This window comes from Bradyrhizobium sp. USDA 4501 (genome assembly GCF_054062115.1).
Genome location: NZ_JBSSEX010000001.1, coordinates 227881 through 283480 on the forward strand (window position 1 = coordinate 227881; position 55600 = coordinate 283480).

At 62.2% G+C, this 55600-nt stretch carries 55 protein-coding genes and 5 pseudogenes (2 of these 60 running past the window's edge); 25 read left to right on the plus strand and 35 right to left on the minus strand.

Going from position 1 to position 55600, the window contains the following annotated elements; genetic code table 11:
- The 3 genes from ACVWZM_RS01050 to ACVWZM_RS01060 form a co-directional block, all read left to right on the plus strand.
- A protein-coding gene (locus ACVWZM_RS01050) for a dioxygenase family protein (protein ID WP_456851497.1) crosses the window boundary here: on the plus strand, positions 1-181 show its 3' end. Its footprint begins 359 nt before the window's first position; the window shows 181 of its 540 coding nt (coding positions 360-540); its start codon lies off the left edge, out of view; the stop codon is at positions 179-181.
- Between the two features lie 67 nt (positions 182-248).
- Complete coding sequence (locus ACVWZM_RS01055) at positions 249-1427, plus strand: muconate/chloromuconate family cycloisomerase (RefSeq protein WP_141342331.1); 1179 nt, start codon at positions 249-251, stop codon at positions 1425-1427.
- A 186-nt stretch (positions 1428-1613) separates the two neighbouring features.
- Positions 1614-2510 (plus strand): LysR family transcriptional regulator, encoded by an 897-nt coding sequence (locus ACVWZM_RS01060; RefSeq protein ID WP_076826426.1) that lies wholly within the window; start codon positions 1614-1616, stop codon positions 2508-2510.
- Between the two features lie 9 nt (positions 2511-2519).
- Here the strand turns inward: ACVWZM_RS01060 and dusA are convergent, their stop codons facing one another.
- Positions 2520-3515 carry a tRNA dihydrouridine(20/20a) synthase DusA gene (gene dusA / locus ACVWZM_RS01065; protein WP_256520561.1) on the minus strand — a complete coding sequence of 332 codons (996 nt, stop codon included), beginning with the start codon at positions 3513-3515 and terminating at the stop codon, positions 2520-2522.
- A 135-nt stretch (positions 3516-3650) separates the two neighbouring features.
- Between dusA and ACVWZM_RS01070 the strand changes: the two genes are divergently transcribed.
- The 3 genes from ACVWZM_RS01070 (at position 3651) to ACVWZM_RS01080 (ending at position 5914) form a co-directional block, all read left to right on the plus strand.
- Complete coding sequence (locus ACVWZM_RS01070) at positions 3651-3911, plus strand: hypothetical protein (RefSeq protein ID WP_233475717.1); 261 nt, start codon at positions 3651-3653, stop codon at positions 3909-3911.
- Positions 3912-4661: 750 nt separating this feature from the next.
- Positions 4662-5327, plus strand: coding sequence for a hypothetical protein (locus ACVWZM_RS01075; RefSeq protein ID WP_076826722.1), 666 nt, complete (start codon positions 4662-4664; stop codon positions 5325-5327).
- Positions 5324-5914, plus strand: coding sequence for an RES family NAD+ phosphorylase (locus tag ACVWZM_RS01080; RefSeq protein WP_076826425.1), 591 nt, complete (start codon positions 5324-5326; stop codon positions 5912-5914). The genes ACVWZM_RS01075 and ACVWZM_RS01080 overlap by 4 nt, the downstream gene beginning before the upstream one ends.
- 27 nt (positions 5915-5941) lie before the next feature.
- Here ACVWZM_RS01080 and ACVWZM_RS01085 read toward each other — a convergent pair whose 3' ends face one another.
- Positions 5942-6184: a DUF3363 domain-containing protein gene (locus tag ACVWZM_RS01085; RefSeq protein WP_244558751.1), complete on the minus strand. Its 243-nt coding sequence runs from the start codon at positions 6182-6184 to the stop codon at positions 5942-5944.
- Positions 6185-6204: 20 nt separating this feature from the next.
- On the opposite strand from ACVWZM_RS01085, the pseudogene ACVWZM_RS01090 reads away from it, so the two are divergent.
- Positions 6205-6444 (plus strand): annotated as a pseudogene (locus ACVWZM_RS01090) (DUF2000 family protein); the annotation flags it as partial.
- Positions 6445-6653: 209 nt separating this feature from the next.
- Here the strand turns inward: ACVWZM_RS01090 and ACVWZM_RS01095 are convergent.
- Positions 6654-7448 carry an enoyl-CoA hydratase/isomerase family protein gene (locus tag ACVWZM_RS01095; protein ID WP_141342328.1) on the minus strand — a complete coding sequence of 265 codons (795 nt, stop codon included), beginning with the start codon at positions 7446-7448 and terminating at the stop codon, positions 6654-6656.
- Positions 7449-7637: 189 nt separating this feature from the next.
- Here ACVWZM_RS01095 and ACVWZM_RS01100 point away from each other — a divergent pair, with 189 nt between their 5' ends.
- Complete coding sequence (locus ACVWZM_RS01100) at positions 7638-8147, plus strand: ParB N-terminal domain-containing protein (protein WP_141342327.1); 510 nt, start codon at positions 7638-7640, stop codon at positions 8145-8147.
- A 219-nt stretch (positions 8148-8366) separates the two neighbouring features.
- Here the strand turns inward: ACVWZM_RS01100 and ACVWZM_RS01105 are convergent, their stop codons facing one another.
- The 7 genes from ACVWZM_RS01105 to ACVWZM_RS01135 form a co-directional block, all read right to left on the minus strand.
- Complete coding sequence (locus ACVWZM_RS01105) at positions 8367-8768, minus strand: Zn-ribbon domain-containing OB-fold protein (RefSeq protein WP_141342326.1); 402 nt, start codon at positions 8766-8768, stop codon at positions 8367-8369.
- A gap of 83 nt (positions 8769-8851) precedes the next feature.
- Positions 8852-10048, minus strand: a complete 1197-nt coding sequence (locus tag ACVWZM_RS01110; protein ID WP_316394811.1) for a thiolase C-terminal domain-containing protein — start codon at positions 10046-10048, stop codon at positions 8852-8854.
- Positions 10045-11328, minus strand: coding sequence for a CaiB/BaiF CoA transferase family protein (locus tag ACVWZM_RS01115; protein ID WP_456851499.1), 1284 nt, complete (start codon positions 11326-11328; stop codon positions 10045-10047). Before ACVWZM_RS01115 ends, ACVWZM_RS01110 begins: the two co-directional genes overlap by 4 nt.
- A gap of 53 nt (positions 11329-11381) precedes the next feature.
- The gene (locus tag ACVWZM_RS01120) at positions 11382-12605 is read right to left on the minus strand and encodes an ABC transporter substrate-binding protein (protein ID WP_456851501.1); all 1224 of its coding nucleotides are present in this window, start codon (positions 12603-12605) and stop codon (positions 11382-11384) included.
- Positions 12606-12632: 27 nt separating this feature from the next.
- A complete protein-coding gene (locus tag ACVWZM_RS01125; protein ID WP_141342322.1) occupies positions 12633-13598 on the minus strand; it encodes a PDR/VanB family oxidoreductase in 966 nt (321 codons plus the stop codon).
- A complete protein-coding gene (locus tag ACVWZM_RS01130) occupies positions 13595-14914 on the minus strand; it encodes a Rieske 2Fe-2S domain-containing protein (RefSeq protein ID WP_141342321.1) in 1320 nt (439 codons plus the stop codon). Before ACVWZM_RS01130 ends, ACVWZM_RS01125 begins: the two co-directional genes overlap by 4 nt.
- A gap of 13 nt (positions 14915-14927) precedes the next feature.
- Positions 14928-15254 carry a hypothetical protein gene (locus tag ACVWZM_RS01135; RefSeq protein ID WP_456851503.1) on the minus strand — a complete coding sequence of 109 codons (327 nt, stop codon included), beginning with the start codon at positions 15252-15254 and terminating at the stop codon, positions 14928-14930.
- Between the two features lie 207 nt (positions 15255-15461).
- Between ACVWZM_RS01135 and ACVWZM_RS01140 the strand changes: the two genes are divergently transcribed.
- Entirely contained in the window at positions 15462-15956 is a 495-nt protein-coding gene (locus ACVWZM_RS01140) for a MarR family winged helix-turn-helix transcriptional regulator (protein WP_253587174.1), read from the plus strand.
- A 21-nt stretch (positions 15957-15977) separates the two neighbouring features.
- Here ACVWZM_RS01140 and ACVWZM_RS01145 read toward each other — a convergent pair whose 3' ends face one another.
- Genes ACVWZM_RS01145 through ACVWZM_RS01160 form a run of 4 tightly spaced genes read right to left on the minus strand, consistent with a single transcriptional unit; the run spans position 15978 to position 21166 of the window.
- Positions 15978-17171 (minus strand): CaiB/BaiF CoA transferase family protein, encoded by a 1194-nt coding sequence (locus ACVWZM_RS01145; RefSeq protein ID WP_141342319.1) that lies wholly within the window; start codon positions 17169-17171, stop codon positions 15978-15980.
- Between the two features lie 10 nt (positions 17172-17181).
- Entirely contained in the window at positions 17182-19419 is a 2238-nt protein-coding gene (locus ACVWZM_RS01150; RefSeq protein WP_456851505.1) for an acyl-CoA dehydrogenase, read from the minus strand.
- 13 nt (positions 19420-19432) lie between these two features.
- Positions 19433-20242: an enoyl-CoA hydratase/isomerase family protein gene (locus ACVWZM_RS01155; RefSeq protein ID WP_456851507.1), complete on the minus strand. Its 810-nt coding sequence runs from the start codon at positions 20240-20242 to the stop codon at positions 19433-19435.
- Between the two features lie 57 nt (positions 20243-20299).
- On the minus strand, positions 20300-21166 hold the full coding sequence (locus ACVWZM_RS01160) for a FadR/GntR family transcriptional regulator (RefSeq protein WP_083714940.1): 867 nt from the start codon (positions 21164-21166) through the stop codon (positions 20300-20302).
- Between the two features lie 80 nt (positions 21167-21246).
- Between ACVWZM_RS01160 and ACVWZM_RS01165 the strand changes: the two genes are divergently transcribed.
- The 4 genes from ACVWZM_RS01165 (at position 21247) to ACVWZM_RS01180 (ending at position 26496) form a co-directional block, all read left to right on the plus strand.
- Positions 21247-22386: an acyl-CoA dehydrogenase family protein gene (locus ACVWZM_RS01165; RefSeq protein WP_456851509.1), complete on the plus strand. Its 1140-nt coding sequence runs from the start codon at positions 21247-21249 to the stop codon at positions 22384-22386.
- A gap of 71 nt (positions 22387-22457) precedes the next feature.
- The gene (locus ACVWZM_RS01170) at positions 22458-23642 is read left to right on the plus strand and encodes an ABC transporter substrate-binding protein (protein ID WP_244558760.1); all 1185 of its coding nucleotides are present in this window, start codon (positions 22458-22460) and stop codon (positions 23640-23642) included.
- 232 nt (positions 23643-23874) lie between these two features.
- Positions 23875-25665, plus strand: coding sequence for a thiamine pyrophosphate-requiring protein (locus ACVWZM_RS01175; RefSeq protein ID WP_076826405.1), 1791 nt, complete (start codon positions 23875-23877; stop codon positions 25663-25665).
- A 24-nt stretch (positions 25666-25689) separates the two neighbouring features.
- Positions 25690-26496 carry an SCO family protein gene (locus ACVWZM_RS01180; protein WP_456851512.1) on the plus strand — a complete coding sequence of 269 codons (807 nt, stop codon included), beginning with the start codon at positions 25690-25692 and terminating at the stop codon, positions 26494-26496.
- A gap of 168 nt (positions 26497-26664) precedes the next feature.
- Here the strand turns inward: ACVWZM_RS01180 and ACVWZM_RS01185 are convergent.
- Positions 26665-26817, minus strand: a pseudogene (locus ACVWZM_RS01185) (DUF3606 domain-containing protein); the annotation flags it as partial.
- Between the two features lie 131 nt (positions 26818-26948).
- Here ACVWZM_RS01185 and ACVWZM_RS01190 point away from each other — a divergent pair.
- Positions 26949-27314 carry a PRC-barrel domain-containing protein gene (locus tag ACVWZM_RS01190; protein ID WP_076826400.1) on the plus strand — a complete coding sequence of 122 codons (366 nt, stop codon included), beginning with the start codon at positions 26949-26951 and terminating at the stop codon, positions 27312-27314.
- 355 nt (positions 27315-27669) lie between these two features.
- Here the strand turns inward: ACVWZM_RS01190 and ACVWZM_RS01195 are convergent.
- The 7 genes and pseudogenes from ACVWZM_RS01195 to ACVWZM_RS01225 all read right to left on the minus strand — a co-directional run.
- Positions 27670-27918, minus strand: a pseudogene (locus ACVWZM_RS01195) (HEAT repeat domain-containing protein); the annotation flags it as partial.
- A gap of 244 nt (positions 27919-28162) precedes the next feature.
- Complete coding sequence (locus ACVWZM_RS01200; RefSeq protein WP_456851514.1) at positions 28163-29113, minus strand: sensor histidine kinase; 951 nt, start codon at positions 29111-29113, stop codon at positions 28163-28165.
- Between the two features lie 691 nt (positions 29114-29804).
- Positions 29805-30191: a response regulator gene (locus tag ACVWZM_RS01205; protein ID WP_076826395.1), complete on the minus strand. Its 387-nt coding sequence runs from the start codon at positions 30189-30191 to the stop codon at positions 29805-29807.
- Between the two features lie 79 nt (positions 30192-30270).
- Positions 30271-30633, minus strand: a complete 363-nt coding sequence (locus tag ACVWZM_RS01210; protein WP_057017299.1) for a PRC-barrel domain-containing protein — start codon at positions 30631-30633, stop codon at positions 30271-30273.
- Between the two features lie 329 nt (positions 30634-30962).
- Positions 30963-31292 (minus strand): hypothetical protein, encoded by a 330-nt coding sequence (locus ACVWZM_RS01215; protein WP_430641130.1) that lies wholly within the window; start codon positions 31290-31292, stop codon positions 30963-30965.
- A 36-nt stretch (positions 31293-31328) separates the two neighbouring features.
- Positions 31329-31529 carry a hypothetical protein gene (locus ACVWZM_RS01220; RefSeq protein WP_168857382.1) on the minus strand — a complete coding sequence of 67 codons (201 nt, stop codon included), beginning with the start codon at positions 31527-31529 and terminating at the stop codon, positions 31329-31331.
- A gap of 889 nt (positions 31530-32418) precedes the next feature.
- Positions 32419-33846, minus strand: coding sequence for a TAXI family TRAP transporter solute-binding subunit (locus ACVWZM_RS01225; RefSeq protein ID WP_456851516.1), 1428 nt, complete (start codon positions 33844-33846; stop codon positions 32419-32421).
- A gap of 79 nt (positions 33847-33925) precedes the next feature.
- Between ACVWZM_RS01225 and ACVWZM_RS01230 the strand changes: the two genes are divergently transcribed.
- Complete coding sequence (locus tag ACVWZM_RS01230; protein WP_156436199.1) at positions 33926-34084, plus strand: hypothetical protein; 159 nt, start codon at positions 33926-33928, stop codon at positions 34082-34084.
- Positions 34085-34187: 103 nt separating this feature from the next.
- Here the strand turns inward: ACVWZM_RS01230 and ACVWZM_RS01235 are convergent, their stop codons facing one another.
- The gene (locus tag ACVWZM_RS01235) at positions 34188-34505 is read right to left on the minus strand and encodes a hypothetical protein (RefSeq protein ID WP_057017199.1); all 318 of its coding nucleotides are present in this window, start codon (positions 34503-34505) and stop codon (positions 34188-34190) included.
- Positions 34506-34529: 24 nt separating this feature from the next.
- A complete protein-coding gene (locus ACVWZM_RS01240) occupies positions 34530-35642 on the minus strand; it encodes a DUF1236 domain-containing protein (RefSeq protein WP_456851518.1) in 1113 nt (370 codons plus the stop codon).
- 225 nt (positions 35643-35867) lie between these two features.
- On the opposite strand from ACVWZM_RS01240, the gene ACVWZM_RS01245 reads away from it, so the two are divergent.
- Positions 35868-36095 (plus strand): hypothetical protein, encoded by a 228-nt coding sequence (locus tag ACVWZM_RS01245; protein ID WP_057017197.1) that lies wholly within the window; start codon positions 35868-35870, stop codon positions 36093-36095.
- Between the two features lie 254 nt (positions 36096-36349).
- Here ACVWZM_RS01245 and ACVWZM_RS01250 read toward each other — a convergent pair whose 3' ends face one another.
- The 4 genes from ACVWZM_RS01250 to ACVWZM_RS01265 form a co-directional block, all read right to left on the minus strand.
- Entirely contained in the window at positions 36350-36862 is a 513-nt protein-coding gene (locus ACVWZM_RS01250; RefSeq protein WP_057017196.1) for a PRC-barrel domain-containing protein, read from the minus strand.
- Between the two features lie 147 nt (positions 36863-37009).
- On the minus strand, positions 37010-37216 hold the full coding sequence (locus tag ACVWZM_RS01255; protein WP_156436198.1) for a hypothetical protein: 207 nt from the start codon (positions 37214-37216) through the stop codon (positions 37010-37012).
- Between the two features lie 21 nt (positions 37217-37237).
- Positions 37238-38338: a glycosyltransferase family 4 protein gene (locus ACVWZM_RS01260; protein ID WP_456851520.1), complete on the minus strand. Its 1101-nt coding sequence runs from the start codon at positions 38336-38338 to the stop codon at positions 37238-37240.
- A 129-nt stretch (positions 38339-38467) separates the two neighbouring features.
- Positions 38468-38677 (minus strand): hypothetical protein, encoded by a 210-nt coding sequence (locus tag ACVWZM_RS01265; protein WP_168857387.1) that lies wholly within the window; start codon positions 38675-38677, stop codon positions 38468-38470.
- 1047 nt (positions 38678-39724) lie between these two features.
- Between ACVWZM_RS01265 and ACVWZM_RS01270 the strand changes: the two genes are divergently transcribed.
- Both ACVWZM_RS01270 and ACVWZM_RS01275 read left to right on the plus strand, forming a co-directional pair.
- Entirely contained in the window at positions 39725-39871 is a 147-nt protein-coding gene (locus tag ACVWZM_RS01270; RefSeq protein WP_162832411.1) for a hypothetical protein, read from the plus strand.
- Positions 39872-40598: 727 nt separating this feature from the next.
- A complete protein-coding gene (locus tag ACVWZM_RS01275; protein WP_253587184.1) occupies positions 40599-41039 on the plus strand; it encodes a hypothetical protein in 441 nt (146 codons plus the stop codon).
- Positions 41040-41176: 137 nt separating this feature from the next.
- Here ACVWZM_RS01275 and ACVWZM_RS01280 read toward each other — a convergent pair whose 3' ends face one another.
- The gene (locus tag ACVWZM_RS01280; protein ID WP_456856586.1) at positions 41177-41821 is read right to left on the minus strand and encodes a response regulator transcription factor; all 645 of its coding nucleotides are present in this window, start codon (positions 41819-41821) and stop codon (positions 41177-41179) included.
- 72 nt (positions 41822-41893) lie between these two features.
- Between ACVWZM_RS01280 and ACVWZM_RS01285 the strand changes: the two genes are divergently transcribed.
- Positions 41894-43240, plus strand: coding sequence for an ATP-binding protein (locus ACVWZM_RS01285; protein WP_456851523.1), 1347 nt, complete (start codon positions 41894-41896; stop codon positions 43238-43240).
- Positions 43241-44720: 1480 nt separating this feature from the next.
- Here the strand turns inward: ACVWZM_RS01285 and ACVWZM_RS01290 are convergent.
- Positions 44721-44969, minus strand: a complete 249-nt coding sequence (locus tag ACVWZM_RS01290; protein WP_057017190.1) for a hypothetical protein — start codon at positions 44967-44969, stop codon at positions 44721-44723.
- A gap of 152 nt (positions 44970-45121) precedes the next feature.
- On the opposite strand from ACVWZM_RS01290, the gene ACVWZM_RS01295 reads away from it, so the two are divergent.
- Positions 45122-45457, plus strand: a complete 336-nt coding sequence (locus ACVWZM_RS01295) for a nuclear transport factor 2 family protein (protein ID WP_057017189.1) — start codon at positions 45122-45124, stop codon at positions 45455-45457.
- A 1230-nt stretch (positions 45458-46687) separates the two neighbouring features.
- Here ACVWZM_RS01295 and ACVWZM_RS01300 read toward each other — a convergent pair.
- A pseudogene (locus ACVWZM_RS01300) lies at positions 46688-46878 on the minus strand (DUF3606 domain-containing protein).
- Positions 46879-47002: 124 nt separating this feature from the next.
- Here ACVWZM_RS01300 and ACVWZM_RS01305 point away from each other — a divergent pair.
- A pseudogene (locus ACVWZM_RS01305) lies at positions 47003-47921 on the plus strand (ATP-dependent DNA ligase).
- 457 nt (positions 47922-48378) lie between these two features.
- The gene (locus tag ACVWZM_RS01310; RefSeq protein ID WP_233475604.1) at positions 48379-48576 is read left to right on the plus strand and encodes a hypothetical protein; all 198 of its coding nucleotides are present in this window, start codon (positions 48379-48381) and stop codon (positions 48574-48576) included.
- 897 nt (positions 48577-49473) lie between these two features.
- Here the strand turns inward: ACVWZM_RS01310 and ACVWZM_RS01315 are convergent.
- The gene (locus ACVWZM_RS01315) at positions 49474-49752 is read right to left on the minus strand and encodes a PRC-barrel domain containing protein (RefSeq protein WP_253587188.1); all 279 of its coding nucleotides are present in this window, start codon (positions 49750-49752) and stop codon (positions 49474-49476) included.
- A 1383-nt stretch (positions 49753-51135) separates the two neighbouring features.
- Between ACVWZM_RS01315 and ACVWZM_RS01320 the strand changes: the two genes are divergently transcribed.
- Positions 51136-52078, plus strand: a protein-coding gene (locus ACVWZM_RS01320) for an IS630 family transposase (RefSeq protein ID WP_141343507.1) whose coding sequence is annotated in 2 segments (ribosomal slippage) — positions 51136-51474 and positions 51476-52078 — 942 coding nt in all. Because the reading frame shifts where the segments join, the coding sequence is not laid out codon by codon here.
- Positions 52079-52100: 22 nt separating this feature from the next.
- Here ACVWZM_RS01320 and ACVWZM_RS01325 read toward each other — a convergent pair.
- The gene (locus ACVWZM_RS01325; protein WP_057017186.1) at positions 52101-52829 is read right to left on the minus strand and encodes a Crp/Fnr family transcriptional regulator; all 729 of its coding nucleotides are present in this window, start codon (positions 52827-52829) and stop codon (positions 52101-52103) included.
- A 201-nt stretch (positions 52830-53030) separates the two neighbouring features.
- Here ACVWZM_RS01325 and ACVWZM_RS01330 point away from each other — a divergent pair, with 201 nt between their 5' ends.
- A complete protein-coding gene (locus tag ACVWZM_RS01330; protein WP_253587190.1) occupies positions 53031-53276 on the plus strand; it encodes a hypothetical protein in 246 nt (81 codons plus the stop codon).
- 14 nt (positions 53277-53290) lie between these two features.
- Here the strand turns inward: ACVWZM_RS01330 and ACVWZM_RS01335 are convergent, their stop codons facing one another.
- Positions 53291-53455 (minus strand): hypothetical protein, encoded by a 165-nt coding sequence (locus ACVWZM_RS01335; RefSeq protein WP_246786821.1) that lies wholly within the window; start codon positions 53453-53455, stop codon positions 53291-53293.
- A 318-nt stretch (positions 53456-53773) separates the two neighbouring features.
- Between ACVWZM_RS01335 and ACVWZM_RS01340 the strand changes: the two genes are divergently transcribed.
- The gene (locus tag ACVWZM_RS01340) at positions 53774-54064 is read left to right on the plus strand and encodes a hypothetical protein (RefSeq protein ID WP_456851525.1); all 291 of its coding nucleotides are present in this window, start codon (positions 53774-53776) and stop codon (positions 54062-54064) included.
- Positions 54065-54474: 410 nt separating this feature from the next.
- Here ACVWZM_RS01340 and ACVWZM_RS01345 read toward each other — a convergent pair whose 3' ends face one another.
- On the minus strand, positions 54475-55600 hold the 3' portion of the coding sequence (locus tag ACVWZM_RS01345) for a nucleotidyltransferase family protein (RefSeq protein WP_456848477.1). The gene runs 17 nt beyond the window's last position; only the last 1126 of its 1143 coding nucleotides appear in the window; the start codon falls outside the window, past its right edge; it ends in the stop codon at positions 54475-54477.

Sequence of the window (55600 nt, forward strand, 5' to 3'; positions counted from 1 at the left end):
GATCTCGCAGATCTACGATTCCGAGACCAAGTATCTCGACAACGACTCGGTGTTCGCCGTGAAGCAGAGCCTGATCGGCAAGTTCGCCAAGGCCCCCGCCGGCGCCGACACCGATCTGGTTCTCAACTTCGACTTCAAGCTCAAGAAAGCCGCCGTCGAACGGCTCGTCGCGGCCGAGTAAGACCCGTTACGTCCTGCCAGGCCCATCAGCCTGGCAGGGCTCACTCTGAACTGACCTGCGAGGACATATGAGTCGTGCCGTGATCGAAATCGCCGAGCCCGTGGAGCGCGTGCAGGCTCACGCGAAGGACACTGCGATCCGCAGCATCCGCGCGACCATCGTGGAGGCACCGACCCGCCGCCGGCACAAGCTCTCGAACACGGAAGTCACGCATCAGGGTTACGTGCTGGTGCGCGTCCTGCTCGATAACGGCGTGACGGGCATCGGCGAAGCCTCGACGCTCGGCGGGCCGCGCTGGGCCGAGGAGAGCGTGGAGTCGATCAACGCCGCGGTCACGAATTATCTGGCGCCGGCGCTGCTCGGACAGCCTGCGCTCGCCTTCGAAGCCAATGCCTTGCGCATGAGCAAGGCCGCCACCCGCAATTTCGCCGCCAAGGGCGCCATCGAGTCCGCCCTGCTCGACGCCACCGGCAAGACGCTGGGCCTGCCCGCCAGCGTGCTGCTCGGCGGCGCCGTGCGCGAACGCATGGAGGTGATCTGGGCGCTGGCCTCGGGTGACAGCAGCCAGGAGGTGGAAGAAGCGAAAGAGAAGCTGCGGCGCCGCGAACACCGCCAGTTCAAGATCAAGTTCGGCTTCAACCGCCCGCAGGTCGATCTGAAGCGGTTGCAGGCGCTGCGCGCCGGTCTCGGCGATGAGGTGCGCCTGATCGTCGACGTCAACCAGGGCTGGACCGAGGCCGAATGCATCCGTTTCATGCCCGCGCTGGAGGAGCTGGATGTTGCCCTGATCGAACAACCGGTGTCGGCGCTACAACTGGAAGCGATGGCGCGGGTCGCGGCCCGCACTTCGATCCCGTTGCTGGTGGACGAAGCGGCTTTCACCAAGGAGGAAATCGCGCGCGCGGGCGCGATGGGCTGCGGCAGCGTCTACTCGCTGAAGCTCGTCAAGAGCGGCGGCCTGTTCGAGATGAAGCGCGCCGCGGCGGTCGCCAGCGCGCACGGCCTCGAGCTCTATGGCGGCTGCCTGCTGGAGAGCAGCATCGGCGCGGCGGCGCATCTCGCCGCCTTCGCCACCATGCCCAGGCTCGAATGGGGCACCGAACATTTTGGTCCGCGAATCCTGGTGGAGGATCTGGTCGTCAAGCCGATCAGATTCGACGAGTTCGAAATCTGCGCCCCTGACGGCCCCGGTCTCGGCGTAGAGGTCGACGAGGACAAGATCCGCGCCTTCGCCCGGAAGGACTAGCCGGATGGCGTCGTTCCCGCGGACAATTGACAATCCACGGGCCCACGCCCAGTCTTCGCGTCGGAACCGTCGTCTCGATCGTGAGCACATGACCACGCGATATCGAACCCGGCAGGATTTTTCCGCCGCTTCCGCGGAAGCGCGCGAGCAAGCGTTCGGCTAGCCGTGCCCGATCGCGACGATGTCATGGATCTCAGGCGGCTGGTCTATTTCGTCGCCGTCGCCGAAGAACTGCATTTCGGCCGTGCCGCATCGCGGCTCGCGATCGCGCAGCCGCCGCTCAGCCGGCAGATTGCGCAACTCGAGAGCGATCTCGGCGTCATGCTGATCGACCGGAGCCGCAGCCAGATCCGGCTGACCCAGGCCGGCAGCGTTCTTCTGGAACGTGCGCGCGACGTGCTGGAGCGGCTCGACCGCACGCACCGCGAGATCAAGCGGATCGGCGAAGGCTTTTCCGGGCACCTGCGCGTCGCCTTCGTCGGATCGGCGACCTATGGCGTGCTGCCAAGCGTGATCCAGGCGTTTCGTTCGGCCTATCCTGACGTCGAGCTCGCGCTTTCGGCGATGAACAACGCCGAGCAGAAGCGCGCGGTGATCCAGCGCGAGATCGATATCGCCATCGCCCGCCCCTCGCTCGACGACGAGGAGCTGAAGTCCGAGCCGCTGCTGCAGGAGCCGCTGATCCTCGCGCTCTCTGACACTTCGCCCCTGCTCGAGCAAAAGGTCCCGCGGCTGGCGGCGCTGAAGGCCGAGACGTTCGTCCTCTACCCGCGCAAGCCGCGCCCGAGCTTCGCCGACCACATCCTCAATATCTGCCTCGAAGAAGGCTTCATTCCGAAATCGCAGGTGCTGGCCCAGGACTATCAGACCGCGATCAGCCTGGTGTCGGTCGGCGTCGGCATCGCGCTGGTGCCGAAATCGGTCTCGGAGGCAGAGCGACCCGGCGTCGCCTACCGCGCCTATGAGGGACACAATCCGGGCACTGCGCTGTCGCTGAACTACCGGCGCGACAACCGGATGCCGCATCTGTTCAATTTCCTGAAGGTCGCACAAGACGTCACGCGGCGTCAGCGCAAGCCATAACGATCGCCCTCAGGCCGCGACCGCCGCCGGCGTGCGATCGTCGACGCATGCGATCGCCTCGCGCAGCACATCGATGTCAGCCCCCGGCCGAACGCCGTTCTCCGCGAGGTGCCTGCGGAACGCACGCGCGCCCGGGACGCCATGGAAGGCGCCGACGAAATGCCGCGTGATCGAATGCAGTCGCGTGCCTTCGGCAAGCCGCCGCTCGATATAGGGCAGCATCGCCGCGAACACGTCCTTCATCGTCACGTGCGGCGCAGTCTCGCCGAACAGCTCGGAATCGACGGTGAGCAGCCGCCACGGCTCCTGATAGGCCGCCCGCCCCAGCATCACGCCATCGACATGCGCCAGATGCTGCTTCGCTTCGGCGAGGCTCGTGATGCCGCCGTTGATGATGATTGGCACATCCGGCAACGCCGCCTTGAGGCGATAGACCCGATCGTAGTCGAGCGGCGGGATGTCGCGGTTCTCCTTCGGCGACAATCCGTTGAGCCAGGCCTTGCGCGCGTGCACGACGAGCGCGGCCGCGCCCGCGGCAATCACGGCGCGCGCCAGCGTATCGAGCGCGACTTCCGGATCCTGGTCGTCGATGCCGATCCGACATTTCACTGTGACGGGAATCCGCACCGCGCGCTTCATCGCCGCAACGCCTTCGGCGACCAGCGCGGGCTCGGCCATCAGGCAGGCGCCGAAGCGGCCATCCTTCACCCGATCGGAGGGACAGCCGACATTGAGATTGATCTCGTCGTAACCGAACTGCTCGCCGATCCCTGCGGCGGTCGCCAGATCGCGCGGGTCGGAACCGCCGAGCTGCAACGCCACCGGATGCTCGCTGGCATCGAAGCCGAGCAGCCGTGCCCGGTCGCCGTGGATAATGGCGCCGGTCGTCAGCATCTCCGTATAGAGCCGCGCCCGCCGCGACATCAGCCGATGGAAGACCCGGCAATGCCGGTCGGTCCAGTCCATCATGGGCGCCACAGAAAAGAGATAGTCTTGCGATTCCAATGATTTACCTTAAGCTCTCAATGGGATGTAACAAGAACGAGTACCCGCCAAATTTGCTGAATTTGCACACGTTTGTACCCGTTTTGACCTCTCGACGCACACGTATCGCACACCGTTTGGGAAAAGCACACGACCATGGCCACCTTCACTCAGTTGCCGTCAGGGAACTGGCGGGTCCAAGTTCGCCGCAAGAACCGTTATGTGGCAGAGACCTTTCGCCGCCGCAAGGACGGCGAGGAATGGGCGCTCGACGTGGAGCGCAATATTGATCGTAGCGGGTCACCCAAACCGCGCGCTGCCGTAAAAGCGAAGACCTTCGGCGACATCATTGATCTGCACATTCAAGACATGCGCGAGTCGGCCGCCCCCCTCGCCGATCCAAAGCGGCCGTACTGAAGGCGCTCAAGATTGCAAACAGCGCGCCCGCAATGCCGCCAGCCGCGGCGATAGCCCCGCCCTCCTCAAATATCTCGGGCTCATAGGCGAACCACCATTCGAACAATCGCCAGGGCAGGTAGACCGGATAGCCGCTAATGGCGAACACGGCGCGCCAAGCCGCGCCTGAAATCCGAGCGCCGCCGCCGTCCATTGCGTCGCTCCCCATGTCGACGCGATGACGATGCCGAAGACAACGGTGATCTGACCGACGTAGATTTTTGCCGGAAACATTGTCCGCCCCACTCGACGCTCGCAACGAGCGCGGCTGAAAAGCGGGATGACGGCTCGCATTCAACCTGAATAAAAATCGCCGTCGGCAACGAGATCCGGCTCGATCAAACCCATCGAAGCAAGATCATTGTCGCGGCAGTCTCGGCGTGGGTGAGGAAGCTCCTCAATTGAAGGTGAATGGCATGATCAAACTGGATCACTGGTTCGGCCTTGCCCAGGATTGGTGATCGCGCATGCGCACACCGGCGAATGAACGAATCGAACGAGGGCCGCTTGTGCCTTCAACGTCGATGGTCGCATCGACCGTCAGCCTGAAAAAGGGCGCACGGTGACGAAAGCACTATCGCCGCGCGACGGGCTGCGCGATGGCAGCGATCTCGTACACGGATCAATTATACTACTATAATACCTCTGTTGTGGTTTGTCAAAGTTGACAAGGTTGCATTCGATACCGATATTGAAGGCGGAGTTCAGCTCATGTCCAAGGCACAGTCAAAGCCCTCCGGTACCGAGGATCTGTCCGTCCACGAGGACGGTGTGATGATGGTACTTAAGCAGAAACCCGCGGCCCTGAAGAGCCTCGCGCTTCCTGCCGACGCGCAGGTCGCCATCGTTTCCAAAAGCGTGACCGCACTGCAGAAGGTGCGTGAGCAGAACAAGCAACTAACGGGGCAAGCATTCCGGTTCTTCTCCGAGGCGGCGAAGAAAACCGCTGTCGTCAACAAGGACGCATTCGCGCCCAATGCCCGCGCGCTCGCCGTTCTCGAGGGCGTCCGCATTGCGCAGGAGGATCTTCGGCGATCCGGCGGTGCGTATGATCTGGACCAGGTCAGAACGCTCCTGCGGGGCATCTCCCGGCAGGCCGTCGACAAGCGCGTGCAGGAAGGCAGCCTCCTTGCGGTACCGGGTCCCAGCAACCACCGAAGCTTTCCGACGCTTCAGTTCAACGTCGACGGCACCGTCGTCGAAGGTCTCAAGTCCGTCCAGGAGGCGCTGCCGACCAACAACCCCTGGACGGTTCTGAACTTCCTCGCCCAGCCTGACGACCGGTTGGGTGGCCGCAAGCCGATCGACCTCCTGAGGGAAGGCAAGGTTGAACTTGTGGTCGAGGCCGCCCGGCGCATGGCTCAGCAAGGCGCGTGAGCGCTCCGCTGCCGCCGGACGATCTCGATCGTCGCCGTCCCCGCCAGGTCCGGCTGCGGGCGGGTACGGTCGTTCACCGGTTCTACACCGCCGGGTACGATCCAATCTTCTTCGATACATCGCGTCTCGGCCGGCTGAATGCGCCCGACGGGAGCTATGGCGTTCTCTATGCCGCCCGAGAGCCTTTTGGCGCCTTCGCGGAGACGTTCCTCCGCGTGCCGGGACGGACGCTGCTCGACCCCAGCCTGCTCCGTCGCAAGGCCTATGCTCGCCTCAAGATCACGGCAGATCTTTCGCTGGTCAGACTGGCCGGCCCCTCCCTCGCCATTCTCGGCGCGACCGCCGAGCTGGTGCATGGCGGACTGCCTTACGACGTGCCGCAGGCCTGGTCGAAGGCGCTTTTCAGCCATCCGCTCAATCCCGATGGCATCGCCTATTACGCCCGCCACGACGACGAAGGTCTCTGCTATGCGCTGTTCGATCGCGCACTCAGCTCAGTCAGAGAAATCGATCGACAGACCAACCTCGATCAGGACTGGTTCTGGCGCCTTGCGCAGCGATACAGGGTCGGACTTGCACCCGGCTAGCCGCGTCGAAGTCGGAGAGGCTCTGGACTAGCGTCCGATGCCGCGCTTCATTCCGATCGACCAGGAAATGCCCTCTCCGCCGACGCTGCCGCTGACGAGTTGGCCACGCGCGCGCTCCAGAACCGGCCGCCAGGGCACCAGGACGAATTCGCGCGACTGCTCGATCAGCGCGTACCGTCCGCTACTGAGCGTGAGCATTCGCTTGTAGACGCCGCTGAGGCTGTCGCCGGCCCTGACGTTGCGATATTCGCGCCCCGTAAGCTTGCCCACACAGTGCAAACCGTCCGGTACCAATTCTGCAAGCCACGCCCGAAGCGCTGTCCGTACTGCTGACGCGCGCGCAGCCATTGGCGAGCGGCGCCGTTTTGGTCCCCTTTCCTCAATTCGCCAGGGGACTCCACCGCTTTGAGGACTATCTCGCCGAATTTCCGCTGCGCGCGCTCTCGAACGAGACGATTGACGGCTTGGGCTTCTACGGGCCCGAGAAATGGGTTCGGTCGCTGACCGGCAATTTGAAGCTCTTGCGCTGAAGATAACGCCCCGTCGTGAACCTGAGGACTGACCTCATCATGAGCATGGTCGTGTACCCTTACGCCATGGCGCCATCCCCGCTCAAGCATAGCTGCGAGGTGCTCTCGTTGGGATATTAAGACTTCCAGCCCTCGTGAGCCACGTTTCAAGCTCACCGGGAAGCCCTCGCGTGCGAGCGTCCGGCTACCTCAAGGGGAGCCGTGTGACATTAGAGCTTCTGGATTTCGGCTGGTGGTCGGCCGGCCCGCAGGCCTTCCCGAGCCGAAGCTGTCCTCATCACGGTGGAAAAGCTTTTGCGCTCGTCAGCCAGGCCTTCGGCCAACGGACGGTCGAGAGCTGACCGGGTAAGGCGCTTGGCAAAGGCCAGGCCTTCGGCACTTCGGCCCGATAGCTCAGCGCCGATCTCAAGGGAACGCGCGAGCGGATCGGCGACGACCTCATGCACAATTCCGATTTCGTGCGCGCGCTGTCCCGTCACTGTCAGGCCACGAAGGATCATCTCGAGCGCCCTGGCCTCTCCAACGATCCTGGGCAAACGCTGTGTACCGCCACCACCCGGAAAGATGCCGATGCGCGTTTCCGGAAGCCCAATCGCCGTAACACTGCTCCCGGCGATGCGCAGGTCGCAGGCCAGCGAAAGCTCGAAGCCTCCTCCCATGCACAGGCCATTGATAGCCGCAATGACCGGCTTGTCGACCGCTGCAATCGCATCCGTCAGCGCGTGGAAACCGGGTGGTCGAGGACCAGGCGACGGCGGGGCGCGAGGCGCTCCGCGCTCAATCGCGTCTGCGGCCTCAGAGAGTTCCCCAACGTCGTAGTGACGGATGAAGATGCCAGGTAGGCCCCCTGTAATGACAATGACCCGGACCGATAGGGCCATCCCTGCAGCGGCTACCGCATCGAACATCTCAGCCGCCCCGACGGCCGTCATGGTGCCGAATGGGGCGTTAGCATAGGTGATGACACGGATCGCGTCGTGATCCTGGATGGAAACAAGGCGCATAGCCTACTCTCACTGCAACCGCTCGCCGGACAATCACGCGTTGGCGCTGCACCGCTCAGAATGCGCCCGGCTCCCGCACCGATCAAGCCTCGGCGCGCTAAGATTGCCATTGCAGCCGCGCGGTTCATTCTTAAAATCCTGCCTCTCCGGCATACGTTTCGGACGGGCCTGTACAGCGGAGTAGACGTTATGCCCAAACCGGAAAGCTTCCCAATCGAGAAGATCTACGTTCCCGTGAAAAGAAGGAAGGCAATCAAGCCTCAAGTCGTCGAGGAGATCGCTGGAAGCATTCTGGAAATCGGACAACAAACCCCCATTCTCGTCAGGCCCGACGAAGACCGCTTCGTTCTGGTCGAGGGACTACAGCGGCTCGAAGCTTGCAAGGCGCTTGGAGAGACGACGATTGTGGGAATCGTGGTCTCGGCGGAGGATGCTCAGCAAAGGACGCTCTTGTCCGAGGGACCCGAAGCAGATGCAGAACGCGACAAGATGGCGCGATTGAAAAAGCTGCGTCTTGAGAAGGAAGCTGCAGAAAGTTCGAGTGCTGCCTTGAACCGGACGGATAAGCAGCGAGCCCGCTCGGCAAGGGGCGCGGGCGAGAACCCGAGAACAACGCCAAGCCGGACCTCAGCGCCGACGCCGAAAAAGACGTTGTCAGATTGGATCGCCCAGCAGAAGCGCGACGGTGGCCGTTATTGATTGCCCGCCTTCGGTCCTGCATCCAACGTCATCTAGCTGGCGATGGATTTTTCTTGATCTCTCGCTGCTCAAGCGATCTTCTAAGTCACAGCAATACTTGAACTTTCGCCCCATCCATCCTGCGCTCGTTTGAGCCAGCTTAAGCCAAGAGAAATAACGTCGACACACCGGGTCCGGCTCGTCTGCGTCTGGATTATTCTTGCCAATCCACAAAACTTGTTAGCCGGTCGAGTGACCGTCCACCCGGTCAGCGCCTTGCTTCAGCCGCCATTGCAGCAACGAAAAGGATGGATCGGACTCCGGGTGATGTTCGAAGACTCCTCCAACCTCAGTTCCGATGACCACGGTCTGGCGCGGATCGCCCAGCAGATTACCCACCATGCGCACGCCACCGGCGTGTGGTAGCTCGACGAGCAGCGCGAGATACGGGCCGTGCTGCTTTAGCGCCGGGTATGACGGATGCCACACGCGTTCCCAACTGTAGATGCGGCCGGTCGGCTCGACGTCCGTCCACCTAAGGTCAAAGGAATGACAATTGTGGCAAATCCATTCAGGCCCGAACTGCCAGGAACGGCAGCGGACGCAGCGTTGCACCAGCAGGCGGTTTTCCCGCAGGCCCATCCAATACGGCGCCGAAAGCCCATCTGGGTCACTGACCGGAATGGGCAACCCGGCAGGGAGATAGTGCGCACGTGAAGACCCACTCATAGCGTCGCCTCTGAACCCAGAATGAGGTTGCTGGCCGGCGTCACCATCGGGCCGCCGATCACCAGCGCCACATCATTTCGTCGAGCCTGGCTCGCCGACGCGCCACGCACCTGACGAACCGCTTCCAACACCAGCTCAAAGCCGTGCATGTAGCATTCGGCAAGGTTGCCGCCACTGGTGTTGAGCGGGAGCCTCCCGGATGGAGCGATCAAATTGTCGAAGGTCAGGAAGTCGTTGGCCTTCTCGGGCCTGAAGAAGCCGTGCTCCGCCAGCGCCATCACGACACCGCCGGTGAAGTTCTCGTACGCCTGGACCACACCGACATCTGACGGCCCTACCCCGGCCATGCGGTACAGATCGGATGCAACGGTGCCGAAGTTCGCGGTGGCGTAGAGCGGCGCATTGTGCGCCGTTGCCGCCGCACGATGTCCGGATCCGAAGGCCGCACCGAGCAGATAGGCCGGCTTGTGCCGGAAGTCGCTGGCGCGCTCTGCCGATACCAGCACCAATGCCGCTGCGCCGTCATTTTCCATGCAGCAATCGTAAAGATGGAAGGGCTCCACGATCCAGCGCGAGGCATCGTACTTCTCGATATCCAGCGGCTTGCCTCGCATCACCGCGCGCGGGTTGGCCTGGGCATGATGATAGGAGGCGAGCGCAATCGCGCGCAAAGCCTCCTGTCGCACGCCATGCTCGTGCATGTAGCGTTGCACCCGCATGGCAAAGCGCTGCGGGGGAGCCAGCACCCCATAGGGCATCAGATAGGACCGTTCGCCCGAAACGGTGTGAATCCCGGCTGCCTGTCCGAAACGGCCATATTGGCCCTGCGCCAATGAGCGGAACACCACGACACAATCGGCAAGGCCCGCGACGATCGAGGCGGCCGCATTGGCAACCGCCGCGCTGCAACCGCCGCCGCCTCCGCCCCATTGCATGGTCGCGGAGCGCAGTCGATGCGTACCCAGCGCCGCAGCCAGCCGTGACGCCTCGCTGCGATCGTCGCTGTAGGACGAGAAGCCATCGATCTCGCGGGGATCGAGCCCGGCATCCTCGCAAGCCGCCAGGATCGCCTTCAACGCGAGCTTGAATTCCGGATCGGGAGAAGCGCCATGACGATAATATTCGGTTTCACCGATCCCGATCACGGCCACACGGCCCCGCAGCGTCCGCTCGTCTCGCGCGCGCCCGGTCACGGTTTGGCATCCTGTCGCGAAGCCTCGCTGCCGAAGGCTCCGCCTCCGGCAAGGCGCGCGATCTCCGTCTTGTCGTAGCCGAGCAATTCAAGCAGCACGTTCTCGGTGTGCTGCCCAACTGCCGGTGCCGCAACGGGATCCACGATCGGTGTCCGCGAATACCGGATCGGCAGGTTCACGTTCGGCACCCACCCCACCGTCTCATGCGGGATCCGGGTGACGATCCCGCGCTCCCTCGCCTCGGGCGAACGGATCGCCTCGCCGACGGTGCGCAGCTGGCCGCAGGGCACGCCGGCCGCCCGCATCCGCGACTGCCAGTGCGACCAGGGCTGCCGGGCAAAGGCATCGCCGAGGATCGCGAACAACTCCTCGCGCCGGCGGATTCGATCGGGGCCGGTTGCATAGATTTCGGCCCCCGCGAGATCCTCGCGCTCGAGAACCTGCGCCGTCAGGCGCTGGAAGATCTTGTCGTTGCCGCAGTTGATATAGAAGGAGCAATCGCTGGCCTGGAACACACCCGACGGACACGTGTCCGGGCTGGTGTTGCCGCTTCGCCTCGGATCGGCACCGCTAAAGAGCGACTGCGTGGTCGCGTAGCCGGTCATCAGGACGGCGTTCTCGAACAATGACACCTCGACGGCCTGGCCGTGCCCGCTGCGCTCGCGCGCCAACAGGGCGCCAAGGATCGCATTGCTGGCCATCATCGCAGTGCTGATGTCCATCACCGGCGACAAAGCCCGCACGCCTTCGCGGTCGGCATAGCCGTTCATCGACACGAAGCCGCTCTCGACCTGCGCGATCGGATCAAAGCCAAGCCGGTCCGAAAATGCCCCGTCGCGGCCATAGGCCGACACCGAGCAGTAGATGATCTCGGGTTTGATCTTGCGGCAGCTCTCGTAGTCGAGCCCCAGCCGTGCCATCACGCTCGCGGAAAAATTCTCGACAAGGACGTCCGCCGTCGCGATCAGCTCGCGCGCGATCTTCAAGCCCTCCAGAGATTTGAGATCGAGGGCGACGCTGCGCTTGTTCCGGTTGGTCCACAGGAACGGCGCGCCGTGCCTGAGATCGGGATGCACCGGGGGATAACGGCGCAGATCGTCGCCGCGGCCCGGCGCTTCGATCTTGATCACCTCGGCCCCCATGTCGGCGAGGATCATGGTGGCAAACGGCCCCGCGATGAAATGCGAGAAATCGATCACCCGGATCCCCTCAAGCGCTCTTGGCGCGCCGGCGGGACGAGGCGTGTGCTCGGGGAAGTCGGCTTCAAGCTGATCCAGCATCGGGATATCCGTCAATTTGAGCAGTGTTGATCCAAGGATCGCGGCCGTCGTCGTCAATTGCTCTTCGGCGGGTCGACGAGCGAGCAACCGCCCTGGTCGAGCGGCCGGAAGGCTTCCGGCCCGGACAGCGCGCCGACCTGCTCCAGCAGGTCCCACTTGCTCTTCGAGGCACTCGGGCTCTTCACCTTGAAGATGTACATGTTGTGGATGGCGCGGCCGTCGGCGCGCACCACGACTGGCCCGAACAAGGCGTCATCGATCGGCTTCTCCTTCAGCTTCTGGATCACGGCCGGCGCGTCATTGGTTCCCGCCGCCAGCGCCGCGTTCAGATAGGCCAGCACGGAGGAATAGACGCCGGCGTGGAAGGCGGTCGGCGACTGCCCATGCTGCCGCTCGCCGAATTTGGTCGACCAGGCGCGGCTGGCATCGTCGAGGTCCCAGTAGAACGGCTGCGTGATGATCAGCCCCTCCCCGACCGCAAGCCCGCTAGACTCGACATCGTTGGTGGTGGTCAATAGCGCGGCGAAGGTGCGCCCGCTCTGCTTCAGCCCGAACTCGGCGGATTGCTTGATCAGGCTGACGGTGTCGCCACCGGCGGTCGCGAACGCGATCACGTCGGCGCCCGAGCCTTCGGCCTGCAGGATGAACGAGGCATAGTCCGCATTGTTGATCGGTACATTGACCGATCCGAGAACGGTCCCGCCGCCGGCACCGATCACCGCCGTTCCGTCGCGCACCATCGATTTGCCGAGCGCATTGTCGGTGGCGATGAAGTACCATTTCTTGCCGCCGTGATGCACGAGATAGGCGCCGATGGTGTGAGAGGCCGCCCAGGTATCGAAGGTCCACTGAATCGTATTGGGTGAGCAGTATTTCCCGGTCAGGTCGGACGACGCCGCGCTCGATGCGATCAGCGCCGCTTTGGTGCCGCGCATGACCTCGTTGACCGCCAGCCCAACGGCCGAGTTCGGCACGTCGGCGATCGCATCGACCTTCTCCTGATCGATCCAGCGGCGCGCGATGGCGGCGCCAACATCAGCCTTGTTCTGGTGATCCGCCGAGACGATCTCGACCTTGAAATCCGGATGAAGCCGCATGAAGTCCTCGGCCGCCATTTTGGCCGCTGTCACAGAACCTTCGCCGGCATTGTCCGAGTAAGGGCCGGACGCGTCGTTGAGCACGCCGATCTTCAGAGACCGCGCGGCGACCGCCGTCGCCGGCGAACCGGCACAAAAGGCCAGGAGAGCTATTCCGGCTATCTGCGAAAGATACTTCATTGTTTCCACCCGTCGTATGTTGTTGTGTCAGAGATCGAGCACAAGCGTCCGGGACTTGGCGCCCGAGCAGCAGATCATGACGCTCTTGTTCGCCGCCTGCTCTTCGTTGCTCAGGAACTGGTCGCGATGGTCGGGTATGCCCTCGAGCACGCGCGTCTCGCAGGTGCCGCAGACACCTTCGGTACAGGCATAGTTCGCGGCGATCCCGGCCTCCAGCAGCGCATCGAGGATCGTCTTGCCGGGCTCGACTGCAATCGTGCGGTTGCTTCGCGCCAGCTTGACGTCGAAGCCACCTTCGGTGGCTGGAGCTTCCCGGGCCTTGAAATATTCGACATGTACGTGATCGGCCGGGCGATCGGCCGTCGTCGCCTCGAGCGCCTCGAGCATGGGCACCGGACCGCAACAGTAGAGATGCGCGCGAGGCGGAGCGTTCCTGACGAGCGCCGGGAGATCGAACACCCGTCCCGATCGCTCGTCGTCGAAATCGAGATGTACCCTCGATCGATACGTGCCGAGTTCGTCGAGGAATGCGGCAGCGGCGCGCGTCCTCGCGGCATAGAACAGCTCCCAGTGACGTCCAAGCGCCTCAAGCCGTCGGATCATCGACAGCAGCGGCGTGATGCCGATGCCCCCGGCGATCAGGACAGAATGGTCGGCCTCCTCGCGGAGCGCGAAGTTATTCCGCGGCTCGGAGATCCTTATGATGTTCCCGACCCTGACGGTGTCGTGGACAAAGCTGGACCCACCCCGGCTCTCGCCATCCCTGTTCACCGCGATGACATACCGGTGCCGCTCGCATTGGTCGTTTACCAGCGAATAGCTGCGGATCATGCCGTTCGGCAGATGCAGGTCGATGTGGCTCCCGGCCGTGAACGGCGTCAGTTCGCCGCCCGTCGGGGCAATCAGCTCATACGAATTGATCCGCTCGGCCTCATATCCGATACGCTTGACCAGCACCTCCAGCGTACCAGCCGTGTGTTCGAATGCGCTCACAGCTCGTACCCGAAATCGGCGCCAAGCTTCGCACGCATGAACGGCGCGCCGACGTCAACCCACAAATCCTCCGGCGGCAACCGCAGCGAGACCGCTCGCACCATGAACACGTCCGGGTCCAAGACTCCTTTGGGCTTGATCGCGTGATCGCGATAGGCGCCAAGCGCTTCAAGAATGAAACGTCGCGTCATCGCGATGCCGGTATCACTTGAGCAGAGCGTCTCCTTGGTGCGATCAAAGATCGGCGAGACGCCGCTTTGGCAGGCGCCGTCCTGCACCCAGAGCCCCGGCAGGCCCGAGAACCAGGTGGTCCGCTGCGCCTCGTAGTCGAACTGAAAGCCGTTCTGCGGATTGTATTTCGTCCAGTAGCCTGCGTATGGGACCGTCACCGGGTGCTGGACGAGCGCGTGGCGGCTGGCATGACCACTCTCGCGGCCCTTGTGTCCTTCGGCGAAGACCTGCCGGGTTTTCTCCAGCAGCGGCTCCGATGGATGATAGGAGAACATGATGCAGAGCGTGTTCTCGTCATCGATCGGGACCCAGGCGTGCCCGCTCAAATCCGGGAACGGAGACAGCGGAGGCACCAGCGTATAGAACGGCAGCAGGAACTGGTTGACCCGCCAGTACAGCGTGTTGGCATCGTAATTGCGCCGCGCGGCGATGCTCATGCCGAAATCCTGCTTAATGCATTCGAAGGTCGGGCGCAGGTCGCGCTTCTGGATCCAGGCGCTCGTCGTGCCCTGCGCATCCAGTCGTCCATGAAGCAGCGGCGCGTGCGCTGAATCGATCTCACCCTCGACCGCCTGCAGCCAATTGCACTCCTGGACGCGAACCGAGATGTGCACCTGCTCGGCAGGCACCAGATTCCATTCGAGATTCGGCAGCGGCGGAAGCTCAGCCTGGTCGGGACCCATATAGGTCCAGATCATCCCGTTGCGCTCCTTGCAGGGATAGGCCTTGATCCGCACCCGCTCCTTGAGGCGACTGCGCACTGGCTCTGCCGGCATGTCAGTCACGGCGCCGGTGACGTCGAATTTCCAGCCGTGATAGACGCAGCGCAGCCCGCAATCCTCATTTCGTGCAAAGACCAGCGGCGCTCCGCGATGCGGGCAGGCCTGGTCGACCAGCCCGATGCGCCCCTCGGAATCGCGAAAGGCGACGAGATCCTCGCCCAGCAGCCGGATGCGCTTCGGCTGCCCGTCCGCGGCGAGATCAGCCGACGGCAGGAAAGGAATCCAGTACAGGCGGAAAAGTTCGCCGAGTGGCGTTCCCTTGCCGACCCTCACCAGCCGTTCATTGTCTTCGCGCGAGAGCATGGGGTCGCCTCCTTCAATTGCGTGTGGCCGGGCCTGCCGCGCCGCCGAGAAGCGCGGCGACACGGTCAGACAGTCCGAGATCCTGGGCGGTCCAGAGCGGATCGGATGCGGTGAGCGGCTGGCGTGGAATGGGAGGTTGCTTGCCCTGCTCCACCAGGCCGACAATCAATTCGATGCGCCGCCGCTCGAGCTCGCGCAGAGCGTCCTCGACGACGGCGGCTTCAGCCGTGCACCCCGGCAGCTCCGGATAGGCAAGGCGAACCCGCCACTTCCCCGGCTCGATTTCGACTGCCTCCGCCTCAAGCAAATAGGGAATCGACAGCAGCTCACGCAGGTCCAAGTTTCAACCTCCCTGAACGACGTCTTCGCATCGCATTTGATACGTATACGTACTACATTATCGGAAGGCTGGCAAGAGCCGAGGCCGACCCTGTCTCCCTCAGAAAGAGGCTGGTGACGTGGTTCGCCACAGGGTTGAGGACGATCAGCCAAGCTGCTAACGGCTAGGACGCAATTCGCAGAACGCAGCTGGGATCCAGACAACGGCATGGCAGCCGATAAAGGCAAGCAGACAACCTCGGCGGCAGACGTTGCACGCGACTGGCAGCTCGAGGGTGGTGTCGGATTCCTGTTGCGTCTGCTGGAGGCCCGCTACGATGGGCTTTATCAAAGCATGACGCGCCAGAGCGATATCACGCCGCGGCAGTTCGGTGTGCTGATGGCGCTGTATCAGTTAGGTCCTCTAACCCCCTCCGTGTTGGCCGAACGGATCAGCTGCGACCGCAACACGCTCAGCGAAATGCTGAAGCGCATGGTCGCGCGCAGACTGGTGTCGAAGAAAGACAATCCGGACGACCGCCGCTCGCTCCAGGTGCAGATCACGGCTAAAGGCGAGGAAGCGCTTCTCGCCGTCATTCCGGCCGCCACCGAGCTGCAAAACATCATGCTGGCCCCCCTTCGCAAGGAGGACCGCGCGCATTTCCTGAAATGCCTGTTGGCGATCGCGAAGGCTCCGCCGCCGGACAGTCCGGCCGATACGTGAAATCGCCGGCGTCCAGCGGCCCTACGCCTGCACCTTCCCGAACGTGCCCGCAGCGGCGAGCGTCGCGATTGCGTCCGGCGACAGGCCCAGGATCCGCGACAGCACATCGTCCCGCTGCGCGCCGATCCCGGGAACTCGACGTCCCATCGGCGTATCGGCCCCGGACATCTGCCATGGCGCATTGACGCCGATGAAGTCACCTGCCCCGTCCGAGACGGTCCCAAACACCCCACGTTGGCGCAAATGGGCATCGGTCAGCGCCGCGCCCGGCGTCCGGTACTCGGCGCAGGGAACACCGGCGCGATCCAGCGCCGCGATGCATTCAGCAACGGTGTGGCGTTCGGTCCATTTCTCGATCACCTGCATCATGGCGGTCCAATTGGCGCCGCGCGCTGGAATGGTCGAAAAGCGCGGATCGTTCACCAACTCTTCCTGCCCGGTCACCTCGCACAGCGCCGCGAAATTACGCGGCGTGACCGGGGCGATCAGAATATCGCCATCGCGCGCGCGGACCGGCCCATAGGTCGGGCGCGGCGAACGGATCGGGAATTGCGCCTCCTGAAGCTCATAGACCAGCAGATTCATCATGCAGTCCATCAAGGCTACATCGACGCGCTGTCCTTTCCCGGTGCGCGTTCGCTGGACCATCGCGGTCTGGATCGCGGAATAGCCGAAGATGCCGCCGAGGATATCGGCGACAAAGATCGCGCCCGGCGCGGGACGCTCCCGGTCACCGGCATAACGCATCAGGGAGTGATCGAATCCGCTCTCGGCATGGACGATCATCGCATAAGCCGCGCGCTCGGCTGCTGGGCCTGACTGGCCATAACCCGAGATCGAGCAATAGATGAGGCGCGGGTTGATCTCGCAGAGCGTCTCGTAGCCAAGACCAAGGCGGTCCATCACGCCAGGGCGGAAATTCTCGACGAGAATGTCCGCCTCCGCGACCATGCGATGTACGAGCCTGATGGCGTCGGCATTCTTCAGGTCCAGCGCCAGGCTACGCTTGCCGGCATTGAGCTGGCCGAAATAGGTGCTGTGGCCTTCCCGCAGCGGCGTTCGCAGCCGCATGTCATCGCCTTCCGGAGGCTCGATCTTGATGACCTCGGCGCCGACATCGGCGAGCAGCCGCGCGCAATACGGCCCTGCCACCATGATCGAGAAATCGAGCACGCGCACGCCGGTGAGCGGCGCCCTGTCGCCATCCTTCTGCATCCGATCTCTCCTATTTCGGCAGCCCGAGCGCGCGTTGCGCGATCAGACTGCGCTGAATCTCGTTGGTCCCGATGCTGATGACCCACATCAGCGAATGCCGCAGGTTTTGCTCGAAGCGACCGTTGTCGATCGCGCCCGGCATCTGCTCGGACAGCGCGGCACGCATGCCAAGGATGTCGAGCGCAGCCTCGCCGAATCGCTCCATCAGCTCGCCGGAGAACACCTTGCTGATCGCGCCATATTCCGGCGGCGTCACGCCGTCGGCGGCAAGTTCGGCACAACGCATCATCAAGAGACGGCCGATCTCGATCTCTGACGCCAAGGTCACCATCCTGTCGCGGATGATTGGATCATCGGCGAGAGACCGATCACCTTGCTTCGCCATCACATGCGAACGCAGCTGCTCGAAGGCGTGCGCGACCTTCAGGACGATCCCGCCACCAACCAGCCCGCGCTCGAAGGCCAGCGCGCCGGTCAACACTTTCCAACCGCCATTGACCTCGCCGACCAGGTTCTCGGCGGGGATGCGGACGTTGTCGTAAAAGATGTTGGCAAACGAGCCATCATACATGGTTGCTGATGGACTGATCGTGATGCCCGGCGCATCCATCGGCACGATGAACATGCTGATGCCCGCGTGCGGCGGCTTCGCGTCCTTGTCGGTCCGCGCGGCGAGGAACATGTATTTGCCCCACCAGGTGGTGGTCCAGATCTTCTGGCCGTTGATCACCCAGTGATCGCCGTCCCTGGCCGCACTGGTGCGCAGCGCCGCAAGGTCCGACCCTGCCTGCGGCTCGCTGTAGCCCATGCCATGCATCGCTTCGCCACGCAGGATTTCCGGAAGGTATTTCTGCTGCTGCGCTGCCGTGCCGAACATCATTAGCGCATTGGCCTGGATCGCCGCGCCGATCCTCGGCGCCTCGCCCCGCTCCATGGTCTCCATGAAGGCGATCTGCTCCAGCGGCGAGCGCGCCTGGCCGCCGAATTGCTCTGGCCATCCGAGCCCGATCCATCCGGTCTCACCGATGTCGCGGGCGAAGCCGGCATCGAACTCACGCTTGGCGAAGGGCCTTCCGTCGAATGCTTGCTTCGTATCTCCAGTCCAGTGTTGCTCGAGCCAGAGCCGGATCTGCTCGCGAAACGCATTTCCAGCGGCCCCGAGGTCATATTGCGGCAGCCCGACGCCGCCCGCATCCAACAGCCGCGCTGCCAGCCTGCTCTTGGCATCCGAGACGCCGCCAAGCGCGATCGTATCGAGATGCACGCGCTTGAAGTGGATTGGCGCCTCGTGCTCTTCGGCATAACCGATCGCACCGAACGTATGCTGGACCTCCAGCGACACCTGCCGTAGCGCATGAGCGGAGAACGCCGATGCGCAATCGGCGAAGTAGCGCCAGCCGCCCTCGCCGCCGTCATGCAGTCTGGCGGCATGGTCGAGGATCAACCTGACGCCTTCGAGCGCAATCAGGCAGTCGGCCAGCTTGTGCTGGATGGCCTGGAACCTACCGATCGGCTGCCCGAACTGGTGCCGTTCCTTGGCGTAGTCCACGGCGAGCTCAAAGGCACGCCGCGCCGCGCCATAGGCACGCGCGGTCAACATCGCTCTGCCCTTGATGCGGAGATAGTCGAGATCGACTGTATCTATGGGAATGCGCGTGAGCGGCGCTTCGTTCAGCCGGACCTCGTAGAGTCCCCACGCTCCCATCGCGCGGGTTGCGACGCACTCGACACCGGGACCGTCAAGATTGATCAGCCCAAGCTGGGCCTGGTCAAGAACGACCAGAAGGTGCGTCGCGCCTCCGGCAGCCTCGACAAAACGAAGCACGCCCTTTGCCTTGAGGTCCGTGACCTCAACCGCTCCTGTGCCGGCGTCCGGATCCAGCGCACCAAATGAGAAGGCGACGGTCGCCTCCCCGGACTGCAGCCGCTCCAGCAGATCCACCGCGACGTCGACCTGCGATCCGGAGATCGCAAGATTGGCGAGCGCCGCAGACCACATCGGCGCCGTGCAGCCGGCCCGGCCGAGTTCCGCCATGACGACGAGGATTTCGGCGAGCCCGCCTTCGCTGCTCTCCGCACCAAGCGCGGCGACGCCCTGCCCAACGAGCTTGCGCCAGATCGCCGACACCTCGTCCGGCGAGGACGATGCGGCCAAACCGAGTGGAAGCCAATGCTCGTCCAGGAAACCGCGCAAGGAATCGCGCAGCATTCCTGCGACATCGTCATTCGAGGCTTCGATCGCCGCCATGGTGAGGCCCGCGCTATGCCTGGCCGAATCTGGGCTTCCGCTTCTCCTTGAACGACATAGTCGCTTCCTTGTGGTCGGCAGTCTCGAACGTCACCTGCTCCAGCGCCATCGACGCCTCCAGCAGCATGTTGACGCGCTCCTTGACGATCTGGTTGATCGACAGCTTGGTCCAGCGAATGGCCCAGGTCGGACCGTTGGCGAGCTCGACCGCGATCGCGCGGGCCTTGGCCAACACCTCCGCGCGCGGCGCGACATGATTGACCAGCCCGATCCGCTCCGCCTCATTTCCCTTCAGGAGCGTGCCGCGGATCAGGAATTCCTTGGCCTTGTTGATGCTGACCAGCAGCGGCCAGATCACTGTGCCGCCGTCGCCGGCGACGAGGCCGACACGCGAGACGTGGGTGTCGCCGATCCGCGCGTCTTCCGCCATCACCGTGATGTCGCAAAGCAGCGCATGGGTCGCCGCAAGGCCGATGGCATCGCCATTGATCGCCGCGATGATGGGCTTGTCGAGCTCGAGCTGGCGGGTGACTCCGCGGCGGCTGATCATGGGATCGTGCACCTCGCCCTCTTCGAGCACGTCGCCGCCGGGCCGCTCGGACATCGCCTTGACGTCGCCACCGACGCTGAAGAAGTCGCCCGCCCCGGTCAGCACCACGGCATTAACGGCGTGATCGTCGGCGAGGTCGTCCCAGATCGTGCGCAACTCGCGGATCAGCTTCTGATTGATGGCATTGCGCGCCTGCGGGCGGTTCAAGGTCACGGTCGCGACCTTGTCCGCGACCTCGACCGTCAGGCATTCATATTTGGCGTAATTGGACACGTTTGCCTCCATTGTTTCGCTGTTTGAGTTGTTGATTATTGGCAACGCGGGCGCGTGCTAGCGGCGCATCCCGGGCTGCACATCCGCCAATGCGACGTGAAGCGACATGGCGCCCGGATCCTGCTCGAGCATGCGCTGCACGGATTCCAGATGCGATCGCAGCAATCGGCTTGCCAGATCGACGTTCCGTTCGCTGAGGGCCGCCAGGAACTGCCGCCGCTTCTCGGCCAGCCGCGCCATCGCGACCCCGCTGGAAGCGACCTTGGCATAGACGAAGCGCATGTGGATCTCGGTGACCGAGTCCACGATCATCGCAATCACCTTGTTGCCGGTCGAGGCCGCCAGCAGCTTGTAGAACTCGCGCGAACATTCGACCCGGTCGAGCAGCCGCCCCTCCTTGGTCGCAAGCTCCGTCCGCTCGATATTGGCTTCCAATGCATCGAGATCGGCCCGGCGGGCATTGGCACAAGCCAACTGCACCACGAGGTCGAGGACGTGGACCCGCGCCTCCGACAATTCCCGTACCGAAATCGTCCCGAGGCTCAGCATGTCGCGCATGACCTCGTTCATGCGGCGGGTGTCGCCCTGCTGGATGAAGGCGCCGCCCTTGACGCCCTTCTGCAGCCGGAGCACGCCGGCCATTTCGAGGCTGCGCAATGCTTCCCGCAGCACATTCCGACTGACGCCGAGCTGCTGAGCCAGTTCGCGCTCGGCCGGCAGCTTGTCGCCGGGCTTCAGCACGCCGAGCGCGAGTTGCTCGCGAATGCGCTCGCAGATCTCCTCGAACGTCCGCCTGGTGTGAATCGGCTTGAATGTCGGTGCGGCCGGCGAGCCGGCCGCACGATGATCGGTGGCCCGCTCCCGGCGGCTCGGCGAGGCGGCACGGGAGCGCCGCGGCGCGCGAGGGCTTGACTTGGTGCTCATGCGGTGAACTATTAAATGGATCACCCATTCAATGGAAGCCCTTTTTTGCTTCCGGCAAAGAAAACGAAACGGGAGTTCGCATGAGTTTTTCCGAGGAGCAGGTCGCGTTCCGTGACAGCGTGCGCAGAATGGTCGCCAGGCACGTGGCGCCGATCGCCGCCGAGATCGACGAAACCGACCGCTTCCCGCTCGAACTGGTCAAGCTGTTCGGCGAGATGGGACTGATGCAGCTCTGGGTGCCGGAGCGCTATGGCGGCCCGAATGGCAACCTGACCATGGCCTGCATCGCGCGCGAGGAGATCTCCAAGGTCTCCCCTGCCTGTGCGTCGATCGCCGCGCTCAACACCATGTTCATCATGCCGCTGCTGCATTTCGGCTCTGAGGAGCAGCGCAAGAAATATCTGCCGATCATCGCCGAGGGTGGCGTGGTCACGGCAATCGCGATCTCGGAGCCGCAGGCCGGCTCCGACGTCGCCGCGCTCAACACCCGCGCCCGCAAGGACGGCGATAGTTATGTCCTGAACGGCCGCAAGCAGTGGTGCAGCTATGGTGTCGCGGCCGACTACATCGTGGTCATGGCGCGAACCAGTGACGGCGCCGGTGCAGACGGCATCAGCGCCTTCATCGTCGAGCCGAAGAGAATGCCGGGCATCACGTTCGGCCGCCACGAGCGCAAGATGGGCTTTCGCGGCGCGCCCAACACGCCGATCTTCTTCGACAATGTCCGCGTTCCCGCGGAAAATCTCGTCGGTGAGGAAGGCAAGGGCTTTCGCGCGTCGATGCGCGCGCTCGACCTCAACCGGCCGACCATCGGCGCGCAATCCGTCGGCCTCGCACAAGGCGCACTGGATGCCTGCGTCGCCTACGCCAAGGAGCGCAAGCAATTCAAGAAACCGATCGCCGAGTTCCAGGGCGTGCAGTTCATGCTCGCCGACATGGCCATGCAGATCGAGGCGGCCCGCGCGCTGGTCTACGAATGTGCCCACGCCGGCGATGCCGGCGACTGGAAGCGGCTCAACGTGCTTGCCAGCATGGCCAAATGCGTCGGCAGCGACATGGCGATGAAGGTGACGACCGACGCGGTGCAGATCTTCGGCGGCTACGGCTACACGATGGACTATCCGGTCGAACGCATGATGCGCGATGCCAAGCTGACCCAGATTTTTGAGGGCACCAACCAGATCCAGCGCGTGGTGATCGCCCGCGAGCTGCTGCGCTAGCGCGGATCGATTTCAAGAAGAAGCAATTGCAGGGAGGAACGAACTTGAACCACATCATCAACCGGGCGCTGATGGCCGGCGCGGTGTCAGTACTGCTGGCGGTACCTGCCTATGCTCAGAAAGCCTACGGTCCCGGTGCCAGCGATACCGAGATCAAGCTCGGCCAATCGACGCCGCTGAGTGGTCCCGCATCCGCGTTCGGCGCGGGCGCCGGGCGGGCGGTGGTCGGCTACTTCGAGATGCTGAATGCCAAAGGCGGCATCAACGGCCGCAAGATCAACTTCACGCAGCTCGACAATGCCTACAGCGCGCCGAAGGCGGTCGAACAATCGCGCAAGCTAATCGAGGACGTCGGCATATTGGCCGAGGTCGGCACGATCGGCACCGCGCCCAACGTCGCGATCCAGAAATACCTGAACGCCAAGCAGGTGCCGCAGCTGTTCATCACCGCCGGCGGACGCCGCTTCAACGATCCCAAGGCCTTTCCCTGGACGATCCCGCTCTATCCCGACTTCGAAACCGAAGGCCGCGTCGTCGCCAAATACATCCTCACCGTAAAGCCGGACGCCAGAATCGGCGTGCTTTATCAGAATGACGACTATGGCAAGGACTACCTGAAGGGCCTCCGCGCCGGCCTCGGTCCGAAGGCCGAGCTGATCGTCGCCCAGGCCTCCTACGAGCTCGCCGATCCGACGATCGACTCGCAGATCGTGCAGCTGAAGGCCGCCGGCGTCGACACCCTGATCGAGCAGTCGTCGTCGAAGGCCGCCGCGCAATCGATCCGCAAGGTTTACGAGCTCGGCTGGAAACCCCTGCACGTGATCGGGGGCTCGACCGCATCGGTCGAAACTATCCTGAAGCCCGCGGGCCTCGAAGCATCGAAAGGGCTGGTTACAACGCAATTCCTCAAGCAACCGGGCGACCCGGCGTGGGCCAACGATGAGGAGGTCAAGGCCTACAAGCAGTTCTTGAAGGCATACGCACCTTCAGCCAACCCGGACGACTATTCTGTGCTCGTGGCCTATATGAACGTGCACGCCGTGGAGTTAGCGTTGCGCAAATGCGGCGACGACCTGACCCGCGAGAACCTCATGAAGCAGGCTACCTCGCTGAATGGCGAACGATTGCCGATGATGCTCCCTGGCGTCGCGATCGGCACCCGGCCCGGAGACTACACACCCTTCAGAGCTCTGCGAATTGCGACATTTGATGGAGAAAGCTGGTCCTTGACCGGCGCTCCTCTATCGGCCGACTAGACCAGACTAGACTGCGGGCGGAGAGCCACCAAGGCTCTCGCTAAGCTCGGGTAGGTCTGCTCGAACAAGCAGCTGCGTCCCATCATGTCGCGGCGGATCCTCACACGTTCGGTGACCATTGCGCCTGCCTATCTCTTCTCCGATGCCACCTCCTACTTGAGGGACGGTCGCTTTGGAACGGCTGCCAATCCCCGCCGTTCACCGCTCACATTCAACTTTCGGGATATGCACGATGTCCAAGACCGTTGGCGATTTCGTAGTGCAGCGCCTCCAGGATTGGGACGTGCGGCATCTCTTCGGTTATCCCGGCGATGGCATCAATGGCGTGTTCGGTGCGCTCAATCGCGCCGAAGGCAAGATCGATTTCATCCAGGCGCGCCACGAGGAGATGGCGGCGTTCATGGCGTGTGCCTATGCCAAATTTTCCGGCCGCCTCGGCGTCTGCATCGCGACGTCGGGCCCCGGTGCCTCACACCTGATCACCGGTCTGTATGATGCCCTCCTCGACCATCAGCCGGTGCTCGCCATCGTGGGCCAGCAGGCGCGGAACGCGCTGGGCGGGCAGTATCAGCAGGAGCTCGACCTGGTCTCGATGTTCAAGGACGTCGCCAGCGCGTATGTCGCGCAGGCTTCCTCGCCCGCTCAGGTCCGTCATCTGATCGACCGCGCCGCGCGCATTGCGCTCGCCCGGCGCACCGTGACCGCGCTGATCCTGCCGAATGATCTGCAGGAAGAGGATTACGAGGATCCGCCGCGCGCACACGGCACGCTGCGGTCCGGCGTCGGATACACTCCGCCGAGGATCGTTCCGGCAGAGGCCGACCTCGATCGCGCCGCCGACATTCTCAACGCCGGCAAGAAGGTCGCCATGCTCGTCGGCGCCGGCGCGCTTGGCGCGACCAACGAGGTCACCTCTGTCGCCGACCGGCTGTCGGCCGGATGCGCCAAGGCGTTGCTCGGCAAGGCCGTGGTGCCCGACGACCTGCCATGGGTGACGGGCTCGATCGGCTTGCTCGGCACCGAGCCGAGCTACGACCTGATGATGGAGTGCGACACGCTCTTGATGATCGGCTCGGCGTTTCCCTATTCCGAGTTCCTGCCCAAGGAGGGCCAGGCCCGCGGCGTCCAGGTCGACATCGACGCCGGCATGCTATCGATCCGCTTTCCGATGGAGATGGGCCTCGTGGGCGACGCCGGGGAGACGCTGCGCGCGCTGCTTCCGCGCCTGAAGCAGAAGAGCGACGGCAGCTGGCGAAAGACGATCGAGCACAACGTCCGGACCTGGTGGAAGACATTGCAGGATCGCGCGCACCAGCCGGCCAAGCCGGTCAATCCTCAGCGCGTGACATGGGAGCTGTCGCCGCGTATTCCCGATCGCGCGATCATCACCAGCGATTCCGGCTCCTGCGCCAACTGGTTTGCCCGTGATCTGAAGATGCGTCCCGGCCTTATCGCCTCGCTGTCAGGCGGCCTGGCATCGATGGGCGCGGCAGTTCCCTACGCAATCGCCGCCAAATATGCAGCGCCCGATCGTCCCGTCATTGCGCTGGTTGGCGACGGCGCCATGCAGATGAACAACATGGCCGAGCTTATCACGGTCGCCAAATACTGGCGCGACTGGAGCGATCACCGCTGGATCGTCTGCGTATTCAACAATGAAGACCTCAACCAGGTGACATGGGAACAGCGCATCATCAATGCCGATCCCAAGTTCGAGGCATCGCAACGCATCCCCAACGTTTCCTATTCGCGTTTCGCCGACCTGATCGGACTGCGGGGGATTTATGTCGACGACCCCGCACAGCTCGGCTCGGCCTGGGAGCAGGCGCTCGCGAGCGACATCCCCGTGGTGCTGGAAGTCAAGACCGATCCGGAAGTGCCCCCGCTACCGCCGCATATCACGCTCGAGCAAGCCAAGAACTTCTCGATCGCGCTCGCCAAGGGCGACCCGAACGAAGTCGGCGTCATCCGCGGCGCAGCGCGCCAGCTGTTCGAGACCGTGTTGCCCGGCAGGGAGAAGTGAAGGCCAGAAGCGATGCATCGCCAAATGATGCTTGCCGTCTATTTGGTCTGCGCAGCGCTGGTGCCGGCGCGCGCCGAGTTGACCGGGTCCGATCTCGCCGGGGTCGAGGCATCCCCCCGGCTCGGCGCCGTGCTACCGCTGAGCGTCCGCCTGCGCGACGAAAACGGCGTCGCACGGCCGATCCGGGAATGGCTCACCGGCGAGCCTGGCGTGTGGGTCCTCGCAGATTTTACCTGCGATACGTTGTGCGGCCCGGTAGTCAGCACCGTCTCCGATGCGCTCCGGCAGTCCGGCCTGCGTCCCGGTCAGGACTTCGATCTGCACGTCGTGAGCTTCGACCCGCAGGATACCCCGGAGAACGCGAAGGATATGAAGCAGGCGCAAGTCGGCCTCGAAGCGCTGGGCGACGCCGCCCACGTCTCGCGCGGCGATGCCGGCGATATCGCGGCACTGACACGAGCATTCGGATTTGAAGCGGTCTACGACCGCGACCACGGCCGCTACGCGCATCCCGCGGCCGCGTTTGTCGTGACGGCAGACGGTCGCATTGCGCGCGTCCTGCCCGGTCTCGGGCTCCATCCCGCCAGTCTGCGCCTCGCGTTGGTCGAAGCCGGTCAAGGCCGCAAGCACGGGGGTCCGCACGACCGCCACACTCGGAGATCCGGCACCTTTGAAGAAGCAAAGGCCCAGCGCCCCGGGGAGAGCACTGAGGCCGATCATTGTCTCACTCGCCATGATCGCCGACGTCAGATAGGCGACAGACTGCGACCAGCCCGCGGCGATTCCGCTTCCGAACGAGCGCGCTTTCGGGATCGAATTAGCACCAGTTGATTGCTGCCGACCAGGCCCTAACTCCGACCGGCACCGCAACTCGGCCGACGATCGACGCGCTTGCGGCCGGGGCCGCTCCAAACTGATCGATGTGCCCCGGGTCTTCGGGGGCAAGAGCCGGGGCACCTTCATTCGTCCAATGCCGCTCTGCCGAGGAGCGACGCATTGCTAACGACGCTTCGAAGGTGCCGTTCCTAACGACTTTTTCACCGCCGACCCGAGCCGGCGCTCAACTCTCTTGCGGCTATTGCCCACCTTCTTGACGGACTTCTTCACCGACGCTGCCGAAGTCCGGGTTTTCTTCGCCTCATAGCTCACCTTTAATCCTACCCGCGCGGCGAGCTCAAATTTGGTGAAAGCATTGGCGAGCCAAAGGTCTCTTAGGAACGACCACAACTGCCCAGGGTTGGGCTCCATTATCCAGGGTTGGGCTCCATCATGAGGAGGATCGCATGGCTTACGAAGAACGGGAGACTGGAAATCTGATCGGCAGCGATAAGGTCGAAGGGACCGCCGTTTATGGTGCCGACAATGAACGCATTGGTTCGATCGAACGGGTGATGATCGACAAGATTGGTGGCAAGGTCTCCTACGCAGTGCTGGGATTCGGCGGCTTCCTCGGCATCGGAGACGATCATTATCCCCTTCCGTGGCAGTCGCTCAAATACGACACCAACCTCGGCGGCTACATTACGGGACTTAACGACAGCCAGTTGCGCGGAGCGCCAAGGTACAGCAACGAGAGCAGTTGGAACTGGTCAGACCCCTCGGTCGCCCGATCGGTCGACGACTACTACGGCCGCATTCCAGCTCCGTGAGCCCGACAACCAACGATCGCCCGACGTGTCCGGTGTGCAAGCACCAAATGGCTCTAGCGCGCGTCTCGGCCGGCAAGCGTGGATTCGAGGAGCGCATGTTCGAGTGCGCCACCTGTGGGCGGACCGTAAAGGTCTCAGTTGCCGTTGATCCCACGGAGACGGATCGGGTTGGTTGGCTCGCCCGTTCGCTGGAGCCCCCGAGTTGAGGAGCTGGCCGCGCAGCTTCTCTTCAAGGCCGCGACCCACGGCACGCAAGCAAATACTCTGGCCCCTAGCCGACGTACGAACGCTGTTCCACCCACTGCCTCAACCGATTGAGCGCAGTTGCTCTCATTCGCAGAATTCGGGTACAAACCTACGAATTCGCCTTTGCCTTCTTCGCCACGATCTGTTGCAGGGCCCAGCGCGCGTTCTTTCTGACATCTGGATCCGGGTCATCGGCAATGACCGCCAGGAACACTTCGCCATCCGGATGAGCGATCTCGCCCAACGCGGCGGCGGCGGCGACCAACCCACCATTGACATTGAGCCCCAGCGTCTCGGCCGCCATCTCGCGCACCATCCAGTCGTCGTCCTTGAGCGCACGCATGATCGTTTCCGCCGCCGAGAAGCGTTAGTGCTGTCTCGATCTGGGCGATCAGCGCCTCGATTTCCTCCCGCTCGTTCGGTCCGGGATCACGCTGTAGTCGCTGCAGGAGCGCCTGCTTCCGTGCAAGAAGCTTTGCGACGGTCGACATTGGGCCCTCCTCCGTTGCCAGGCAAGCAGGTGCAAGAAGGACTTGGTGCACCGGCTCCTGACGCAATGCCAATTCCCCTTCAGATGGACCTGTCCCTAGCGATAAGGAATGCTAACGCGGATGCGCCCGCACCTGGACGCGCAGACCCGGGTCCAGCCGTTCGTATGTGATTTCGCCCTCGAGCTGCTGAGTGAGCAGGTGCACGATGCGGGAGCCCAGTCCGCCCGGCTCTGCTCCCTCCCGCAGGCCAATGCCATTATCGGACGCCGACAGCTCGATGCCGTCTCCTTTCGACAAAGAAACAACGACGTTTCCTGGCCTGTCGCCAGGAAAAGCATACTTCAGCGAGTTCGTGACCAATTCGTTCGTGATCATGCCGATCGCAAGCGCGTGGTTGTTCGGCAGGAGAATGTCCTCGCAGACCACCTGGAAGGCAACCGGCCCAGATGGAGCCAAGGACTGGAAGACCTTCTCAACCACGTCATTTAGGAAGTAGCGCATGTTGACCGAGCGCGAGTCCTCCTTGAGCGCAAGATGGTCGTAGACCTCCGCCATCACCTGCACCCTGCGGGCGGTGGCTTCCAGCGCAGCCGCGACCTCCGGCCCGCCGTGCCTTGCCTCCAGCCGGATCATGCCGCCAAGGATTGCGAGATTGTTTTTCGTCCGGTGCGCCATCTCCTGCAGCAGCAAGGTCTTGGTCTTGTCCGCCTGCATGACGCGTCGGAGTTCCGCGCGCTGAAATTCGGCGACGATGGCTGTCCCGGCGGCGGTGATCGCGAACAGTGCATTCGTCGCGAGGAAATCGATGCCGAAGCCACCTTTGTAGCTGAGGTAGGCGCCCACGCCGATAGCGATGAAGGCCGCGAATATTCCAGAGCCGCGATCGAAGATCAGGCCCGAGAGAAAAACGCCGGGCAAAAGCAGGAAATATCCAGGCGCCCCGGTCTGAGTCTGCAGCGCCGTCTGCAGCACGGCGCACACCACCATGATGCAGGCGGAGATGCCGTACCGGACCGGGCTTGGAAGCCGGTGCTCCAGAACCAGGGGGTAAAGCCTGTTCATTGGATCCCAACCGCGGGCTTGCCGTTCAGTTGCTCATGCACAGTGTTCCCACCGTCGCTGCATCATCGCAAGCCGAATCGGACCTTGCGGATCTTCAGACTTTCTGGCTGTTCAGGCCTTAGATGTCTCGCTGCCGGCTCGCGGGCCAATCGTTCCGCCTTCAGGCACTCCCGGTTCGCATGGAACGCCTGCTGGGCGCGTTCATACTCGACACCGCCACTTTGGCATCCGAGTCACTAAAGACCTTTCGAGCTTCTCCTTCGGTCGGGGTCGGCATTCTCCGCTCCGATATGCGATTGCTCATTGCTCATTGCTCATTGCTCATTGCCCCTCCTCCGGGGGTCCTCGCCCAATAATGTGCATCAGGACCGCCAACCCTGATGGGCAGGCTTTCTCCCGGCGAAGCCTTAGGGGGAGTGCGCCGGGGGGAGGTGATTCAGACGCGCGGTAAGCCCGTTCGTTCCATGGGGCCCGTGACACAGGCAGACTTCGCCTGCGGCCTGGCCGTCGGCTTTTCACTGGGGCCTCATTCGCGGCCTTCTTGCCTTGATCGGCATCAGCATTTCCTTCTGCCCGCTTGATGCCTTGCGCGGCTTCTTGGCGAGGTTGGGCCCCGATCGCCAGTGCCCTCACGGCATAGCCACCATCTGCGGGCTCGACCGAAGGATCGGAAGCTCACAATGATCCCGGTTCAACCCGGCGAGAGGCCGGTATCGAGTAGCTGCGAGACGGCCGCAGCCAATTGCGCGGGCGTAAAGGGCTTCTCGATTAGGACGCTGCCATCGACACTCTGCGATTTCCAGTCTGGCGCGCTGGCGCTCGTCATGTAGATGACAGGAAAGCCAGGCGTGATTTCCCTGATCTGCCGCGCCAGCTCCCATCCGCTGATGCCGCTACCCAGGTTGACGTCCGTCAGCAACGCCCGACACCCCTCTCGCCCATCGCGAAAGGTGGATAGGGCCACCTCCCCCGAATGGACCGAGCAAGCCTCGAAACCGCCGTCGCACAAGGCGTCCTCGATGAAGCTGCAGATCAGAGCTTCATCGTCCACGACCAGAACGCGAATTGCAGCACTCACTTTTAAGTCTCCATCGGGACCAAGGCGGAAAGGCGGGTGGGTCTCGCGTAACGGCAGGGTCGTGGCCCCGAGTGCCGCCTCAAGCCACCGGCACACCGTAATAGGCATTCACCGCCCGCGTGGTCGCGGGGTCACTCCAGTTCCAACTGCTCTCATCGGCATATTTGGGAGCGCCGCGGAGCTGGTCGTGGGTGATGCCGGTGACGTAGCCGCCAAGGTTGGTGTCGTATTTCAGTGCCTGCCACGGCAGCGGATAGTGATCATCACCGATGCCGAGCAGACCGCCGAAGCTCAGCACCGCGTAGGATACCTTGCCGCTGATCTTGTCGATCATGACGCGTTCGATGTAGCCGGCCTTTTCGCCGTCGGCCCCGTACACGTTGGTGCCCTCGACCTTGTCACTTCCGATCAAGCTGAACGTCTCGCGATCTTCCATGGCCATGTTGACCTCCTGAAGTTTGTCTTCAGAAGTCAACCGGACGACCATGGCTCCGTTCCTTGGCTGAAGCCTCGGTGCCGTCGTTCTCGCCCTCCGGCAGCATTCGGCCGGGACGCGACCGCAACGCCTACCCCCGGGTCTAGGATTCCTGCCGCAGCGGAACGACGCACGGCGCGCCGCTCCCACCTTGCGATTGTGGGCCGGTGCGCAGCACGGTGATGAAAGTCTTCGAATTCCCCGAAGCGCCGGCAGTACGGCGGCCCGTGGCGGAGTCAGAAAGCCTTCGCCCGCGCCCGCTCCCGGACGGGTCGACGCCGCTGACGCCGTTGGGTCTAGCCCTCGCGGGTTGAGCCAGGAAGCGGAGATCTGGGCGCTGCAGGCGAAGACTCGGCCCGGGGTCCCTCGCTTCGCAGCTCTACGTCGGAAGGCCGGGCGGCTTCCATGAGCTCCAGCCCCGCGCGGCCCTTCTCTGTGATGCGCCAACCGCCGTTCAGGCGCTCCACCAGTCCTTGCGAGAAGATGTCGAGATCCGGCATGCGTGCGGCCAAGCGCTTGGTCCGCTCGCCCCAGTCCCGTCCGCTCGTCGCAAGGATCGCCAGGTCGCGCTTGAGGTCCGGCATGACGGCGAATCCGTCGGGATAGCTCACCAGGATCTTCAGCACCGTGACCTGGAAGTTCAGGCCCCCCGCTCCCGCCCGCTATCGCCACATCGTCGGCGCGCCGTGAAGAGCCTCGCGGCCGACCTGCCTCACCCGCTCGGGCGAGGTGTCGCCATTCGTCGCGGCTTCCAAAATACTTAAAGCTACGTGGGTGCGTGCGCCGGTCTCATAGCGCGACACGTCTTCGCAGACCTCGTCGAGGACGATACGCAGAAGCGCGGTCATTGCCGGATCGAACATGGGGCTCCCAAAGGAAAAAGATTGTAACGCAATCACATGGGCGCCGAATTCAAAAGTGTTTAGCGCCCCAATATCCAGCCAAGTCTACACTCGAGATCCGGCTCGACAAGCTCAGAAAGTGGCCGCACCGCAGCGCGGATTGAACCTGCCTTCGGTCAAGCTGTTGCGCGGGCCCCGGCGCCGAGGCATTGCGGACAACCAGCAACCAACGCCTGGTTTTCCCGTTGTCGAGCCGGGAAAGAAACGAGAAAGGAATGATCCGATGAGGAAGTTTGCAATGGTGGGGCGACCGGAGGCGTGATCGCCGGCGCGGTCATCGGAGAGCTTGCTTCCTCGGCGTATGCCTGGGGACCGGGTCCGGGCTACTATGAGTACGGTCCAGGGTACTATGGCGCGCCGGGTACTGAGGCGGACCATACGCCAACGACGACGGATACGATGCTCCGTAATCACGTGCCGAGATCTTTGGTTTCGGCGATGACCCACACACCGCCCTCGGGCCCATTCGCACTTTTGACGATACGGCCAATGTCGTTCGCGCCGATCTCGAGCTGCGCCGTGGCGCGTGCCCTATCCGATGGGTTCTTTGACAAGCAGATCGATGGGCGGATCGATGATCCCGCAGCGGGCTGGAAAGGCTGTTCGGGTGGCTTCCGGCAACCGCACACCGTTTCATATCGAGGCTATCGACGCGCCACATCCGGGAGCGACGGACGCCACACTATCGAGCCCCCTGGTGGTCCAGTTCCAGCTTCGTCCGGACGCGCTGGCCCACTAATCCGCTGGTGACGTGCACACGCCCGAGTTCGCGTACTGTCACTTTTCAAGGTATCGAATGAAGGCAGCCGCAGAATCATTTTCCCAAGGTGCAGTCTTCTCATACGAGACCTTATCCCCGAGGCGGAAGGCTGTGACCCACTGCCGCGCCTCGAACCGGTTCAAGGGGACCTCGTTGCAACGCAGCTCGCCTTTCGACGACGGCATGGTTCAACAGTTCAAGCACCAGGCCAAAGGCTGCCAGCTCTTCTTCTTCGATGGCGGCATCATCGTAACTTTCGAGCGTTTCCGCGATGATTGCGTCAGCCTCGCGTTGCAGGGCCAGCAGTTCCTGGTTGGTTTCCGCGGTCCGCGCGCTGGAAACCATGGCCAGGAGCCTGTTGCGATGGCTGGTGTTTTCCTCCCTTTCGTCCCGATTCAAATAGCGACGCAACCAGGCGCCGGCCGAACCGATCGCGGAGAGGAGCAGGAGAGCGAACCAGAAGTAGTCGCCGTATCTGTCAAGAAAGCTGCGTTCGTTACCTTCGATGACGGCCGCCGCTCCCCGGTGCACGGGCAGCTCGGCATCTTTCTCGGTGTCAGGCTTGGTAATGTGTGCAGCCCCCGGCACTTGTCTGGCAATCGCCTGACGGACAGCGAATAATTGCCGGACAAAGGCCGCCACCGTCGCTTCAGACAATGTCTTTCGCGCCACGATCAGATGGCTGACGCTGACCGTCTCAACCTTGTCATCAGGCCAAGCCGGATCGGCATTGAAGACGCCGGGCGGAATTTCCTCGGATTCATACCGCGGGTGCTTCAGGGCGATGGCTTCCGATGTCTCGATCGCGAGAAACTTCGGCGCGCCTCGCACGCGGGTCGTTGCAGCGATGGCGTCGGAGGTGATTTTGCTATCGAGCGGACCGACCGCCATGAATGCATCGAGGGTCGGGTCTCGTGCCAGCTCCTCGATGTGGTCCGTTCCAAAGTGCATAATCGCGACCTTGTCCGCCTGCACGCCGGAGGCGCTAAGGATAACCCGCAGGAAAGCAGCATTCGCCGGGGTCCGCCCGATTACGCCGACACGATGCCCTGCGAGATCGGCGATCTCCTTGATTTTCGGCGCGTGCTTTCTTTTGGAGGCCTTGCCCGCAAGTCCGGAAGGCGCCCACAGCACAACGAAGTTCTTACGCAGCGTGGCGACGGTCTGCGCGTCGGCGGGCATATCCAGGTCGCCGCGACCGACCGCAAGGTCGGCCTTTCCAGCACGAAGCAACGCGAGGGATTCGACCGCCCCGTCGGCTTTGATCGGGGACAGCTTGACAGTTCTGCTTTCGCTGGCGAAGGCATCGGCCATCGCCTCAACTACTTTGTGATCATCGCTTCCGGGAGGTCCAACTGCGATCCGGAGAACTTCCGGCCGCAGCGCATAATACAGTGCGCCCGCTGCGGCGCCAAAGACTAGAAATCCAACGGCCAGGACAAGCAGCAATGAATTGCTCCTTCTCCGCCGTCGGCGGGCAGCGTCATTGGTTTTATCTGTAACGCTTGGCGAGGACATGTGCCGCTGCCAGCCAGAGATCAAAGCGCGTCCTGCTTCCTAGGATATCTGCCGCTAGCGCTTGGTGGAAGAGCGAGTGATGAACAACAACCACGACACGCGCCGTCTTTCTTCGCCGGCAGCGGCGGAATCCTGGGTGCCGAGCAACTTCAGCGCAGTCTCGATCTTGGCGAGGAGCGAGCGCCTGGATTTCGGCTCGCTCGTTCGGGCCGAGACCGGCTTCGAGCCGCGCCGGTAATTGCTCTTTCTGTCCCAGGAGCTTCGCAATAGCAGACATCTCATCACCGCGAAAACGTAATCGACGGCGAAAGGGCCGCTCAGAGAGCGGCCCCATTTCTAGTTCACCAGCTCCGGGTGCCGAAGCTGAAACCGATGCTTGGGCCACCGCCGTAGTAGCCGTAGCCGCGATCGTAGTAGCCTGGACCATTGTAATAGCCGTAGCTGCGGCGAACCACGTAGCCGTCGTCTCCGCCGTAGTAGCGTTGGACATAGCGGGGACCGCGGGTCCGGTAGCAGCGGCCATACTCGTTACAGACAAGACGGACTTGCTCGATGCCCGCAGCCTCAGTCGACGCGATGGCTGCAGGTGCAAGAGGTGCCGCACTCGCAGACGACGCCATCAAGGTCGCGGCGAGAGCTCCAAGCGCGATGTTCTTCATGGATATTCTCCTTCCTTGGCGAGATCAGTCGATCTCTTCGATGATGCGACGCTCATGGGGTTCGATGATGTAGGTCCGGCTGTCCCGGTTGATGTACCGGTACTCGCGAAGGCTCGGAGCATCCCGATAGACCTCTTCGGGAAACGCTTCGATCTCCACGCCTTCCGGCACGCGCTCTCCGGTGCGGATCTCGGTACGAACCGAGCTGCCGGTGGTGGTGCGACGCTCGCGCTCGACCGGCCGCGCTTTGGCGTGCTTGCGGATGACCTCGCGGTCCTTGTCGCTGAAGGTCGTCTTGCGCTGTTCGGTGCGCGCCGGCGCGGCCGCCGTGGAGCGGCCCGAGTACGGCAGGACCGCGACGATCTTGTAGCTGGAGGGCTCCACGATCACGATCTCGTCCCTCACCAGCACGAAGTTGTAGCCCCGGTACTGGGGTACGATCTCGACGACCTCCGCAGGCAGCGGCTGCAGATGTACATCGCGCGGCACGGCCGTGCCGATCGACAACGAGAAATTCACGTTGTTGAGCGGTTGCACATTCAGGTGTGAAATCGACGTGCTGATCCGGGTCTGCTGCTGATCGTTGATGTTCACGGACGCGTTCACGTTCGTGCTCGACGAGCGATTGGCCGTGTTCTGCTGGCTGCTCGGCTGCTGGGCCGTGGTGGTCGGATTGCTACCCGTCGGAGACTGAGCCTGATTGGTGCCCGAAGCCGGTGGGTTCGCGCTCTGTGTCTGATTGTTCGCAGGCGGATTGGTCTGCGCCTGGTTCGAAGGCGGATTAGTCTGGTTGGAGGGCTGGCTCGTCTGCGCCTGGTTGGTAGAGTTGTTCGACGTGGGCGCCTGCGTGGTGTTGGTGCCCGTGCCGGAGTTGGACGTTTGGCCTGCAGCGCTCTGGCCGGTCGCTGGCGGAGGCTGCGTCTGGGCCGCATTCGTCGAAGGGTTGGTCTGCGCGGATCCCGGAGCGGAGTTGGACGACGGTGTCGACGTCGAAGAGGACGGCGGCGCCGACGTGGAATCCTGTTGACGCTGCGTAGCCGACGGATTGGAGCTCGACGTGCTCGGAGAAGATTGTGCGAGAGCCGAAGTCGCGAGCGCAACTGCGGCGGTCGTAGCCAACAATAAACGCTTGTTCATCTGAAATCCTCCTAATTGGTCGCCGAACAACACCGGACGAAGGGCCAGGTTCCAGAACGGGAAGTTTCGGCAAATCGGCTGAGACGGCGCCGGTGGAAATTCTTCTCTCCGCGAGAAATCAGTCTCGCGACATGAGCGGTGTGCCTTCCGACTGCCGGGAAGAAACGGAACTTCGCGCCCGCCTGCCCGTTGGCAGTGACTACTTAGAAGCCATTGGAGGAGTTAATGAAGAAGCTGATCGTGTGCGGCGGCCTCGCCGCCTTCGCCCTCGGCACCCAGGCCGCCAGCGCCGCCGAGTTCTACATCGTTCGTGATGCAACGACCAAAAAGTGCACCGTTGTCGACACCAAGCCGACGACGACCACGACGACGGTCGTGGGCGACGGCGTCTACAAGACCAAGACGGAAGCCGAGTCCGCCGTGAAGACCACCAAGGTCTGCACCGAACAGTAAACGGCCATCGCAGGGCCGAGCCGGCCTCGCGAAAACGTTCTGAAGGCCATTGGAGGAGAAAATGCTTGTACTGACTTTATGGGCCGTTCCCCCGTGCTCGTTGTTGGCGGCGTCGGCTATTGGATAGTTCACATGCACTGAGCGAACAGTCCGCATGAAAGGCTCGTCCGCAAACCGGGCGATTTTTTTGGACCATTGGGCCCGGCAGAAAAAAGGGCCCAGCGGGGGCCCTTTTTCCGTGAGTTCTCGCCGCACTAATTGTAGTCCGAGTATTTGAACTGCGGGAGCGCCTTCAATTGCTCCTTGTTGCCGCTCATGACCGCGTGGTCCGGGACCCAATCGTTCGCGTTGCGGTTCGTCGTATTCGTCGAAGCCGCGCCGGTGGTGGTGTCGCGCGAGTTGGTCGACGTGCTGCTCGAGCTGGTCCGGACCGGCTCTTCGACGAACTTCAGCTTGTCCATCGAGACGGCGATGTCGTGCTCGCCCATGCCCAGAAAGCCGCCGATACCGATCACCACCGCGTTGATCTTGCCGCTCTTGTCGACGAGCAGCTCGTTGATGTCTCCGAGCTTCTCGTTGGCCTCGTTGTAGACGTTCAGGCCTATCAGCTTCGAAGCGCGCCAATTTCCCTTGAGCGCCATCTTCGCATCGGCCGGCTGGGCCGTGACCGCCGGCGCGGCGCGATCGGCGGGCTGGGTGGATTGCGCGAACGCGCCGCCGCCGATCACGGCAGTGCCAAGCAGAGCGACGGCAAGAAAGCTTTTCATCGATTATCTCCTCCAACGTGAGCCGCACCCGTTCAAGATGCCGGGCCCCAACGCCCGCGATTGCCACTTGTTCCTGATCGCTCCTTTCAGTCGAAACGGGGCGCAAAGGATTCTACCCATGCTTGATGGGGGTCAGGATCCGGTCCACTAACGATGTTCGATGCTCACGAGCCGGACGACAATTCCTTTGCCTTGGGAGTGAAGGCAAAGCTGCCAAACCTCATTCGAACAGTCTTCCGCTTGCTTTGCGGAGTCGCCGGCCTGCTGGACCTCCGGCTGTGGAGGAGGCACTTCGTCCGCAAGGGCGGCCGTCGCGAGAAGAACAAAAGCCGCCGTGGAAAGAATGGTTTTCATGCGAGCCTCCTGATCGGCGACTCAACGAAGAAACTCTGAAGCCGTGCCGACTTCCGGGCGCGATATGGTTGACCCCGGCTCGAATCCTTCGCGTCCTCCGCGGCCGAGCAGCTCGCGATATCGGCATTCGTACTCCTTCACCATCCGACTTGCGGCGAAGCGCTCCTCGAACCGGGCGCGGACCACTCTTCTGTCCAGCCGGCCCAGTTCGTTCACTGCCTTGATCGCCTGCTCCTCGTTATCCACGATAAAGCCGGTGACGCCGTCTTCCACCACTTCGGGCACCGAGCCGGCTCGGTAGGCAATCACAGGTGTCCCGCACGCCATCGCTTCGATCATGACGAGCCCGAACGGCTCCGGCCACGCGATCGGAAACAGCAACGCGGCGGCCCCGGCGAGGAACGGCTGCTTCCCGATTTCGTCCACTTCGCCGACAAGTTGGATCTCCCCGCCATCGATGTTCGGCTCGAGCTTCTTCTTGAAGTAGGCCGTCTCCGCGCGCGGTATCTTGGCCGCTATCCGCAGCGGCGTCCGCGCGGCGCGTGCGATGCGTATGGCGGCCTCCGGTCCCTTGTCCGCCGTCAGCCGCCCGAGGAAGGCCAGGTACGAACCACGTTCGCAGGACGGCCTAAACAGATCATTGGGCAGCCCATGCTGGATCGTCGCGATCCAGTTCGCATCCGGAAGTGGTCGACGCTGGTCGTCGGAAATCGCGACGAAGGCCGCGTTTGGGAAAGCCCCGATCACATCGGACAGCCCGGGAAGGTCGAGCCGGCCGTGCATTGTCGTCAGGAACGGCACGCCGGTCCGGCTTAGCACCGGAAGAGGCAACCAGTCGACGTGGGAGTGGATCACGTCGAAATCGCCCGCGCGATCGGCGATGGCTTCGATCAGCAGCGCGCATGCGGCGTTCGGATCCGTTCCCCTTCGCCCCAGGCGCAGCGCACGCGGCCAGACAGGATGGAGCTTTCCCTTTGTCTTCGAATCCCCGCTCGCGAACAGGGTGACGTCGTGTCCGAGCTCGACCAGTTCGTCGACAAGCCAGGCGATCACGCGCTCCGTGCCGCCATAGAGCTTCGGCGGAACGCTCTCGGCCAATGGAGCAAGCTGGGCGATCCGCATGCTAGGCCCCGACCACGGACTGCATGGCAATCACAACGACCGCGGAACTGAGGTATGAAATCGCTAGCGGCGTCCAACTGGGCTCTGTGCTTTCGCAGACCGTCCGCGCGACGAACATCTTCACGCCCGTCAACCTTCGTCTTCGGGAGGCTGGTGCAAGTAGGCTATCCCGAAGCTGGCGAGATCTTCGGCATCGCTCTCTCGCTCTTCCCGTCTCCTGTGCAAATAGCGCTCGAGCAGGCAGCGGCGGCTGTCGTGAACGTCAACGTCAGGGTGCGCCGCCCGGTACACGGTCCAGGCCGTCTCTGCCGCCCTTCTCACCGTGACTTCGTCGGCCATCCTCACGCTCCAAGCGACCGCATCCAGTCGCTGCCAACTCAGCGCGATGGCAAAAGTTTCCAATTTTCTCCGAATCTTCGACCTTTGGTGGAGAAGCGCTCGAAAGGCCGATCAGAAAGTGTTCGCCCGCGCGTGATCGCGGATCCGATTCAGCGCAATGATCTGGCCATCACGGCCCCTAAGGACGGCTCCGCAAAAGCCGGTCGACGGCGCGAACAGTGTCATGGACGGTGGATTTCTTGTGACGAAGGCACGCAGCTAGCGCGTCGATTCTCCGCCGCAGGTGATCAACCAGCCGCTTCGCACCGACAGTCATGCAGCCCCCAAGGCACTTGGACACTTCGAGTTGAGAATAGAGGCGCCGTCAATTGCGTCCCTCGTGTTCGGCGGAGTAAAACGCCGCAGAGACCTCGAGCGGTGCCAGAAGATATGGCGCCGTCAAAACTCCTGCGTAAAAAGTAGCGCGAGACGATCGGCTTAATCAGCTTGACGGTCGCTCGGGTCGCCGGACGGCATTGACCGTCGGCGGGTTGATCATCGCGACCATACGAACATTGTTTCCGGTGGCCATCAGTCAGCGAGCGGCTTCGAACGCCACCATGGCGCCCTTGCATTTGCCGCCCAAAAGGAAAGGAGCGCTGGCTTGCCGCTCCAGGATAAGCGGAAGGCGAACCAAGGAGCTGGGGCGCGCCCGGGTGGTGACCACGATCCTTGCCACCCGAGCGGCCGAGAAGCGCGCCGCAGGCGAAGCGCTAAGCTGACGTTGAAGCCGACGTGCCGACCAGCACCAGGCGGGCCGGCGCCACTGGCATGGTCCTGACTCGACGAAAACCAAATGTATCGCATACCAGGCGAGTGTCGTGCCGATCAGGAGCCGCGCCGAGGCGGACGCTGTCGATTAGCGGCTGCCGCATGCGACGGGTTTCATCAACCGGTCGCCACCCGCGCCGGCGGCAGCCGCCCGCATGTTGCCAGTTTTTCCCGACATCAGGAACGAACCGGTTTCTGCCACGTTCACCGTCCGAGGCAAAACACGGAGTGGCTGAGATGGGCGCTGGCGATCAGGTCGCATGCATGTCGGTGGTGGCATTGTTCTCGCTTGCACTGATCGTGACATCGAGCCTGTTCGTGCAATCGAGGGCGGCAAAGAATCCGGCGATGCTCGCCGCGCAGCAGGTGCGCGCTCCATTTTAGCGCTGGCAATCCGCCGCCTCAGCTCGGTCAGACTCGGCAACCATTTTGCGGTGTGAGACAGCGCAGCCGGCTCATTGCTTGATCAAAATCCCTTGCGCGTCAAAGGCGCGGTCGGCGCGCTCTCCTGCTCGCCGCGACCCGGCACAATAATTGGCTCCGGCGCAGCCGGGGAACCGCGCCGGAACCTTTGGGGAAGTTGATTGTGCTCGTTTAAGCAGGTCATCAACTGCCGCCGAGGCAAACCGTTCCCAACCATTTGCATATTTTTCCCGACAAAAAGGACGGCAGCAAAACCGGATGTTGGCGCAGCGGCAATGGTTCCGACCTGAGGAGATATGAAATGAGACGGCTCGGCAAGACGGCCGCAGCGCCATGCTTGATGCCGGCTTCCTGGCCGTGTCCGCGATCAGCGCATCGGCGGCGATCGCGTGCGCTGGGCGGGTGTGCGGGCACACCCATGAGACCTATGATTATCCGCGTGAATGCCGCGTCGTGGTTCACGACAATTGGCGCTGGGGGCCGCGCGAGCTTCCTCGAGCACGAAAAACGCGGGCTATTTGGCGCGGCCGCACCTGGGTGACCTGGTGAGCGTACCGACGACGTGATGGGGCCGCCGCGGGCGGCTTCATGTTTCAGCCCATGCGATCGGCGAGGAACGTTTGCCATTTTCTCCCGTTGATCGGCGCCGGTGCCGATATGCGGTCCGGGATTGCGGTGAAGGTTGTTGATGCCTCTGGTCCGGTACTTTCTGTTCACAGGCGCGACGCTGCTCGGCCTGCTGCTTCTCACCGACTGGTATTTTTCAGCCCCGGCGCCAGTCACCGTCGCTCGCAACGACATCGATCGCACGATCATCCGCATTCGCTCGCAGCACAAATGGCCGGAGGCGATACGCATGGACACCAGCACCCCGCTCCCTGCCGCCGCGCCTGCCCCCACAGCTTCGGCGGCTGTCGCGGCGCCGGTCCCCGCTGCGCCGCCCGCGACGGTTGCGCAGGTTGATGCGTCGCGGGCAGCTCCGCCGGCGCGCCCCGAGCGCAGCGCGCGACACGCAAAGCCCACCCGGCAGGCGCAGCGCGAGAGACGCCAGCGACTTGCACAGCGCGGTCAGCGCTTCGCGAGCTATCGCGAGCCGGAATGGCAGGGCTGGTCGTTCCCGAACTGGTGAGCCGTGAAGCTCTTGCTTGAAGATTGCCGCTACCGGTGCGTTCGTCGCTTCGATTTGGCCTGATGAATGCCGCCTGGTGTACGGCAATGAAGAATTGTCCGCGTCACTGCACGCGACCAGTTCAATTTATGCAAGGATCAGCCAAGTTCCATTTCGACGGCGATCCGTACCAGGTCTGAGTGGTTCTTCGCGCCGAGCTTCTGCTTGAGCAGCGACGTGGCATTGGCGACAGTCTTGTAGGAGATGCCTAGCGCTGATGCGACTTCGACGATCTTGTCGCCGCGGCCGAGCAACCGCAAGATCTCCAGCTCCCGCGCCGACATCTGCGAGGCGGGGCTGGCCTTGATCGCGGCGCCGGCGAACGCGATCGCCTCCGCGAGATGCGGCGAAATGAACCGCTCGCCTGCCGCGACCTTGCGCACCGCCTTGACGAACAGGCGCGGATCGTCGCTCTTGGAGACATAGCCTTGCGCCCCCATCTCCACCGCTCGCACCACGAAAGCGGGATCGTCGTTCATGCTGAACATGATGATCCGGGCGACCGGGTCGTCTTTCCGGATCCTGCGCAGCAGCTCGAATCCGGAGACATCGGGAAGCTTGATGTCGATCACGGTCACGTCCGGCCGCCTCTGGGTAAAGGCGCGCAAGCCGGCCTTGGCATCGGCGGCCTCCTCGATTTTCACCGCCTTGTCGGAAGCAAACAGGGACCGGCAGCCCGACACCACCACCGGGTGGTCGTCGACGATCAATACTCTCATGGACGATTTGGAGGTATCGTGCATCATTCTCTCCCCTGCCTTTGATAGAACTTCGCGCGGAAATTGAAAGAGAAGAATCGCTGAACGGAGCCCGACGTGACAAGACTCTGGAACAGATTCTGGAACCACCTCTCACTTCGTGCCCGGCTGTTGCTGCCGATGGCCGCGATGGTGGTCGGCGCCTTGCTGCTCGGCGGCCTCGCCCTGCAGATCGTCTCCCCCGAGCAGTTCGAGAATGAGAACGCCCAGGCCGCGCGCTCCGCCGAGCTGGTGGCCAATGCGCTGAATGCCGCGCTCGCAGTCGCCGGCAATCCGCCGCAAACCCTCGACGCATTCGCGGACAAGCTCGGGAGGTCCGAGACCATCGCATTCGTGCCGCCTGGAACGCGGCCGCAGCGCAGCGCGGCGGACCGCCACCGCGGCAACATTCCCGCGTGGTTCACTGCCCTGCTCGAGGTTCCGGAGCTCGGCTCCACGCATCCGATCAGGATCGGAGCGTCGCATGTCGGGGACATCGTCTTCAGTCCCGATCTGTCGCCGGACATCGAGGAGAAATGGGCGGGCTTCGTTGCGATCGTCTCGTCGAGCTCGGCGCTGATGCTGCTCGCCGCGCTGAGCGCCTATTTCACGACCGGCGCGGCGCTTCGGCCGCTGGCTCAACTCGGCGCCGGATTGACCCGGATGCGAAACGGCGATTACGTCGCCGCCATTCCGCTGGCCGGCCCTCCGGAGATCCGCGAGAGCTGTGCGGAAGCCAATCAGCTTGCAGTGACGCTGAGGCGGCTTAGCCAAGACAATCGGAACCTGCTGCGCAAGATCGTCGCCGTGCAGGAAGAGGAGCGCCGCGAGCTCGCCCGGGAGCTACATGACGAGATGGGCCCGCTTCTGTTCGCGATCCGCGCCAACGCTACCGCGCTGTCGGATCCCGAGACGGAGGGCCCGCCCGAGCCGGGTTCGCCGGCGCATGGCATCCTCAGCGCAGCCGAAGCCTTGCAACAGGCGAATAGGCGCGTCCTCGAGGGACTGAGCCCGCTTTATGTTGCGGATCTTGGATTAGCCGCAAGCGTACAGACGTTGCTGCGAAACGCCCGATCCCAGGCGCCCGGCCTCCGCGTGACATCCCGGCTCGACGATCGTCTGGATGAGCTCGATGCCCTGCTCTCGCAAACCGCGTACCGCGTTATCCAGGAGGGAGTGACCAATGCGCTCCGGCACGCTCACGCGACCACGATGGGCGTCGCCGCGATCGTCGACGGCGATCAAATTCAGCTCGAGATTTCGGACGACGGCATTGGCCTGCCGCCGGACCTGACCTTTGGGAGAGGCCTGACCGGCATGCACGAACGGGTGCGCGCGCTCGACGGAACGCTGCAGCTGGTCCGCGAGCAAGGCCAGACCATCGTGCGTTGCCGAATTCCACTCCAGAACCATGTTGCGCGATAAGGACGCGTCATCACCGCGAGGAAGGGGCGCACCGCATATGCGAAATCTTACCAAGGGTATCGAATACAAAGATGATCCGAACCCCTTGCCTTCATAGCTCAGATAATCCAGCACCCCGTCGTCCTGCGGCGTGATCTCTTCGAGCCCGAAGGCATCCGCGGCCACCGGGACGATAAGCAAACCAAACGAACACGGCGACAAATTGAGGCCGGCTTCAGTTGGCGACCTCTTCGCAAAAACGGCCCCAGCGCAGTCCGAGCGCGTCGAGGCCGAGTTGGACCTTCGCATCCAGCGCGGCGCTAGCAGATCAGCAAGTTGGCGACCAATCCGACAAGGAAAGACCTGTTTGCCAAGCTGGCGGCACACCACCGGAGCTAGCTGATGAGGTCGAGCGGACCATGAAGGCCTCGGCCTAGGAAGTCCGCTAACCAGCGACGCGGGAGATTAAGGCCACCTCCGCAAGTGGCCTTGCATGGCTCCATTCCTACACCGGGACAATTTCCCGTAGCATTCCGGTACAAGGACCGCACATCGATTTGCTATCCTCTGCGTATGCCAAGCACCTTCACCCACAGGGGCGTCACCTTCGACGTAAAACGCCTATATAATGATCAGTTCGAGATCATCATTGAGATCGGCGGAGAAACGACCCGCCATACCGTGCGCACACGATTGGCAGAACTGGCAAAGCGCCGGGCCGAGATGCTGATCGATCGTAAGCTGAAAACAAAAATTAGGCCTGTGTAGGCCGCCCCAGTTGGCGGCCTCTAACAGAAAACGGCCCCAGCACCTTTGGGGGCCTTGAGACTGGTGCCGGGGCCAGTCGTCCTTTGATGAATCGGGACGTGACCCGAGGCTTTAAAACTAACACTGGTGTCAGAAATTGCTACTCCTTCCCGATGCGATTGGGTGTCTTAGTTTGTCGTTTGTCGCGGCAGTGCCCTATCTAGACGGCGTGATAAGAAAGGGCCCCAGCAGTGAAGCTGGGGCCAGTGTGCAGCTGGGCGTCTCAGTGCCTGTAGCGGTGCGGCACCGAACAGGGCGACAAATGCCAATGCTTGCGCTTCGTTCCTACTCATAAAAGAAACCCCAGCATCCGGATCATGCTGGGGCCAAGCTGGGTCGCCGAGCCGCTGTCCGCCAGGAAGCAACGGTCGTCGTTCTAGGGCTGAAAAAATACGAAATGAAAATTACCTGCCCTGTTGGTCGGATCATCCCAACGACGCTCCGGTCCGGAAATAAACCATGTGAATCCTGGCGAGACAATTTCCGCTTTTTCCCGAGACTTGACGCCACCTTCGATGGGGGTTTGAATTCACTTCTCGGCTCTCTCCAAGCCGAGAACCCTACCGCACAAGGCGAGGCCCCGGACGCGCCACGCCGGGGCCTCTGCTGCGGATTGGCAACAAGGGGCGAGCCCGCTCCCTTGTTGCGTGGAGTTGCGTCATGCGTCGGTCCCAGCTAGGCACCCTCGATCGTTTCATCGACGGATCAGACCATCTACCTGGTCGCCGACGATTTCGGGGCGATCGGCCGCGCGCGGCGCGAGGCCGACATCGTGGCGACCGACCTCGATTCGGCTGATCGGCTTCAACACCGCCGAGCGCTGGTCGGAAGACGTATCCGAAGACGTCGCCCGCGAAATCCAGCGCCGTTGCGATCTGCACAGACCAACGTGCCGACGGCCCTGCGGGGCTTTGTCGTTCGACATCTCGACGATCGGCTGCAACTGCCCCTGCGGCTTGTTTGACGCCTCAGAAATCGCGCAGAGCTGGCTGTTAGAGAACCGAAATAAAAAGTCAGGCTAAGCAGACATCTATTCGTAGGCGGCGCCTCTAGAAACGCTCTAATCTCACCTCTTTAGGCATGTAGGTGAGGAATATGTCCTTTGACCCGATGGCCGCGGCGGTTGATTGGCTTGATGCTTACCGCGCTGGCGACATTGAAGATATCGTTGGCATGTTTGCCGATGATGCGGTGATCCATTGCGATTGTGGAGGCCAGAAGACGCTGACTGGCCGGGAAGCGCTCCGGGCTTATTGGGTCGACAGGCTCAAGCGTTATCCCGCCTTCGGGTTGAACGACATGCAGCCAAACCGCGATTACGTCGCGGTCTCTTACATCACGACCAGTGGCTTAGTTAGCGCGCTTCTGATCTTCAATGCAGCTGGACAGATCAAATCGGTTAGCTGTGGTCCCGGCGCCGCCCGAGATTAGGCTCGAGCATCACAACGGCTTTCCGCTCACTTTTTGCGTGGCCTTAAGATCGCTTTTGATCTCGGCACCGAGGCCATTTGTCAGCGCGGATCGAATCTGTCGGGCGTGCGTGATGGCGCCTCAGCGGCAACCACGCGTTTGGACTGCAATGCATGGCACTATAGTTGTCGTGACAACTCCGTTCCCGCGCCTGGGGCCTATGCCCTTATTCCTGTCGTGCGTTCCGCGGCCGAGCAGGCTTGTCAGAGTTTCAGACAGTTAACGGGTGTTATGGAATCCCAGCTTCCGCGGGGTCATTGTCAGTTCATCACCGCACGGCTCTCGGCAACTATCGGTGACGAGAACGCCGCCACCGCGCTCCCGCCCCACACAAACAGGAGCAGCTTTATGACTAGCAAGCGGCGTCGTTTCAAACAAACCCGATCACTGGGAGAACGTCTGACTGACGAGGCCATGCGCCTGCGCTCGAAGGCCAAGGCGGTGCCTCCATTAGCCAATCCTGCTGAGGGGGGCCGGCAAGACGAAGCGGTGGCTCATCTGACCGAGTGGCTGATGTCCCCAAGCTCTGCAGGCGCCAATATAGGCCGCCCATGATCAACCAGCCTCACTTCGACCCCTATTCAAAGGCAGCGCGCATCTGTCTTGGCGTTGCGATATTTAGCGCGACAATGCTTGCTGCGCTGCTGACGAGCATTTTCGCCTAATCAGGCCGCCTCAGTTGGCCGGATAACGGCCCCAGCGCTTCCTCGGCCCGGAGGCTAGTGCCGAGGCAGTTGCCGCGCAACCGTTCCCGCCCCGCGCTGATTCGTAGCACCGCCATCCACTATCTATCTCTCAACGAGTCCCACGGGGCCAAGCCGATGGAAATCGAGGTATACACGGGCCGCTACGAACGCGAACATGGCCACCCGCCGTCCGGACGCCGGGTCCGGCAATTCACCCTGTCTCCGAGACCGGAGCCCTGCTTTACGAAGTCAAGCTCAACGAGCAGATGATCTAGGCGGCGCTGGAGCGAGCCCATGCGACCGCCTAACAGGAAAAGGCATTCCGGATCATGGTGGAACCCTAGGGGCTGCACAGCCATTTCGAGGCGAATTCCACTTTGCGCCGATCGAGAATGTGCCCCGGGTCTTCGGGGGCGAGAGGGGGGCACCTTCATTGCCACTTCCGGTCTGCCGAGGAGCGGCGATTGCTAACGACGCTTCGAAGGTGTCGTTCCCAACGACTTCTTCATGGCGAACCGAGCCGGCGCTCAACTCGCTTGCGGCTGTTGCCGACCTTCTTGACGGCTTCTTCACAGACCCTGCCGACTTCCGGGTTTTCTTCGCCTCGTAGCGCACCTCGTAATCCTGCCCGCCGACGACGCGCGCTCGGTCCTGCTTGCGACCCCGCGCGGTCTGCTTCTTCGCTTTCCTTGCCATTCTGGCCCCCCTGTTGGAAGACGCCAACGCAGGCTAAGATCAGCGGTTCCAATAGCGGACCCCGCGCGCGGAACGATTGCCAAGTCCTCAAATTTGAATCAGGTCGCTGTTATTGGATGGCGTTGTGGCGTTTCAACGGAGGAAGCCCGAAGCGATCGGGACCAAGGCGCTCTTTCCCGGCTTCATCGCGCCGGCCCTGGCATCGCCGATCGATAAAGTCCCGCGCGGCGCACGCTGGATTCACGAGATCAAGTTCGACGGCTACCGGGTCCAGACTCACATCGCCTATGACGAGGCGAAGATCTACACCCGGCGCGGCAACGACTGGACCAGGCGCTTCAAGAAGGTGGCCCAAGACGCCTGGCCGATTTCAGCAACATCAGCCATCATCGACGGCGAGATTTCCCTCGGCAGGCGGCACGACCGACTTCTCTGTGCTGCAGAACGAGCTGCGCGGTAAGTCGACCAGGATCGTGATGGTGGCCTTCGATCCGCTCCATTTCAACGGCCGCGATCTTCGGAAGGTGCCGCTGGTCGAGCGCAAGGCCGTGCTGAAGAAGCTGATTGCCGGCACCGCCATCAGTTCAGCCAGAGCTTCGAGGTCGACGGCCCGAAGATGTTCACCCATGCCTGCAAGCTCGGCTACGAGGGCGTGGTGTCGAAGGTGGCCGACAATGTCTATCCGACCCGGCGCCCGCAGCCGCGACTGGGTGAAGAAGACCTTCTCCCAGCACGAGACGCTGACATCGCGGGCTTTGCGCTCGACGGCGATGAATGGGACGGCATCTATGTCGGCCGACGCAAGGGCGACGAGCTGATCTACGCTCGCAAAGGTCGACCACGGCTTCGACAAGGCCTCGCCCGCCGATCTCCGCAAACGCTTGGCACCGCTGATCCGCAAGAAGCAGCCCTATACCAAGCGCATTGCACACAAGGCGATCTGGGTTGAACCGAAAGTACTGGCCGAGATCGAGTACCGCTCCAAATCCGCCGAGGGCAAGGTACGGCATCCGTTCTTTCGCGGCGTGCGGGAGGACCTATGACCCTACCGCGCTGCAACTGCTGCGATGACACGCGCTGGGATCATTTTGAACGAGCGCAGGCATATTCGAAAGCGAGCGCTGCCCTTGGATCAGCGAAATCCGAACTGAGCCTTGTCGAACAACGGAAGCGGCCTGTCGCCGAGCCCCCTTGTCGACAATTAAGCGAGGCCTCTGTCTCCGGAATTGCCATCTGTTCCAAAAAAATGGCTTCAGCCGAAGGCGCTGAAGCCAAGTCTCCGCTTTTTGGTCGTCGCCGGCGACCGTAGCGTTCGACGCCGGCAGAGTAAAACCGCCGTTTCATCCTGCCGTTCCTATTGCAACTTATTCCCACCATGGCCTGCCGAAAAATCCTGCAGTGCAAGGTCGAATTCAGGAACGGCTAGCTCTTGGAAATGGTTAAGCTCACACGGCTGTAACTGCACGGGTGCGATGGACTAAGATGCACAAAGACTCGATCATGGACGAGTTGCGGCAGATTGAACTTGATGTTGTGGAGGGAGAAAAACGACTCGCGGAGCAGGAGGCGTTGCTGATCGAGTTAAAGAGGTCAAACGAAAGCACCATCAAGGCTCAAGCTCAGTTCGAGATGATGCGAAAAGATCAACTTGACCGCGAGCAACGTCGACAACGTCTGCTTTCTGTTTTGCATCCGTGATCTAGGCAATTTGCTGCATCTCGCGGAACGGTTACAACCTAAAGAAAATCAGCAGCTCCGCCAACGATCCAGAGCGGCGAAAATCCGAGTAACATGAAAATCCGAGTAACATTGACGTCCAGAACCGCAGTTCGCGTTTGAGCCGGCCGCGAAGGACGACACAGGCATTTCGGAGCCGTTCAACCTGGGTTCGGCTAATCAAGCATGGCGCTGAGCCGCAATACTGAGAAATCCGACGATCAGTGTTCAGTCTCGGCGCTCTTCTGTCATAGCTTGCCTTCACGAAAGCGAACTGCCCAATGCCCCGGGAGAGCACTGAGACCGATGCCCGTCCCACCTCCCGAGAGCAACCTCCCTTGCAACTCCACAAATTGCCACTTGTTCCTGAAAGTAAAACGGTCTCAGCGCGGTAGGAATCGCTGAGGCCGGGCTTTGCTTACATACTGCGGCGTCAGACGTTGTGGGGCGGGATCAGCGCCTGGCTTCAGAGTAACCCAACTTCGTCAGGCCCGCTCCTATGAAAAGGACGGCCAGAAGGCTTTGGGCGCAATCGGCCTGTGCTGGGAGCGCGTCCTGTTAGGCAGCACAAAAAAGATGGCCCCAGCATCCGGATCATGCTGGGGCCAGGCCAGATCGAGGACCGCTGTCCGCCGAGAAGCACCGAGCCTGTTTCCAAGGCTGAAACAATACGAAATGAAAGTTATCTACCCTATTGTTCGGATGCCGCTACTTTTCTGGCTCCACTAGCTAAACGCATATGCGGTCAGGCTAGCGACGAGAACCAAGACACTCAGCGCAGTAACAGACGCAAATGTCCGCTCCACTCCATTCATGCGTTCCATGGTTTTAAGCTCGCTCGTAGGAAGCCTATCGTCGCAGTGTGCAGCAGCGGAGTCATTAACCTTCGTGAATCGCACGCCGTAATTTGGCTTTGGCGATTGGCTTTCTTGAGAGATGATCCCCTTCCAATTGCTTGACCATCGCTATTGGCCATCGACCTTCATGTCCCGCAATTGCAATGCGGAGCCCATGGACGTCGTCTACAAATACGTGCTCAATTGTGCCGGCTTTCCCATCGGACAAGACGACCCCCTTGCCCACCAACTCTTTTTCGGAAGCATGAAGTTCGGAGAGGATGTTTAAAGCGCGTTTGCTGCAGTCAAAAAACTCGTTCATGGGTACGCAACTATCCTAAATGTAATCTGAAGCTGCGATCGATTTACGCTGGGGTCGAGCGGTAGCCCACGCCATATGAGCGCCACGCTCGAAGACGAGTTTTCTATCATGCGGGCACCGCGTCATTAGCACATGTGAAACGCGCTTATGGGGCCTGCTGCTTTCTGGCGGGGCGTCTTCGTTCCCCAATTTTCATCACGAATGGAATGAGGAACCTAGAACGCCCATCGCCGATGCATTGATCTTGCAAAGTGGCGGGTACGCCTGGCGCCTATAGGGAATAGCTCGCGCTCGAAGACCAATTGATGGGGGCGATGCAAGGACATCGCCATGAGCACCGATCATCTCGCAGCAATTGCGATTGTACCGCTGGTGCGGATTGGCCGCCTCCATTCCGTCAGCTACGACCGCCACCGGCGGCGCGAATAGCGGCATACGTGAATGCTTTCGTGCCTCAGTCCGGCGGCTAAACACCCTCCGAGGTACCCACCGCCCTGCCGCGCCGCAGCATATCCGCAGCGTTCATCGAGCTCGTATCACTTTCGCCCGGCCGTCCTAGTTGACGGCCGGGCTTTTGCGTTAAACCGAGCTGCTAGGTCGCGGGTTCCGATTTCCAGATAAATTGCGACAAAGGCTCAGGCTCGCCGCCGCGACCTGCCTGTTAATTTTGCATTCGGTGCAAAAGAGAACCGCCAATCCGGGTACGGTCGGGCTTGGCGGCTCCGTCCTCTTAGTGGACCGCGAGATCACACCGCGAGGCCGAGCTGGCTTAGATCGGTGGCGACGATAGTCGAGACCGGACGGCTACGGGTTTCCGCGACAATTGCTCAGCGCTGGGGCATGACAGGGCGCGCCTTGTCGTAGTAGTAGACACTAGCGGAGCGCATTTGGCTCCCCGGATCAGGTAACCCAATCGTTCTATCGGTTGCTATTTTCCCCGGTACTATGCGGCGGCTGCGGCCCGCTCGGACCAGCCGTGTGGCTTGTACAAAACCTAGAGCACACTCGGCTAAATAAGAAAGTGGGATAGACGCCTCTAGTTCGACGACGAGTTGCCGGCTACGCTCCTCATTTCGAATGACCGTCCGTTTGATGATCCCGATGGCGAGGAACTGCTGAACGACGAGATGGCCTGGCAGAAGGCCGTGACGACGGTTCGCGATATCGGGTCCAATCTGGACCTCGACAAATCCAATCGTTGGTCGATCGCGGTCAAGGGAGGAACAAAACGCAATCTTTCAGATCGACGTTACCGCCAAGCGCATCGTCTCCCCTTCGAGCTAGAGCGGTTTCCAGTTGAGGTGAATCGGAACAGTCAAAGGGGATTCCCACGGGCACGCAAATCAGATTCGGTGTTGCCCGCGACAACATGCGGGGCATGCGATGGCGAAGGGATACTCCAAGGACCTCAGGGTGCGTGCGGTTGAGCTTGTTGAGTCCGGCGAAAGCGCACGTGAGGCTGCGCGCATTCTCAATCTCGGCGCTTCGACTACGATCCGATGGATGGATCGTTGGAGGAAGACCGGAAACGTTGAGGCCAAGCCCGGCACCGGGCACAGCCGCTCGCCGTTGGAGCAGCACAAGCAGTGGCTGATCGAGCTGATCGCCGCGGAGCCGGACCTGACGCTCGAGGAGATCCGCGCGCGTCTGCGCTCTCAGAGAAAGCAAAAGGCCGGCATCGGTTCGATCTGGCGTTTCTTCGACCGTCACAGCATCACCTTCAAAAAAAACACTGCACGCCGCCGAGCAGGATCGACCTGACGTCGCTGCCGAGCGTGCCGCGCTGAAAGCCGAGCAGCCCAAGCTGCGTGCACCGCGCCTCATCTTTATCGACGAGACTGCGGTCACGACGAAGATGGTCCGGCACTATGGGCGCTCTCCTCGCGGTGAGCGCCTCGTCTCTGGCGTGCCCCATGGTCACTGGAAGACGCTGACGCTTGTCGCCGCGCTGCGCATCGATGGCCTCACGGCGCCCTATGTCATCGACGGTGCAATGGATGGGCCCTCGTTCCTGGCTTATGTCGAGCAAGTCCTGGCGCCGACCTTGCGCAAGGGCGACATCGTCTTCATGGACAACTTGCGCACTCACAAGATCGCCGGTGTCCGCGAGGCGATCGAGGCTGTCGGCGCCCGCGTGCGTTATCTGCCGGCCTACTCGCCCGACCTCAATCCAATCGAACAGGCCTTCTCCCGGTTGAAAGCTGCGCTGCGCAAAGGCGCCACCCGCACGGTCCAAGCCCTGCTCAAACTCATCGGCAAACTCGTCAAGTCGTTTGCGCCGCAGATGTGTGCCAACTACTTTAGGCATGCTGGATACACCAGATGATCCACATCATGTGGAAAATGCTCTAGCCAGTCGGCTGCAAGTGAAGATAGGCCGGATCGAATCCGGCCAATTCCTCCAATTTATCGTGGTCCAGAATGCGGTAGTGTGGCCGCTCGACTTGCATGATACCTTCTTGCCGCAGTTCCTGCAGCGTGCGGTTGACGTGGACCGTCGAAAGTCCGAGACAATCTCCAAGATCGGATTGCGTAATAGGGAAGTCGAAATCACCGTCGCTCGTTCGACCGACAGCCCTCAATCGACGATGAATTTCGGCGAAAAGGTGGGCCATACGCTCGTCCGCGGACCTGCGGCCGACATTGACGATCCATTCCCTAAAAATCGCCGCGTCAATGAGCGTTTCGCGCCAAAGCGCACCTGTCACATTCGGGCGCTGCTTACACAAGGCCTTGATCGCTTCATGAGGGATGAAGCCAAGCGTGCAGGATGTCAGCGTCGTGAAATCGTGGTCCATGACGTTGAGGTAGAGGCTCTGCAGATCCGGTATTTCGCCGGGAATGTGCAACGAGAGGACTTGCCGCTTGCCGTCCTGCGTGATTTTTGCACGGTACGCAAATCCTTCGGCGAGAAGGCAACATTCCTTTGGCCGGCTGCCATCGGCGACAATAATGTGCTGGGCCGGGACTTGGCGTTCCTGGATCGGCAGCTGCTCAAGTGCCTGAATGTCATCGCTGTCGAGCCGGTTGGAGGCAGTTAACTTTGTGATCAGGCTAGTCGCGGTGCTTGAAGCCATCGGCGTTCTCCCCGCATTGGAGGAAATGAGCGTAGCGCCGGCGGTGAAATGCCTGCTTCGCCAGCGAATGATCGGGAGCACGACACTCTCAGCCACCGGCGCCCAATTGATAGTTGCCGATGATGCTTAGATAACAATTGGGGGGACCGCGATGTTCCTCGATAACCTGGCTGAAGCCCGGCAGTCTCAAGGTACGGCCCGATGGAGAAGCCATACTCCAGATTGATCGACCAGCGGCTCGAGCAACTCCAAGCGCACCGCACCAACATCCGCCATTATCGGTGGCTTCTGAAAACGCAGCTTTCCGACTTGGAGCGTCAGTTCATCGAAAGGCGCATCGGCGAGGAACTGGAGGCCACGCAAGGCGTGGCCTCTGACGCTCCGCCTCTGGGCATATGCCGGCTGTGTCATCCAGCCGCCGGGAGATCGGGAGAAAAACATCCATGATCGAACTTTAAAAGCTACTCATTCGCGTTAGCGAGAAGATCGTCGGTGACTACCAGTATCTCATCGATACCGCGACCTCGGAACGGGAGCGCGAGCGCTTTCGCCAGCGCATCGATGAAGAGCAGCAGCTGCTGGATACCCTTCGGCAGCCAGCGCAGATCTCTCGTGCGACGTGACATGGGGATGCACTACCGTAGGATCAAACCAGCTGATGAGTGAGTTGGAGAGCTTGCCCTTGGGCGAGGCTATCCGACTTCGCTGGGTCTTGCGGGACATCAGAGCTAGGCGCTTCATCGTCAGTCCGCTGGATCGGCTGACGTTCAGAATCTCACCAGATGGGCTACGTCGAAACCATGACATGCTTCCCGTTCTGACGGCGGCGGGCATGGGTGAGATTTGAAATCCGAAAGATGACCTCAGCGATCAGGGCACCGCCGCGATAAAAAGCTAAACAGGCGAGGATAGCCGGCGATCGCGAACCAGGGTTCACCCAGCCGTTGCTGAAAGCCGAGGGCTGTTGCGGTCCATTGCGTCGCTCCTCAGGTCGACGCGACGACGATGCCGAACACGATCGTGATCTGACCGATGTAGATCTTTGCTGGAAACATTCGCCGCCCCATCCGCCCACGCACGTGAGCGGCACGATGAGAACGGCGAAATTCGGCGAGCCTTCAATCGAAATAAAAAGTCGCGCCATCAGCGAGCGCGATTTCGATCAAGCCCGATCAAGTGCCGAAGTTGCGGATCAAGATCAGCACAGCATCATCGAATGCTTCAACAGCGCGTGAACACCTGGCGCAGATTGCATCTCGTTGCCATGTCGCGCTCAGCCACCGGGCGATCGGTTACTCAACAGCGAAGAGATATTGCCTCTGTCGGCAGGCGGTGCGTGGTCGCGCCTCGATTCTGCATAACCAAGCTGCTTCTCATTGTGCGCGGGCTTCGGAGTGCCGGATGGATCAGCGATGAGCATGTCGTTCGAGAAATGCCCCGCAAGGCGTGCACATGCCGACCAGGCTCAGGCTTGTTGGTTCCGGCGCGCAGGGAGCAGCTTGTTTGATGACGTCGACATGATCGGCATGTCGATCTTCGTCGGCAGAGCATGCCTGGCCGAGTTTCTTGCGCCCGGCTTGTGTGCCGCTGCTGCTGGTCGAGGCTGCGTTGCGGCCGCGTCGGTGTTGAGCCTGCGGTCCGCGGATCACTGTGGACGAGAGGTTGGCGTGTCGGTTGACTTGTCTGCGAGATCGTAGGCGGCGCGATCGGAGCCGAGCTCGGATACACCCTTCCCTAGTTCGGTCCGGAGCAACGTCTGGAAGCTGTCATCATAGGTCGCGATGCTGGTGCGGATCGCCGCTCTCCACTGATCGCCGCGATCCCATGCCTCCGTATAGGCGGCCGCAAGGTCCGACTGCTGCCTGTTGGCGATCATCGCTTCGATGATCGATCGAGCCTGCAGCCGATCCTTTGCGCTTTTTGCGGTCGCATCGCGGTCCTCCTTGCGGCGGGAGCCGACGATCAGCTTGTGGATGGCGTAGCGTTCGGGCGATGGAATGAGGACCGGCACGCCCGGACCGTGCAACAGCACCGCGCGGATCGGCTGGAAGATCAGGTAGTCGAGGAAACGGAGCGGCAGTGCCGCTGCCCCGCCGAGGGCCGGCATCGGGACCGGCTTGCCTGCCTGGTCGTCCGACCACTGGTTCGGCGTCAGGAATTCAACCTTGAAGTTGCCCCTCGACGTGAATTGGGTGGAGACCCTGCCGTCGGCCTGGCTCGGGACCTCGCGGAAGGTCGGATCGACCTGGCGCAGCACCTCCAGGATGGGAGGCATGGAATCCTTGACCGCCACCGAGATTTCGTGGAATTGCGCAAAGTCGGCGTCGCCGGTCTGCATGGCGGCCGCATCAAGGCGTCGACCGAGCACGGCGGCGTAGCACTGATAAGCGACAGTGCCGACGAGCACGCCCCTCATGCGGAAGAAGCCCGCCTTCGCCAATTCTTCCACCACCTGGCCAGCCATCGGCAGAGGACGCGGCAGATAGGCCTCGCGCGTCAATGTGGAAACGAGACGGCGACGTCCCTTCAGATCGGCCTTCAGATCCTTGAATGCTTCGACCCGCTTGGTGATCTCTGGATCGTCGACGGGACCGACATAGCGGCGGTGTTGGCCCGCGCCTTCGGGCTTCGGCGTGTCGAAGTACCAGTATTTTTTGCCCTTCACCTCGACCGCTACGAAGCGGCCGCTCATGGAAAATTCGGAGGTGAAGCTCTCGTCCAGGCTTCGCTGGACAAGCTCCGAATAGAGCGTCTGGTAGCTGATATCGAGG

Excerpts from the sequence above, each read along its gene's own strand:
- ACVWZM_RS01055 (WP_141342331.1), top strand. The coding sequence starts at position 249 with ATGAGTCGTGCCGTGATCGAAATCGCCGAGCCCGTGGAGCGCGTGCAG.
- ACVWZM_RS01060 (WP_076826426.1), top strand. The coding sequence starts at position 1,614 with ATGGATCTCAGGCGGCTGGTCTATTTCGTCGCCGTCGCCGAAGAACTG.
- ACVWZM_RS01070 (WP_233475717.1), top strand. The coding sequence starts at position 3,651 with ATGGCCACCTTCACTCAGTTGCCGTCAGGGAACTGGCGGGTCCAAGTT.
- ACVWZM_RS01075 (WP_076826722.1), top strand. The coding sequence starts at position 4,662 with ATGTCCAAGGCACAGTCAAAGCCCTCCGGTACCGAGGATCTGTCCGTC.
- ACVWZM_RS01095 (WP_141342328.1), bottom strand. The coding sequence starts at position 7,448 with ATGCGCCTTGTTTCCATCCAGGATCACGACGCGATCCGTGTCATCACC.
- ACVWZM_RS01100 (WP_141342327.1), top strand. The coding sequence starts at position 7,638 with ATGCCCAAACCGGAAAGCTTCCCAATCGAGAAGATCTACGTTCCCGTG.
- ACVWZM_RS01105 (WP_141342326.1), bottom strand. The coding sequence starts at position 8,768 with ATGGGCCTGCGGGAAAACCGCCTGCTGGTGCAACGCTGCGTCCGCTGC.
- ACVWZM_RS01115 (WP_456851499.1), bottom strand. The coding sequence starts at position 11,328 with ATGCTGGATCAGCTTGAAGCCGACTTCCCCGAGCACACGCCTCGTCCC.
- ACVWZM_RS01120 (WP_456851501.1), bottom strand. The coding sequence starts at position 12,605 with ATGAAGTATCTTTCGCAGATAGCCGGAATAGCTCTCCTGGCCTTTTGT.
- ACVWZM_RS01130 (WP_141342321.1), bottom strand. The coding sequence starts at position 14,914 with ATGCTCTCGCGCGAAGACAATGAACGGCTGGTGAGGGTCGGCAAGGGA.
- ACVWZM_RS01140 (WP_253587174.1), top strand. The coding sequence starts at position 15,462 with ATGGCAGCCGATAAAGGCAAGCAGACAACCTCGGCGGCAGACGTTGCA.
- ACVWZM_RS01145 (WP_141342319.1), bottom strand. The coding sequence starts at position 17,171 with ATGCAGAAGGATGGCGACAGGGCGCCGCTCACCGGCGTGCGCGTGCTC.
- ACVWZM_RS01150 (WP_456851505.1), bottom strand. The coding sequence starts at position 19,419 with ATGGCGGCGATCGAAGCCTCGAATGACGATGTCGCAGGAATGCTGCGC.
- ACVWZM_RS01160 (WP_083714940.1), bottom strand. The coding sequence starts at position 21,166 with ATGAGCACCAAGTCAAGCCCTCGCGCGCCGCGGCGCTCCCGTGCCGCC.
- ACVWZM_RS01165 (WP_456851509.1), top strand. The coding sequence starts at position 21,247 with ATGAGTTTTTCCGAGGAGCAGGTCGCGTTCCGTGACAGCGTGCGCAGA.
- ACVWZM_RS01170 (WP_244558760.1), top strand. The coding sequence starts at position 22,458 with ATGGCCGGCGCGGTGTCAGTACTGCTGGCGGTACCTGCCTATGCTCAG.
- ACVWZM_RS01175 (WP_076826405.1), top strand. The coding sequence starts at position 23,875 with ATGTCCAAGACCGTTGGCGATTTCGTAGTGCAGCGCCTCCAGGATTGG.
- ACVWZM_RS01180 (WP_456851512.1), top strand. The coding sequence starts at position 25,690 with ATGATGCTTGCCGTCTATTTGGTCTGCGCAGCGCTGGTGCCGGCGCGC.
- ACVWZM_RS01190 (WP_076826400.1), top strand. The coding sequence starts at position 26,949 with ATGGCTTACGAAGAACGGGAGACTGGAAATCTGATCGGCAGCGATAAG.
- ACVWZM_RS01200 (WP_456851514.1), bottom strand. The coding sequence starts at position 29,113 with ATGAACAGGCTTTACCCCCTGGTTCTGGAGCACCGGCTTCCAAGCCCG.
- ACVWZM_RS01210 (WP_057017299.1), bottom strand. The coding sequence starts at position 30,633 with ATGGCCATGGAAGATCGCGAGACGTTCAGCTTGATCGGAAGTGACAAG.
- ACVWZM_RS01220 (WP_168857382.1), bottom strand. The coding sequence starts at position 31,529 with ATGTTCGATCCGGCAATGACCGCGCTTCTGCGTATCGTCCTCGACGAG.
- ACVWZM_RS01225 (WP_456851516.1), bottom strand. The coding sequence starts at position 33,846 with ATGTCCTCGCCAAGCGTTACAGATAAAACCAATGACGCTGCCCGCCGA.
- ACVWZM_RS01230 (WP_156436199.1), top strand. The coding sequence starts at position 33,926 with ATGAACAACAACCACGACACGCGCCGTCTTTCTTCGCCGGCAGCGGCG.
- ACVWZM_RS01235 (WP_057017199.1), bottom strand. The coding sequence starts at position 34,505 with ATGAAGAACATCGCGCTTGGAGCTCTCGCCGCGACCTTGATGGCGTCG.
- ACVWZM_RS01240 (WP_456851518.1), bottom strand. The coding sequence starts at position 35,642 with ATGAACAAGCGTTTATTGTTGGCTACGACCGCCGCAGTTGCGCTCGCG.
- ACVWZM_RS01245 (WP_057017197.1), top strand. The coding sequence starts at position 35,868 with ATGAAGAAGCTGATCGTGTGCGGCGGCCTCGCCGCCTTCGCCCTCGGC.
- ACVWZM_RS01250 (WP_057017196.1), bottom strand. The coding sequence starts at position 36,862 with ATGAAAAGCTTTCTTGCCGTCGCTCTGCTTGGCACTGCCGTGATCGGC.
- ACVWZM_RS01255 (WP_156436198.1), bottom strand. The coding sequence starts at position 37,216 with ATGAAAACCATTCTTTCCACGGCGGCTTTTGTTCTTCTCGCGACGGCC.
- ACVWZM_RS01260 (WP_456851520.1), bottom strand. The coding sequence starts at position 38,338 with ATGCGGATCGCCCAGCTTGCTCCATTGGCCGAGAGCGTTCCGCCGAAG.
- ACVWZM_RS01265 (WP_168857387.1), bottom strand. The coding sequence starts at position 38,677 with ATGGCCGACGAAGTCACGGTGAGAAGGGCGGCAGAGACGGCCTGGACC.
- ACVWZM_RS01270 (WP_162832411.1), top strand. The coding sequence starts at position 39,725 with ATGGGCGCTGGCGATCAGGTCGCATGCATGTCGGTGGTGGCATTGTTC.
- ACVWZM_RS01275 (WP_253587184.1), top strand. The coding sequence starts at position 40,599 with ATGCCTCTGGTCCGGTACTTTCTGTTCACAGGCGCGACGCTGCTCGGC.
- ACVWZM_RS01280 (WP_456856586.1), bottom strand. The coding sequence starts at position 41,821 with ATGCACGATACCTCCAAATCGTCCATGAGAGTATTGATCGTCGACGAC.
- ACVWZM_RS01295 (WP_057017189.1), top strand. The coding sequence starts at position 45,122 with ATGTCCTTTGACCCGATGGCCGCGGCGGTTGATTGGCTTGATGCTTAC.
- ACVWZM_RS01310 (WP_233475604.1), top strand. The coding sequence starts at position 48,379 with ATGGACGAGTTGCGGCAGATTGAACTTGATGTTGTGGAGGGAGAAAAA.
- ACVWZM_RS01315 (WP_253587188.1), bottom strand. The coding sequence starts at position 49,752 with ATGAACGAGTTTTTTGACTGCAGCAAACGCGCTTTAAACATCCTCTCC.
- ACVWZM_RS01325 (WP_057017186.1), bottom strand. The coding sequence starts at position 52,829 with ATGGCTTCAAGCACCGCGACTAGCCTGATCACAAAGTTAACTGCCTCC.
- ACVWZM_RS01330 (WP_253587190.1), top strand. The coding sequence starts at position 53,031 with ATGGAGAAGCCATACTCCAGATTGATCGACCAGCGGCTCGAGCAACTC.
- ACVWZM_RS01335 (WP_246786821.1), bottom strand. The coding sequence starts at position 53,455 with ATGTCACGTCGCACGAGAGATCTGCGCTGGCTGCCGAAGGGTATCCAG.